Here is a 41,474-nt window from a genome sequence, read left to right on the forward strand (position 1 = left end):
CCCCCCGCGGGGTTGTGCCAGCCCCGTCGCGCCCGCTGGGGGGGGGGGGCCCCCCCCCCCCCCCCCCCCCCCCCGCGACCCATTTCCCCCACCGCCAAGGGCGACACCGTCTTCACCGCCAACGGCAACACGTTCACCTGCACCGGCTCGACCACGAGCCTCACCGTGCACGGCGGCACCAGCCAGGACCCCGTCGCCGACATCGTCGGCGCCACCTGGACCGGCTGCACCTTCATCGGCGTCAGCGTGTCGGTGGTCGTCACCAGCCCGAACTGGCACCTGCACGCCGTCAGCGGCTACACCACCGCCGCCACCGACACCGTGGTCGGCACCATCGACAACATCGCCGGCATCGTCGTCACCATCGCCAACTGCAAGTTCACCGTCACCGGCTACGTCGGCGGCAACTTCCTGGAGGACAACGGCAAGAGCGGTCAGGAGTTCGCCGTCACCTCCTCCAACCTCACCATCGCCACGGTCAACAGCGCCATCCTGTGCGCCGGCCTGGTCGACGTCGACGACGCCGCTACCTTCACCGGCGCCTACAACCTCGACTCCACCGCGGCCGGCTATATCAACCTCCAGCCCTGAGAACGCGCTGAGCCTGGAGCCGGGGCAGGCCTGCCCCGGCTCCAGGCTCACTCCTCGCGCGCGGGATAGCTGAAGGTCGGCGGAGCGTAGTCCGGGTCGCAGTCCGAGGGGTCGCCCTGGAACGGCCCGCGCACGCCCATGATCGAGGTGCCGGTGATGACGGTCCCGCATTGCCGGTCCGCCGGGTAACCGTAGACCAGCGACGACACCGCCGCATAGCCGACGGTGACCGCGTTGCCCGGCCCCGAGACCGCCCCGGTCAGCAGTGGCGAGACATCCTCCCCGGCCGTGGTCCGGCAGTCCGAGAACGCCGGGATCTCGAGCTGACCCGAGACCGCTCCGCCCATAATCTTCGCCAGCCCCCGGGCCGCGAGCCAGTCGACTCTCGCGGTGCTGCCAGAAGGGGTCGCCGCCACCTCGGGGTCCAGATCCGGGTCGGTGAGTGGGTCGCTCTTCCACGCGGTGTTGCTCGTCAGGTCGAGTGAGATCGGCGGTGACACGCAGTCGCCGAGTCCGACGTCGATGCCGTCCACGGCGAGCGCGGTCAGCCGCACCCGCACCTGACCGGTCAGTCTGGCAGAGGACGACTCGGTGGACGTCACGCCGGGCCGCACCTCGACCGGGGTTGCCGGGTAATATCCGGTCACGGTCATCGCGACCTCCAGCGCGACCGGCAGGTCGTCCTCGTCGCGGAGTTGCTCGATCCGCAGGCCGACCTCGACGGGGACCGCGCCGAAGGCGACGGTGCGGACCGTGATCGGCATCCCGATGCCGTAGCCGTCCGTCGCCCCGGCCGGGGAGGACAGGAAGGTGTAGGCGCGATAGGTGGTCGTCTGCTTACGGCCCTGCGGATCGTCGGTCGGATAGGTGATGACCGGCTCCTGCAGGACGAGGAGGGCGGTCGCCTGGGCCGGCACCTTGAGCCACTGCCGGGCCCGGGCGACCTCGGTCAGGCCGGTGGCCCAGTCGCCGCTGTCCTTGCTCTTCGCCCAGCCGGTCGGCACCGTCAGGTTCGGCAGCCCCGGCCAGGACGGGTAATAGACCCCGTCCGCGTCGGCGCTCGGCCCACACGCCAGCATCAACAGGGTCACCAGGACCAGCGGAGCCGTCGCGCGTCGGAGCAGTCGTCGTAGTCGCACGGTCCACACGCTGGCACGGCCCCCGCCCCGGCGCCACCCGATCTCGCCACAACGTCAAACCCCGCCGAAGGACTTGTCACCCGCGTGCTAGAACACCCGCCCGCGCGGGCTCGTGGCGGCTACGCCCCGCCCCACCCTTCACTCTCGTCACCTGACGGGCCAATTTCCGTCCACAAGCGGCCCCCAAACAGCGTTCTCCACAGGCAGGCTCTCGCCGATCGCGCCTCGTCGCCGCAGCTGCCTATCGTCCCTCACATCGATCGCTGGCGGATGCCGCCGCCATCACACACACTGGGAAGGTGGAGATCACCGTGGACATCGAGACCTGGGCCTCGGCCGCCGCCATCATGGCCGTCGCCGGCGGGGCACTCCGCTGGCAATTCGGCCTGCTCGCCAAACAGATCGAGGAGTTCAAGAGCTACGTCGCTACGGAGTTCGCCAGCGTCCGAGCCGAGATCGCCGGCGTCCGGGCCGAAGTCAAGACCGTCGACACCAGAGCCGAAGGCGGGCGCCTCGGACTCGACGCCAAACTCGAAGGCTTCCGCACCGGACTCGAAGCCAAGATCGACGCCGTGCACACCGGACTCGACACCAAGATCGACAACCTCCGCACCGGACTCGACACCAAGATCGACGCCGTGCACGCCGGACTCGACACCAAGATCGACCGACTCGACACCAAGATCGACACGGTCCGCACCGGACTCGAAGCCAAGATCGACAACCTCCGCACCGACCTCGACACCAAGATCGACGCGGTCCGCACCGAGCTGAAAGAAGACGTCAAGAGCGTCGATGACCGGGTGTTCGCCCTGGCCCTCGGCCTTCGCCCACTCATGGAGAGCGCCACCGTCGGCGCCCTCAATCCGGCCGGGTTGCCCGCTCACGGTCCCCAATCCTCCCCCGCCCCCTGACAGCCACGGCCTGCTTGCGCAACGGCTAGTGCGGTGGATCCGCGTCACTATCCGGCACGGATCCACCGCACTAACGATTTGACCACCGCCGACCGCGGGGTTGTCCACAGGCCTGGTCGGCGTCGGTGGCATGGTGGCGGCTGCCGCGGGAGGGTGGTGGCATGCCGAGTGCCGAGCACGAGACCCCGCTGGCGTTGATCCGTGCCGACCCCGGCCTGGTGGGCTGGCTGCTGGGAGAGATCTTCGGACTGACGCTGCCGGCCTATGCCACGGTCCGGCCGCATGCCACCGAGGTGCAGCAGACCGTGCCACACACCTATCACGCCGATGCGGTCGTCGTCTTCGCCGACCACGCCGACCAGCCCGTGCTGGCAGTCGTGGTAGAGGTGCAGCGGGCCTGGGAGGAGTCCAAACGGCGGACCTGGCGGCTCTACCTGGCGCACCTGGAGGCAGAGCTCGATCTGGCCGCCGCGCTGGTGGTCTACTGTCCCGACCCGGTGGTTGCGGCTCGCTACGAGCGCCTCGCGGCCACCGACGGGATCAGCTCACTACTGCGGCCCCTGATCCTGACCCCCGACATGGTGCCGCTGGTCACCGATGTCGATATCGCCGAGGCCAGCCCACCGGCGGCAGTCCTCTCGATGATCCTCCATGCCGGAGAGGCCGGCATCGAGGCCGCGTTCCCCGCCCTGGCCGCCGCGATCCTCGCCGCAGGCACAGCCCGGCCCGAGCGGTTCTACACTTACTACGACATCGTGCTCGCCGCCCTGCCTGGTTCGGCGAGCACCCGATGGGAGGACTACATGACCAGCTCGACACCACCCCGGTTCTACAGCGAGAAATTCCGCCGCCTCTGGAACGACGCCCAAGCCGAAGGCCAGGCCGAGGGCCGGGCCGAGGACGTCTTGCTGGTGCTCCAGACCCGCGGCATCGAGGTCCCGACACAGCTACGCCAACGCGTCCTGGCCACCACCGACACCGACCAACTGACGACCTGGCTGCGGCGGGCGGTCACGGCCACCAGGATCGAGGACGTGCTCCTCTAAGAACGTGTTTAAGACGTCCTGGCCGTAGCGAGCGGCGTCCCACGCGGTGGGGCGCAAGGCGCCGAAACGAGCGATACCGGGGTTGTCTCGTGAGTTTCGGCGCCGCCGCGAGCCGCTGTGTGGGGCGTCGCGCAGTAGGTCAGGACTTCTTAAACACGTTCTAAGCTTGCGTCGCGCGGACCCGTGGAGCCCCGCCGGTCCCCAGGACCTGCCCGCAGTGACCTCTCCCGATCACCCATCCGTCCCCGCCACTGACAGCCACCGCCGGAGCCGTCCTAGCCACGGATTTCTTGTCAGTCGCTTGACAAGAAATGCAACGAGTTGGGCTCCTCGATTGTCCCCGCGTTTTCCTGGGCAACGTGACGTCCGACACTAACCCCGACACGGCACCAGCGCCGTGGGCGTTGTCAAGCCCAGCCGTCGATGGGAGTGTGATGTCGGACACACCCAGGGAGGGGTCGGAGGGGACCGATGGGACAACGAAGGCGGGGCGGGGCGACATGATCGAGACCCGGTTCGAGCGCAGCACGTTCGTCACGCCGCAGCTGGCCGCCAGGTTCCGAGACGGTGCCGGGCCGCTGGTCACCCAGATCGCCCACGAGATCCAAGCCGCGGTGCCGGAGTACGCCGGACCCGCCAACGGCCAACGACGCAGGCTCATCCGAATGGCCGTTGCGGAGGCGGTCGCGCACTTCCTCCGCACGATCGAGGGGCAGCGCAGCCCCATCGGCAAGCTCGACGACCTGTTCTGCCGGATGGGCTACGGCGAGGCCACTGACGGCAACGACCTCGGTCCGATGGACACCGCCCTGCGGCTCGCTACCCGGGCCGCAGCCGGTGCGCTACGCACGGCGGCCGCCGAGGAGAAGAGCTCAGCGGCGCTGCTCGGCCACCTCGAGGACGAGCTCGTCTACCTCATCGACCACCTCAGCGAGCAGGCCCGCCTCGGCTACGAGATGGCACACCGCGCCTTCGACCGCGACGTCGCCCGCAACCGCCGCCGGCTGGCCGCCGAGCTGCTGCAGGGCGTCGCCGAGGCGGCGCTGCGGGAGCGGGCCGAGAAGGCCAGCTGGCCGCTGCCCGCTCGGCTGGTCGTCGTCGCGGCCGAGACGACGCTGCCCGTCGAATGGCCCGTCGACGAGGGCTTCGACGGCAAGGTGCTCACAGTGACCGATCTGGAGCCCGTGCTCTACATCTGCGCGGCCGAGGACGCCACCCTGGTCTCCGACACGCTACGGGGCAGCGGGCCCACCGTGCGGATGGCGCTGAGCTGGCCCGTCGAGCTGGCCGATGTGCCGGACGCGCGGCGATGGACCGAGCGGGCTCTCTACCTGGCCCGCGACGGCGTACTCCCCCGCACGTCGATCCTCGACTGCACCAGCTACCGCACCCAGCTGTGGCTCCACTCCGAGCCGGCGCTGCGCCGGCAGCTCGCCCAGGAGCTGCTGCGACCGCTGATCGCCGAGACCCCCAACTCCCGAGAGATCCTCACCGAGACGCTGCTGGCCTGGCTCGAGACCCGCGACAGCGCGCCCGCCCTCGCCGCCATCCTGGGCGTGCATCCGCAGACGGTGCGCTACCGCTGGCGCCGCATCAACGAGATCTTCGGCGAGTCGCTGCACGACCCGGAGTTCGTCGTGCAGCTCACCATGGTGCTCAAAGCGAGCGTGCCGCTGTGGGTCGCCGGCGACCAGAGCGACTTCGAGCGCTACTGGAACGAGGAATTGGCGTGAAGTGGCCCCGGTGGTTCGCTCCATTGGTGGTCCTCGTGGCGGCGGTGGCGTTCCTGACGCACGGCTTGCTTGACGATGGGAAGGCGGCGGCGTACGTCGGTGCCGCGGTTCTCCTCGCCGGCGCCCCCGGCGCACTGGCGAGTGCCTTCCTCGCCCCGCTGAGGCTTGGTCGGCGTCGCGGCGCCGCGCTCGGCATCCGGTTCCTCCAACGCAGCGCCGTCGACGCCGCCACCGAGGTCGACACCCTGCTGCTCGATGGGCTCGACACCCTGGTCGACGGCCGGCACGTCGCCTCGATCGACCCGCTCGACGAGAGCCATCTGCGCAATCTCCGGTGGTTCGCCGGGGCGTTGGAGCACACCTCCGACCACCCCATCGGCCGCGCCATCGCGCGGCTGTCGGCTCGCGGCAATGTCACCGGCGTCGAGCATCATCCCGGCCTCGGCATCAGCGGCTCCGTGGACCGTCACCCGGTCCGGGTCGGTGAGCCCGCCTGGATCGGGGTGCCGGCGACCTCCGATGGGCCCGGCGTCGTCGTCGCGGTCGAGGTCGACGCCCGGCTGCTGGGGACCATCACCGTCGTCGACAGCGTCCGCTCCGACGCCGCCGATGCGGCCGCCACGCTGCACGCCCTCGGTGTCCGGCCCGTGCTGGTCTCCTCCGCTCCCGGTGCGAGAGCGCGCTCGGTAGCCGATCAGGTCGGGATCGCCGAGGCGATCGACGGCGACCTCGCTGACGGCGCCGGGCAGCGAGGCTCCGGTGTCGCCGCGCTGACGACCGGGCCGCTGGTCTCGACCTGTGCTCTGACGATCGGACCGGCCAGCCCACAGGTCGCGACCGACGACTGCGGGATCGCCACCGGCGCCGCTGCGCTCCGACTCTGCCACGACATGGCGGCCACCACGCGCCTGGCGGCCCGGACAGCGCTCGGCTTCCACCTCGTGCTCATGGCACTGGCCGCGACCGGCCTCTTCCCGCTTTGGGTGGTCGCTCTCTGCGCGGCCGCCGGCGTCGGCCTCGTCTGGCTTCTGGTCCTCTACGCGCTCAGACGCGGGCGCCGAAACCCACGATTCCACCAGCCGCGAGGAACCTCCGGAGACGGGCGTGCTGACTTGAGCGACTTACCTGGGCAACGACCGGCACCGTCGTCACGAGTCTCAGGCCTGCCTCAAGCTCGTCGAAGTGGCGCCGCCACACCACTCGATCCCGGCGGTCAGCGGCGATGAGCGTGCCGGCGCCATAGCCGAGCATCAGCAGTCCTCGACCCCGGACTCCCACGCGCTCCGCCTCCTCGGCGCGGGCCAAACAAGATGCGTGGAAGCCGGAGCGGGTCGATAGAGTGATCGTCATGACGCTTCCCCGTGACCGACGTGTTTCTCAACGGCTCGCCGCGATCGCCGAGTCGGCGACGCTGAAGGTGGACGCGAAGGCGAAGGCGCTCAAGGCCGAGGGGCGCCCTGTCATCGGCTTCGGCGCCGGCGAGCCCGACTTCCCCACCCCCGACTATGTCGTCGCGGCGGCAGTGGCGGCGGCGCAGGACCCGAAGAACCACCGCTACACCCCCGCCGGCGGGCTGCCGGAGCTCAAGGCCGCGATCGTCGCTAAGACACTGCGTGATTGGAAGCTGGACGACTCCGGCTTCGAGTTGACCCCGGCCAACGTGCTGGTCACCAATGGCGGCAAGCAGGCGGTCTACAACACCTTCGCGGCGCTGCTCGACCCGGGCGACGAGGTCATCCTGCCGGCGCCGTACTGGACGACCTATCCCGAATGCATCCAACTCGCCGGTGGCAAGGCGGTCGACGTCTTCGCCGACGAGACGCAGGACTACAAGGTCACCGTCGACCAGCTCGACGCCGCGCTCACCGAGCGCACCAAGGTGCTGCTGTTCGTCTCGCCGTCCAACCCGACCGGTGCCGTCTACACCGCCGACGAGATCCGCGCCATCGGCGCCTGGGCCGTCGAGAAGGGGCTGTGGGTCGTCACCGACGAGATCTACGAGCACCTGCTGTACGACGGCGTGGAGACCGGCTCGATCCTCAGCCTCGTTCCCGAGCTGGCCGACCAGGCCGTGATCCTCAACGGCGTCGCCAAGACCTATGCCATGACTGGCTGGCGGGTCGGCTGGATGATCGGCCCGGCCGACATCGTCAAGGCCGCCACCAATCTGCAGTCTCATGCCACCTCCAATGTCGCCAACGTCTCCCAGCGAGCGGCGATCGCCGCGCTGGAGGGTGGCCTGTCGGCCGTCGACGCGATGCGCGAGGCGTTCGACCGGCGCCGCAAGACCATCGTGACGATGCTCAACGAGATCGACGGCGTCCTCTGCCCGACACCGCAGGGCGCGTTCTACGCCTACCCCTCCGTCAAGGGGCTGATCGAGCGCGTCGGGTTGGGGTCGTCCGCCGAGCTCGCCGAGCACATCCTGGAGAAGGCGGAGGTCGCGGTCGTGCCCGGCGAGGCGTTCGGCTCGCCCGGCTATCTCCGGCTCTCCTACGCGCTCGGCGACGACGACCTGGTCGAGGGCATCACCCGGCTCCAGAAGCTCTTCGCATCGTGACGCTCCGGCGTCAGTTTGCGACCGCTCACCGGCTTTCCGGCGTCAGTTTGCGACTGCTCACCGGGATCTTGACGTCAGTTTGCGACCGATCACCGTGCGTGAGCTGAGGGCGCTGCCCAAGGCCCATCTCCACCTGCACTTCACCGGGTCGATGCGGCATGGCACGCTGCTCGAACTGGCCGCGCGCGACGGCATCAGGCTGCCCGACCAGCTCGTCAACGAGTGGCCACCGCAGCTGTCGGCCGCCGACGAGAAGGGCTGGTTCAGGTTCCAGCGGCTCTACGACGTCGCGAGGTCCGTGCTGCGCACCGAAGGAGATCTGCGGCGGCTGATCCGGGAGGCGGCCGAGGACGACGTCGCCGACGGCGGTCGCTGGCTGGAGATCCAGGTCGACCCCTCGGGCTATGCCGCCCGCTTCGGCGGCATCACCAACGTCACCGAGCTGATCCTCGATGCCGTCGCGGCGACCTCGGCCCAGACCGGGCTCGGCATGGCCGTGGTGATCGCGGCCAACCGGACCCGGCACCCGCTCGACGCCCGCACCCTGGCCAGGCTGGCGGCGCAGTACGCCGGCCACGGGCCGGGGAAGGGCGTCGTCGGCTTCGGGCTCTCCAACGACGAGCGGCGAGGCACCACCGCCGACTTCACCCATGCGTTCTCGATCGCCGAGCGGGCCGGGCTGATGCTGGTCCCGCACGGCGGCGAGCTGCGCGGACCGGAGCACGTGCGACAGGTCGTGGAGTTCCTGCACCCCGCCCGGCTCGGTCACGGCGTTCGCTCCGCAGAGGATCCGGCGGTGCTCGACAGCATCGTCGAGGCGGGGATCGCACTGGAGGTCTGCCCGACGTCCAACGTCTCGCTCGGCGTCTACCAGTCGCTGGCCGAGGTGCCGCTGCCGACCCTCGTCGAGGCCGGTGCGACGGTGGCGCTGGGCGCCGACGACCCGCTGCTGTTCGGGTCGCGCCTGCTGGGGCAGTACGCCGCGATGCGAGCCGCTCACGAGCTCGACGACGCCCGGCTGGCCGACCTGGCCAGAATGTCGGTGCGGGCATCGGCAGCGCCGGAGTCGGTGAAGGCGGCGCTGCTCGCCGACGTCGACGCCTGGCTCACAGCGCCCGATGCGCAACAATGACGCCATGAGCGAGCAGGAGCCTCCCCCGAACCCGACTCCCGAGGAGAAGCCGGAGGGCTGGCGGCCGCAGGAGTGGCAGCCGAGGTGGCAGCCGCAGTACGAGCCGGTCGAGTCCGCTGAGCCGACCGGCGATGCCGCCGCGCCCAGCAACCCCTACACCCCGCCCCAGCCACCCCGGCCGGAGCCCACGCAGCCCTATCCTCAGCAGGGCTATCAGCAGCCCTACACCGGGTGGACCCAGCCCAACCCGCAGCAGCCCTACCAGCAGCCGGGCCCGCAGTGGCAGCCCGGCTATCCGGCGTACGGCGTGCCGGACGACTCCGGTGCGCAGGCCTCGATGATCATCGGCGTCGTCTCGCTGGCGCTCGCGTTCTTCTGCGTGGGCGTCGGCCTGATCGGGTCGCCGTTCGCGATGATCCTGGGGCTGCGCTCCAAGCGCCGGATCGACGCCGCCGCCGGGGCCCTGGGTGGTCGCGGCAACGCGCAGGCGGGCTTCCTCCTCGGCCTGATCGGGACCATCCTGCTGGTGCTGGCCGTCCTCGCCGTCATCGCCTTCATCGTGCTGCTGGCGTCGGTCGACGACTGGTCCACCTACGACGGCGACACCAGCTACGGCAACGCCTGAGGGTGGACTGCTCCTACTACGGCGCTCGACGATGTCGCTCCTGCCGCTGGATCGAGCAGCCGTACGACGAGCAGCTGGCCGCGAAGCAGCGGCGGGTCGCCGCGGTCCTTCCGGAGCTGCCCTGGCGGCCTGCCGTCGCGAGCGCCGAGGAGGGCTTCCGCAACAAGGCGAAGATGGTCGTCGCCGGCACCCTCGACGAGCCGACCCTGGGCATCCTCGACCCGCGCGGCATCGGGGTCGACCTGCGTGAGTGCGGGTTGCACGACACTCGGCTACAGGCGGCGCTCCCGGTGCTGGCCGAGCTCGTCGGGCGGGCCGGCCTGACGCCGTACTCCGTCCCGGACCGGCGCGGCGAGCTCAAGCACCTGCTGGTGACCGTCTCGCCGGAGGGTGACCTGATGGTGCGGTGGGTGCTGCGCTCGACCGAGCCGGTGCCGCGGCTACGCAAGCACCTGCCGTGGCTGGTGGAGCGGCTGCCGGTGCGGGTGGCGAGCGTCAACCTGCAGCCGGCCCACAAGGCGGTGCTGGAGGGGCCGGAGGAGATCGTGCTGACCCCGCGCGACACCCTGCCGATGCGGGTCAACGACCACGTCCTGCAGCTGCGGCCGCGGTCCTTCTTCCAGACCAACACCGAGGTGGCGGCGCGGCTCTACCGCGAGGCGGCGGCGCTGGTCGAGTCCGCCTCGCCGGGGAGCGTGTGGGACCTCTACTGCGGCGTGGGCGGCTTCGCCCTCCATGTCGCGGCGCCGGGCCGCTCGGTGCTGGGCGTGGAGACCAGTGAGCAGGCGGTCACCTCGGCGCGGCTCTCGGCGCGCGAGGCCGGGATCGAGGCGGAGTTCCTGGCCGGCGACGCGACCGCGTTCGCGCTCTCCTCGACCGCCGCTCCTGAGCTGGCGATCGTCAACCCGCCCCGCCGCGGCATCGGTCCCGAGCTCGCGACCTGGCTGGAGCGCTCCACCGTCGAGCACGTCGTCTACTCCTCGTGCAACGCCGAGACGCTGGCTCGCGACCTGGCGCTGATGCCGTCGCTGCGGCCGGTCTCGGCCCGGCTGCTCGACATGTTTCCGCACACCGACCATCACGAGGTGCTCGTCCTGCTCACCCGTCGGGCGACGTCATAGGGTGACGCCGAGGAGCACCGGCTCGTTCATGAGCGTGATGCCGAAGCGGGCGGCCACGCCGGCGCGGATCTCGCGGGCCAGCCTCAGCAGTTCCTCGGTGGTGCCACCGCCTCGGTTGGTCAACGCCAGCGTGTGCTTTGTCGACAAAGAGATGCTGCCGTGGCCGTAGCCCTTGCCGAAGCCGGCGTGCTCGATCAGCCAGGCGGCGCTGGTCTTCACGGTCCCGTCCAGCTGCGGGTACGACGGCGCCCCGGCCGGCACCTGCTCCAGCTGCACCACCGGGTTGGTGAAGAAGGACCCGGCACTCCAGGTGTCGTGATCCTCGGGGTCGAGCACCATCCCCTTCGATCGGCGCAGCGCCAGCACCGCGCTGCGGACCTCGGCCAGCGGGGCCCGCTCCCCCACCTCGATGCCGAGCGCCCGCGCCAGCTCGGCGTAGGCCACCGGTGAGGACAGTGTGCCGGGCCGGAGCTGGAAGGTGACGTCGACGACGACCTGGCGACCCGCCCCGGAATCCAGCGCAGCGGCCTTGAAGCGCGAGGTGCGGTAGCCGAACCGGCACTCCTCGGCGGTGAACGTCCGGAAGCCGCGCAGCATCCGGTCCCATACCCGCACCCGGGCGATGGTCTGGCCGACCTCCTGCCCGTAGGCACCGACGTTCTGGATCGGGGTGGCGCCGACGGTGCCGGGGATACCGGAGAGCGCCTCGACGCCGGTCCACCCCCGCTCGACGGCGACGGCGACGAAGTCGTCCCAGCTCTCGCCCGCCGCGACCCGCACCATCACCCCGCCGCAGTCCGGGGCGTCGGCGTCGATGCCGCTGGTGGCGATCTTGACCACCGTGCCGGGGAGGCCGGCGTCGGCGACGACCAGGTTGGAGCCGCCGCCGAGGATCAGCGCCTCCCTCTCGGCGACGGCCTCCACGAGCTCGGTCTCGGTGGCGGCGGTGACGAACGCGCCGGCCGGACCGCCGAGGCGCAGCGTGGTGTGGTCGGCGAGCAGGACGGGCACGCCTCCAGTGTCTCAGCAGAGGCGGAAGGGGCCCCGCCGACGCGGCGGGGCCCCTTCACGGTCTTTGCGTCAGGACAGGTAGTACATCGGGTTCGGCAGCTTGTAGGTGGCGTCGGCGTAGCCACCGTGGAGGTCGGAGTACTGGTCTCCGAAGTTCGCCACGATGTCGAGGCCCTTGACCTCCTCGATGTACTGCCGGGTGCCGGCCTTGAACTCGATGGTCGAGCACTTGGCGTCGTCACCACAGTCGATGTACGACGGCACCGGGGTCGGCTTGGTGTAGTAGTTGTCGGCCGTGAAGAGCGGCGCGCCGGTGGCGCTGACATAGCCGACCTTCGTCAGGTTGCCGATGGTGGCGTCCTGGTTGTAGGCCGACCGGCCGGTCAGGCCGACGATGGTGCACCCGGCCGCAGCGGCAGCCTGGACCAGCGCCGGCATGCCGGGGATGGCCGGCGTCTTCTGGGCCTGGATCCACTGGTCGGCGAGGCTGCTGTCGTAGTTGAAGCCCATAGCGCCGTCCTCCATGTCGTAGTTCCACAGCGTGGTGTCGTCGGCGTCGAAGACGGCGGCAGGGGTGCGCGGCAGGTTCATCGAGGCGACGACGTTCTGCACGTGGACCAGCTTCCGCTTGGCCTTCTTCAGCTTCTTCTTCGCCTTCTTGATCCGCGACTTCACGTGCGACTTCTTGGCCGTCTTCAGCGCCTTCTTCGCCTTCTTGACGGCCTTCTTGACGGGCTTGAGCAGCGTGGCGGCGTAGGCGATCGCGTCCGCGGCGGCGGCGACCTTGGCGGCGCCGGTCTGGCAGGCCGAGACGACCGCCGGCGTCCAGACGGCCTCGAGCGCGGCCATCTGGGTCAGGAAGGGCGAGCTGGTCGTGCTGGCGGTGTAGACGCCGTCGACCTTGGTGGCGCCGTAGTAGGCACGGATCGCGGTGAACACCGGGCCGATGTTGGGGATCGCGTCACCGTCGGTCAGCGTGGCGCCGGTGGAGCCGTCGGGTGCCATCGTGTACGTCGTCGGCAGCACCATGGCAGCGTCGCCGTCCGGCGCGCCGGGGATGTTCGCCGAGGGCAGGTAGTACGTCGGGTTCGGGATCTTCTGGGTGTCGTCCGCATAGCCGCCCTGCAGGTCGCTCCACTGGTCGCCGACGGCGAGCACGATGTCCTTGGCGTCGGTGTCCTCGATGTGCTTGCGGGTGAGCGCCTTGTACTCCACCGTCGAGCAGGTCGCGTCGCCGTCGACCGTGCAGTCGACCCACGACTGGTTGGTGACGTCCTTGGTGTAGGTGTTGTCGGCGTCGAAGATCGCGGTGGTGCCGTCGACGAAGCCCGCCTCGGTCAGGTTGGCGATGGTGTCGGCCTCCTGGCTGGCGGGCCGGCCGGTGATCGCGTAGATCGCATAGCCCTCGGTCTTCAGGGTCGTGACCAGGTCGACCATGCCGGGAACGGCCGGGAAGAGCCTGCCGGTCACCCAGGCGGCGTTCTTGGTCGAGTCGTAGATGTAGTTCATCTCCTCCTCGTTGCCGTAGTCCGAGAGCAGCGTGGAGTCGACGTCGAACACGACCGCGGCGTCGGCGGGCGCAGTCGTGTCGAGCGCGGCGAGGATGTCCTCGGCGATCGCCTCGGTGTTCTTGGCGTACGCCGAGGTGGTGAGGTTGGGCAGGTAGATCTGCGCACCGCTCGGGTTCGCGGGGTTGGTGCCCTTGGTCGCCCCGTAGTAGGCGCGGATGGTGGCCTTGACCGAGTCGACGTTGGGAATCGCGTCACCCTCCGTCGGGGTGGTGACGGCACCGGTCTGACTGACCTGGAGCGTGAACGACGTAGCTGGGCCCATCTGGCTCGCCGCATAGGCGGGCAACTGTCCGAGAGCCAGTGTCGCGGCGACGGCTGTCGCTGCGGCCGCTACCGTGGTGCGGGTAAACCTCATGAGTCCTCCGAAGTGAGTGTCGATCCAACCTTCGCACCCTAGGACTCCTGTGTGTCGCTGGGAATACCGCGGTGTCACCTCAGGCGCACGACCGCCTTCGGATTGCCCAGGACTCGCTTCCCGTCGCAGCTGACCTCGATGGCGATGGTGGTGGTGTCGCCGTCCGTGGTCACCGACTTCGCCGCGACCTCGACGCTCGCGCCGGTCTCGTCGTCGGGCACGACGACCGGCGAGGTGAACTTGCCGCCGAGCTCGACCACCTCGGCGTCGTCGGTCCAGGTCGCCACCGCCGAGGCGACCAGGCCGAGGGTGAGCATCCCGTGGGCGATGACGCCGGGTAGCCCGACCGAGCCGGCGACCCGGTCGGACCAGTGGATCGGGTTGAAGTCGCCGGAGGCGCCGGCATAGCGGACCAGGTCGGCGCGGGTCAGCGTGAAGGTGAGCGGCTGGTAGGTCATGAGTGCACCAACGTCGCCTTGGCCTCGCCGACGACCTCGCCGGCGGCGTCGGTGATCGTGGAGACGGTCCCGATCACGTCGGCGCCGCCGAGCGAGCGCAGCGAAGCGATCCGCATCGAAGCGGTCAGCTCGTCGCCGACGACGACCGGCCGGTGCCAGGTGAAGCGCTGCTCGCCGTGGACGATCCGCTCCAATGAGGCGCCGACGTCGGCCAGCATCTCCAGCATCGCGGAGTTGAGCAGCAGGATGGCGAAGGTCGGCGGCACGCCCTGGCCGGGGTAGCAGGTGGCGCGGGCGAACTCCGCGACCTTGCCCGCCTCCACCAGCCACGGTCCCACCGCCGCGAACTCGCGCTCGAGCACAGACTGATCCACGCCCAGCGACGCTAGCGGTTACCGAGGAGTCTCCGAAATGCCCCACCCTCCGCCGAGAAGTCCCGGATGGCCCCCCGAGAAGTCCCTGATGGCCCGCCGAGAGGCCCCGGATGGCCCGCCGAGAAGCCCCTAATGGCCCCTCGAGAAGCCCCGGATGGCCCGCCGAGAAGTCCCGGATGGCCCCTCGAGAAGTCCCGGATCGCCCCTCAAGGGGCAACTCGAGACCCCTCAAGGGGCAACTTGAGACCCCTCGAGGGGCCATCAGGGACTTCTCGGCGGGGAAGGGGAATGGCGAAATGACGACGACCCCGCCCTGGGCCAGGCGGGGTCGTCGTACGGAAGAACGGGTCAGCGGGTCTCGCGGTGCGGCTGGTGCTTGCGGCACCGCGGGCAGAACTTCGCCAGCTCGAGCCGGTCGGGGTCGTTGCGGCGGTTCTTCTTCGTGATGTAGTTGCGCTCCTTGCACTCGGTGCACGCCAGAGTGATCTTGGGGCGAACGTCGCTGCTCTTGCTGGCCACGGGAAGTCCTTATGGTGATCGGTCTTGCGGTTGTAGCGGGGGCGGGGATCGAACCCGCGACCTCACGATTATGAGTCGTGCGCTCTAACCGCCTGAGCTACCCCGCCAGGGTGCGACAGAGGGGCCCTCTGCCTCAGAGCCCCCTTACGGAATCGAACCGTAGACCTACTCCTTACCATGGAGTCGCTCTGCCGACTGAGCTAAGGGGGCAACGACGAAGAACACTACTCAAGGCCGCCCGGATCACGAAATCGAGGCGAAAGGCGAGGCCTGCACTTCTGCCGACTCGCGCCCTCTCAGACCCGCACTTCTGCCGACTCGCGCCCTCTCAGACCCGCACTTCTGCCGACTCGGCTAGGTGGGTGTCGACGGCGGCGGGCGACAGGACGTGGTCGATGGCGAGGGCAGCGCAGCCGACCAGGCCGGCGGAGTCGCCGTGGGTGGCGGGCAGGAACTGCAGGTCGCGGGTAGCCAGGGCGGTGGAGCGGGCGTAGACGGTCTCGCGGACGCCGGCGGTGTAGATCTCGAAGGCGACCCCCATGTCGCCGCCGACGACGATCGCCTCGGGATTGAGCAGGTTGATCGCGACGGCGAGCACCTCGCCGAGGCGGCGGCCCGACTCGCGCAGCAGCTTGCGGGCGACGGCATCGCCGGCGAGCGCGAAGCCGACCAGGTCGCGGACGTGGCCAGCCTCGCGGCCGGAGTCGTTGAAGGCGTTGACCAGCGCCCAGCCGCCGGCCACCGACTCCAGACACCCGAACGCGCCGCAGCGGCACGGCAGGTCGCCGGCCTCGATCCGGGTATGGCCGATCTCGCCGGCGGCACCGAGGTGACCGGCGAGGACGCGGCCGTCGGCGACCACGCCCATGCCGAGGCCGGTGGAGGCCTTGACGACGAGCAGGTCGCGGAAGGGGGTGCCGCCGAAGAGCTCGGAGCGGGCGAGTACGTCGGCGTCGTTGGCCAGGAAGACCGGGGCATCGGCGACCTCGCGAAGGAAGGGCGCCAGCTCGACGCCGTCCCAGCCGCCCATGACCGGGGAGTCGACGCTGATCAGCCGGACCTGGTCGACGACGCCCGGCAGGCTCACGCCGATGCCGACGACGGGCGCCGAGACGTGCACCAGCATCGCCCGCAACCGGTCGGCGACCGTCGGCATCAGCTCCTGGGGGCTCACCCCGACCGGGTGGTCGCGGGTGTCGCCGACCAGCTCGCGGCCCTCGAGGTCGAAGACGGCGAGCTGGCTGCGGCTGCGGCCGATGGCGACCGCGAGCACCACGCCGGCGTCGGCGTTGAACAGCAGCGAGCCGGCCGGCCGGCCGCCGGTCGAGGCCAGCTCGTCGCCGTACGCGAGATAGCCGGCGTCGACCAGCGCCGCCACCCGGGTGACCACAGCGGTACGGGAGAGGCCGGTCAGCCGCTGCAGATCGCTACGGCTGGCGGCACGGCCGGCACGGATCAGATCGAGCAGGTCGCCGGCGCTGGCGAGGGGCGCTGCCGTGGAGGACTCGGACACAGCGCGATCCTAAGACCAACTTTTGTCTCAGAAAAACACAAGTAGAACTTGTAACGATCCAAAGATGGTGTCACCGTTGATGTCATGACCGGTCCCGCGCTTCCCGAGAGCTGTGACTTCGTCGTCTTCGGCGGCACCGGCGACCTGGCGCTGCGCAAGCTGCTGCCGGCGCTCTACCAGTGCGCCCTCGAAGGTCGACTGCCGACAGACACCCGCGTCCTGGGCGTCTCCCGCGCCCACCTCGACGACGAGAGCTACCGCGCCCTGATCCACGCCGCGCTGCGCGAGCACGTCGGCGATCTCGACGACACCGCCGCGCGCGCCCTGCTGAGCCGGCTCCACCACGTCGCCCTCGACGCCCACGACCCCGCCGACTGGCACCGACTGGCCGGCTTCCTGAAGGACCGACGCAGCTACGAGAGCACCGTCCGGGTCTACTACCTGGCCGTCGCGCCCAGCCTGTTCGGCCCGATCTGCCAGCAGCTCGACCAGGCCGGGCTGACCGACGAGCCGGCCCGGGTCGTGCTGGAGAAGCCGATCGGCCACGACCTGGCCTCGGCGCAGGCGGTCAACGCCGTGGTCGGCGAGGTCTTCGAGGAGTCGCAGATCTTCCGCATCGACCACTACCTCGGCAAGGAGAGCGTGCAAAACCTCCTGGTCACGCGCTTCGCCAACACCCTGCTCGAGCCGCTGTGGAACAGCCACTGGATCGACCACGTCCAGATCACCGTCGCGGAGAAGCTCGGCGTCGGCGAGCGGGTGGGCTACTACGACCAGGCCGGCGCGATGCGCGACATGGTGCAGAACCACCTGATGCAGCTGCTCTGCCTGGTCGCCATGGAGCCGCCCATCGCCGTCGGCACGGGCACCGAGGACGTCCGCGACGAGAAGCTCAAGGTGTTGCACGCGCTCAAGCCGCTGACGCCGGCCGAGATCGACCGCGACACCGTCCGGGGCCGCTACGGCGCCGGCCTCGTCGACGGCGAGCGGGTGCCGTCGTACGACGACGAGATCAGGTCGGCCAAGATGGGCGCCAGCCTGACCGAGACCTTCGTCGCGCTCAAGGCCGAAGTCCAGAACTGGCGCTGGGCGGGCGTGCCGTTCTACCTGCGCACCGGCAAGCGGATGGACCGCCTCTCCTCGGAGATCGTGATCGTCTTCAAGCCACCACCGCACGACGCCTTCCGGGGCCGTGCCGGGGTCACCTCCCCCAACCGGCTCCACATCCAGGTCCAGCCCGACGCGGGGATGCGGATGCACCTGGTCGCCAAGGAGCCCGGGCCAGGCGGCTATCGGATGCGGCCGGTCTCCCTCGACCTCAACTTCGCCGCGGCATTCGACCAGCGCTCCCCCGACGCCTACGAGCGGCTGCTGATGGACGTCATCAAGGGCAACCCGACCCTGTTCATGCGCCGCGACGAGGTCGAGGCGGCCTGGGCCTGGTGCGAGCCGATCCTGCGGCGCTGGGAGGAGTCCGGCCTGCCCCCGAAGCGGTACGCCGCAGGCTCGTCCGGTCCGACCACCGCGATCACCCTCATCGAGCGCGACGGGCGCTCCTGGCAGGAGGACGAGCTGTGAACCCGATCGTCGCGCTCGACTATGAGCGTCTCGGGGCTGCTCACCGGTCGATTCCTCGAGGCATGGAGGTGTTAGGCCTGTTCGGGAGCACCCTCGGGACGCTATCTTGCCCTCCGACTGCCAATCTGCGCGAAAGGCCCCCACATGTCCACCGACGAGCCCACACCCCCGCCGGCGCCTGACTACGGATCACAGACTCCTCCCCCACCACCGCCCCCTCCGGGCGGCGGCTACGGCGCTCCCCCACCCAGCGGCGGCTACGGCGCCCCGCCCACCGGTCCTGGCGGCTACAGCGTCGGCGACGCGCTGAGCTACGGCTGGAAGAAGTTCCAGGAGAACCTCGGCCCGATCCTGCTCGTCTCGCTCATCCTGATCGTCGGCACCGTCGTCGCGAGCCTCATCGGCCTCTTCATCCAGGGGGCGATCACCCCTGACCCGTCGGTGACCGTGCGCGAGGACGGCACTGTCACGTCCTCGGCCGGCGGCGGCGTCCTCATTACCCTGATCAGCACCGGCGTCAGCTCGGCGCTGCAGTTCCTGGCGAGCACGGTGCTCGGTGCCATCGTCATCCGGGGCGCGCTCGACCTGACCGAGGGCCGCTCTCTGGACATCGGCTCGATCTTCAGCCGTCTCGACTTCGGCGGCCTGATCGTGCTCGGCCTGCTCAACGCCGTCATCGTGGGCATCGGCTTCGTGCTGTGCGTCATCCCCGGCATCATCGCGATGTTCATGCTCTACTACTCGACGTACTTCCTCATCGACAAGGGCCTGCCGCCGGTGGAGTCGCTCAAGGCCAGCTTCAATATGGTCAAGGACAACCTCGGCCAGGCGCTGGTCTGGGCGATCGTCGCGCTCATCGTCACCTACGTCGGCCTCTGCCTGTGCGGCGTCGGCATCCTGGCGACCGCGCCGATCGCGATCATCGGCACCGCCTACACCTACAAGAAGCTGACCGGCCAGGCCGTCGCCGCCTGACTTGACGCCTCACCGACGGCCCGGCTCTCCTAGGAGAGCCGGGCCGTCCGCATTCAGGCGACAGGTGACCGAGGCCGTCACCCAGGCCGTCTCAAGAAAGACTGGTGGCGTTCGACGCGCCGCACAGCTGATCGAGCGCCAAACGCCACCAGTTGCTTTGCTCAACCCTCCCCAGTCTCGACCTGGAGAACTCAGCGGCGCCGACCAGCGGTCACTTCTGCCACCGGATTCGCGAATTGAGTGGCAGAAGTGACCACTCAGCTCCCGAAGAACGGAGCCGTGCCGCCGCCGATCCTGACCAGCGACTATCCCCGCAGGCCGTCGACCAGCTTGGTCGGGGAGCCGAACCGGTGCGCGGTGACGGCGACGGCCTGCTCGCGCAGGAAGGTGAGCAGCTCGATCCGGCCGGCCTCGACTACCGGCTGGGCGTAGAGGGCGAGCTCCGGGCGGCCGCCGGTGTCCTCGGCGAAGCGGGCCGGGCTGCCGCCGATCAGTCGGACGCGCCCCGACGGGAGGCCGGCCAGGGCGGCGCGCCAGGCGGCGGCGTCCTCGACGACGTACGTCGTCCGAGCCAGTGCGGCGGCGACCTCGGCGGTCGGCTCGGCGGCCAGCGAGACCCGGAGCTCGGACCCGGCCAGCACGCCGGCGCCGACGACGCGGAGCAGGTCGGCGATGTCGTCACCCTCGTGCCGGATCCACACCGGCACCGGGCGGTAGCGCAGCAGGTTGACCTCGGCATCGAGCCCGCTGACGTCGCGCGGCGCGAACGTCGAATCCCAGGCAAGGGCATCGGAGCCGAGCGCCCGGGCCAGCCGATCACGGTCGGCCGACGGGGCCGCGTCGAGCAAGCGCCGTACGACGGGCGAGATCGGCGCCGTGGAGGCAGCCGGCTCGGAGACCCAGTCGGAGAGCCCGATCAGGTAGTTGGGGCCGCCCGCCTTGGTGCCCGCGCCGACGGCCGACTTCTTCCAGCCGCCGAACGGCTGCCGGCGCACGATGGCGCCGACGGTGGAGCGGTTGACGTAGAGGTTGCCGGCCTCGACCCGGTCGAGCCACTGGTCGATCTCGTCGCGGTCGAGGGAGTGCAGGCCGGCGGTGAGGCCGTAGTCGACCTGGTTCTGGATCTCGACCGCCTCCTCGAAGGTGTCGGCGGCGATCAGGCCGAGCACCGGGCCGAAGTACTCGGTGAGGTGGAACTCCGAGCCGCGCCGGACGCCGGTCTTGACGCCGGGCGACCAGAGCCTGCCAAGGTCATCGAGCTGTCGCGGCTCCACCAGCCACTCTTCCCCGGGGCCGAGCGTGGTCAGCGCGCGCAGCAGCTTGCCGGTGGCGGGCTCGATGACCGGGCCCATCTGCGTGGTGGGGTCGGCCGGGTAGCCGACCTTGAGCGAGCGCACCGCGTCGACGAGCTGGTCGCGGAACCTCCGGGAGGTGGCGACCGAGCCGACCAGGATGCCGAGCGAGGCCGCCGAGCACTTCTGGCCGGCGTGGCCGAAGGCGGAGTAGACGAGGTCCTTGACCGCCAGGTCGAGGTCGGCGTGCGGCGTGACGACGATGGCGTTCTTGCCGCTGGTCTCGGCCAGCAGCGGCAGCTCGGGGCGGAAGTCGCGGAACAGCCGGGCGGTCTCGAAGGCGCCGGTGAGGACGAGCCGGTCGACGCCGGGGTGGGAGACCAGCCGGCGACCGAGGTCGCCCTCGTCGAGGTGGACCAGGCGGAGCACGTCACGGGGTACGCCGGCCGCCCAGAGTGCCTCGACCATCACCGATCCGCACCGGCGCGCCTGGGTGGCCGGCTTGATCACGACCGACGACCCCGCCGCGAGCGCGGCGAGCGTGGAGCCGGCCGGGATGGCGACGGGGAAGTTCCAGGGCGGCGTGACGACGGTGAGCCGGACGGGGACCTGGCCGGCGCCGTCGACGGCGTCGAGCTGTTCGGCCAGGCTCGCGTAGTAGTTGGCGAAGTCGATCGCCTCGGAGACCTCGGGGTCGCCCTGGTCGAGGGTCTTGCCGGTCTCGGCGGCCATCACCTCCAGCAGGTCGGCGCGGCGCCGCTCCAGCTCGATCGCGGCACGACGCAGTACGGCGGCCCGCTCGGCGCCGGTCCGCCCACCCCAGGCCCGGCCGGCGGCGACCGCCTCCTCGACGAGCGCGTCGAGGGCGCCGGCGTCGGTGACGGTGTGGTCGCGGACCAGGTCCTCGCCGCGGGTCGAGCCGGGGATGCGGGCGGTGATCTCGCGACCCCAGGCCTGGTTGCCGGGCAGCGAGGGGTCGGTGTCGGGGGTGTTGGCGAACTCGGTCTGAGGCTGCTCGGCGACCGGTGCTCGCCGGTCCTGGGTGCGGTTCGGCGCGGGCACGGTGTCGTCGACGGCGGCCAGCGAGGCCAGGAAGCGGCCGCGCTCGCGCTCGAAGAGGTCGGGGTCGTCGTGCAGGTCGAACACCGCCGACATGAAGTTGTCCTGGGAGGCGCCCTCCTCCAGGCGTCGTACGAGATAGGCGATGGCGACGTCGAACTCACCCGGGTGGACCACCGGGGTATAGAGCAGCAGCCCGCCCACCGTCTCCTGGACGGCGGCGGCCTGGCCGGTCGCCATGCCGAGCAGCATCTCGAACTCGATGCCGTCGCGGACCCCGCGCCGGCCGGCCAGCGTCCAGGCGTAGGCGATGTCGAAGAGGTTGTGGCCGGCCACGCCGAGCCGGACATTGGCGACGCGCTCGGGCGTCATCGCCCAGGCCAGCACCCGCTTGTAGTTGGTGTCGGAGTCCTGCTTGGTCGACCAGGTCGCCAGCGGCCAGCCGTGCAGGTCGGCCTCGACCCGCTCCATCGGCAGGTTGGCACCCTTGACGAGGCGGACCTTGATGCCGGCGCCGCCGTCGGCGCGGCGCGCAGCCGCCCAGATCTGCAGCCGCTGCATCGCGCCCAGCGCGTCGGGCAGGTAGGCCTGCAGCACGATCCCGGCCTCGAGATCGCGCAGCTCGGGCCGGTCGAGCAGCCGGGTGAAGACCGCGATCGTCAGGTCGAGGTCGCGGTATTCCTCCATGTCCAGGTTGACGAACTTGCGCTTCGAGGCGGCCAGCTCGAAGAGCGGCAGCAGGCTGGTCTCGATGTGCTCGACCGCCTCGTCGAACGCCCACGGCGAGTGCGGCGGGACGGTCGCGGAGACCTTGATGGAGACGTAGTCGACGTCGTCGCGTCGCAGCAGCCGCATGGTGCCGGCCATCCGCTTGGCCGCCTCCCGCTCGCCGAGCACCGCCTCGCCGAGCAGGTTCACGTTGAGGCGCAGCGGCGGCTCGGGCCGGGAGCGCCGGATGTGGGCGATGGCCTTGCCCAGCCTGGCCTCGCTGGCGTCGACGAGCAGGTGGCCGACCATGGCGCGCAGGGCACGTCGTACGACGGGGATGACCAGGCCCGGCGCGAACGTCGAGACCAGCGCGCCGAGCCGGAGACCGGCCCGCAGGTGCCAGGGCAGGAACCGCGGCGCGCGAGTGGACAGCTCCCGCAGCGCGGCGGCGGCGACCCGGTTGTCCTCGGGACGGATCACCTTGTCGACGAAGCCGACGGTGAAGTCGAGGCCGGCGGGGTCCTTGAGCACCTCGGCGAGCCGCCGCGCCGCCGGGTCCGCCGGCTTGGCCGCGGCGACGTCGAGCCAGCGTCGGACGAGGTCGTCCACCTCGGTCAGAAGGGCAGGGTCGGCTGCCGGTGCCGTCGTCATGGTCCCAGTATCGACAGTCGCTATAGTTTGGCTCCAGCGATCTTTTCTGACCAATAAGCGTTAGGTTTCCTTAACAATGCTCGACGTACGCCGGCTCCGGCTGCTGCGCGAGCTCTCGCTGCGCGGCACCTTGGCCGAGGTCGCCGAGGCGCTGCACCAGAGCCCGTCGTCGGTGTCCCAGCAACTCGCCCTGCTGGAGCGGGAGGTCGGCGTACCGCTGCTGCGCAAGGCCGGCCGGCGCGTCGAGCTGACCGCCGCCGCCACGCTGCTCGCCGAGCGCACCGGCGAGGTGCTGGCGCTGCTGGAGCGGGCCGAGTCAGAGGTGACCGCGCTCGGCGAGGAGGTGTCGGGCACGGTCCGGATGGCCGCCTTCCAGTCGGCCGCGCTCGCGTTCGTGCCGCAACTGCTCGCCGATCTGGCCGAGCGCCATCCGCTGCTGCGGGTCACCCTCGCGCAGCGACTGCCCGAGGAGGCACTGCACGAGGCGTCCGCGCGCGGGCTCGACCTGGTCGTGGCCGAGCAGTACCCCGGCCACGCCGCGCCGTGGTACGCCGGCCTCGACCGCTCTCCGCTGACCTCCGACGCCCTCCGGCTGGCGGTGCCGCCGACCGGCGCGCGCTGGGAGGCGATCGGCCGGATCGAGGACGCGGCGCGGGCACCCTGGGTGATGGAACCGCCCGGCTCCTCCTCACGGCACTGGGCCGAGCAGGTCTGTCGCGGCGCCGGCTTCGAACCCGACGTGCGCTACGAGACCGACGACCTGCAAGCACACGTCGCGCTCATCGAGGAAGGCCACGCCGTGGCCATCCTGCCCGACCTCATGAGCGTCCGCCGCCGGCCGGAGACCCGCACGGTCGACCTGCCGGGCTCACCTCGTCGTACCGTCTTCACCGCCACCCGCTCCTCACTGGCCGCCACCCCCGCCATCAGCGCCGTCCGCGCCTCGCTGGCCGCCGTCGTCGCCGACCTCGACTAGATCTGGCTCCTCGGTGACGAGGAGCGTGGCGGGCCAGCGGCGCGACCTGACCAGCCGCCGTACGACGGCGATGAATTGGCCGGCCACCGCCTCGACGGTGATGCCGGGCCGAACCCGGGTCAGCGAGAGCGCCACCGTCCGGATGATCTCCGGATCACGGACCGGGGCCGCGCTGAGGGCGCCGTCTGCCACGTCAGCGGCGGCACCGACGGCCGGGAGGACCGTCCAGGCCCGACCGTCGAGGACGGCCTGCTTCTGGACCGTCATCGAGTTCGTCTCGAAGGCGATGGTCGGGCTCTGGTCGACCTCGGCCAGGCCGAGGTCGATGAGGGAGCGCAGCCCGTGCCCCGGGACCGGCAGCGTCAGCGGATGACGGCAGACCTCAGACCAGGAGACGGGACGCTTCCGGCTGAGGCCAGCCGCCGCCGGGGCCACCGCCCAGAGTGACTCCCTGACCAGCGGCGTCGCCAGTCCGAGAGCGGAGTCACCGATCGCGTAGAGCGTCGACAGGTCGAGGTCGCCGCTCTCCGCCCAGGCACGTACGTCGCCGGAGTAGCCAGCCAGGATCCGCAGGCTGACGTTGGGCAGGTTGCGGCGCACCGCCTGCTCCAACGGCAACGCGACCGTGGCGGCAAGGCTGTCCAGCAGTCCGACGGTCACCACGCCAGCGACCTCCTCGGAGCGCTGCCGCACCAACGCCTCGCCGCGCTCGATCTCGGCCAGCGCCCGACGAGCCCGCTCGATGAGGATCTCCCCCGCGGTCGTCGGGCTCATCCCGTTGCGGGTGCGTTCGAAGAGCCGTACGCCGAGGTCGTCCTCGAGTGCCCGGATCTGTCGTGTGACGGCGGGCTGGACGAGGTGCAGCGCCCGTGCCGCGGCGGTGACACTGCCCAGGTCGCCCACGGTCACCAGTGCCACCAGGTGTCTCAGGTCCACCGCCCCATTCCATCACGTGTCGACATTCTGTACCTGGTTGACATCCCTTCTGGTTATAGGTCCATCAGGACTCGGTCTTTCCCCGCCGCCCCTGCCAGCGGGGAGACTGGGCCCGTGAGTGAGCGCGCCGCCACCTGGCTCTTCGTCCCCGGCGACCGTCCCGAGCGGTTCGCGAAGGCCGCCGCCAGCGGCGCCGACCAGGTGATCCTCGACCTTGAGGACGCCGTCACGCCCGAGGCCAAGCAGCCCGCTCGTGGTCACGTCAGCGGCTGGCTCGCCGACCACACCGCCTGGGTCAGGGTCAACGCCACCGGCGAGCACGACATCGAGCATGACATCCACGCGCTCGCCGGCCGGCCGGGCCTGCGCGGGGTGCTGGTGCCCAAGGCCGAGTCACCCGAGGCGCTGACGGCGATCGGCCGGCGCCTCGGCGTACCGCTGGTCGCGCTCATCGAGTCCGCCCTGGGCTTGGAGCGGTCACGCGAGATCGCGCGAGCGGAGGGCGTGACCAGGCTGGCCTTCGGCTCGATCGACTTCGCGCTCGACATCGGCGCTCGGCACACCCGCGAGGCGTTGGCCTCGGCCCGACGCGAGCTCGTGCTGGTCTCCCGCCTGGCAGCGCTCCCAGCACCGATCGACGGCGTGACCGCCGAGGTGAGTGACGAGTCGCGCGCCCGCGACGACGCCGACCACGCTCGTGAGCTCGGCTTCGGCGGGAAGCTCTGCATCCATCCTCGGCAGGTCGAGCAGGTCCGACTCGCCTTCGCTCCCAGCCCTGAGGAGCTGGCCTGGGCCCGGGAGGTGATCGCCGCCGCGACCGGGGCCGGCGCCGTCCAGGTCGGCGGCGCCATGATCGATCGACCGGTGGTCGAGCGGGCGCGCCGTCTGCTCGCCGCGGCCGCCGGGAGCACCGGTGACCAGTGATTCGAGCACGCCCCTGGCCGGGAGGACCGGGTGGAGGAACTGCTGGAGCGGGCGGGGATCGCCAACGGCCGGATGCGCCCGCCGGAGGCGCTGCTGACCCACCCCCAGCTGCTGGCCCGGCAACGGCGGCAGGAGGTCGCCACCCCCGGCGGCCCGATCCAGGCGCTGCTGCCCCTGCCGTGCTGCGCGGCGTCGCGCCGGCGATGCGCCCGTCCCGTCGCTCGGCGAGCACACCGAGGCGATCAGGCGGGAGTTCGACCCCGCCGAGTCGCGACGCGAGCCCAGCGTCGGCGGGGTCAGCGTCGGCGGGTCAGCGGGCCTGCCTGATCCGGCCGCCCTCTCCCCAGGCCGCATCGGCGGTCAACACATCACAGCCAAGCCGCTCACCGAGCGCGAGACACAGTCGGTCGCCCAAGGACAGACCCTCCCCACGACGCCACCGCCGGGCAGCCCATTCGCCGTCGTCGGCGGTGACGGCCTCGACGGCGAGTCCGTAGCTCTCCAGTAGCGCCCTCGTCAGCCCCCAGTCGCCGCCGACGGCGATCACCTTCTGCGCCGTCTCGGACCAGTTGGCGGCACCGCAGACGGCGCCGGCGGCCAATGACTCCTCGACGACATCGGCCCCGGGCTCGCCCTGGAGGTACGCCAAGAGCGCCGATGCGTCCAAGACGGTCGCGTTCTCAACCATCACGCCGTGGCGTCCTCGTCCTGGGCAGCGGCCCGCCGATCGGCGAGAAGGTCGGCCACGAGGTCATGACCAGCCAGTTGGTCGCGAATACGGCGCTTGAGCTGCTCGCGGGTCATCAGGATCAGCCCAGCGGGAGTCTCGACCATCACCAGCGGAGTCCCCGCGACCAGCCCTCCGCGCTCACGGATGTCGGCGGGCACAACAAGCCGCCCGCGGTCTCCCATCACGACCGATCTTGTCCCATTCATACGACGAACGTACCACCGCAGGGGCAGGCGACCCACCGCATTTCTTCTCGTCGCCACAGTGGTGGGCTCATCCGGCCAATGGCATCTACTGCCCAGTCCAGTGCGGGGAGCGGCGCTCGGCGAAGGCAGCCGCTCCTTCGTGAGCGTCGGCGGAGGCGAAGACCGGGTCGGTGAGCTCCTGCTGGCGCTGCCAGCGCTCGGTGGCCGACCACTGGGGCGACTCGACGATGATCTGCTTGCTGACCCGCGCCGCAAGGGGGCCGTTCTCGGCGATCTGGGCGGCCAGCTCCAGCGCCGCCTCCAGGGCGCCGCCGTCGGCGGCGAGGCGGTTGACCAGGCCGAGCTGGTGGCCACGCTCGGCGTCGAGGAAGCCACCGGTGAGGGCGAGCTCCATGGCGACGTTGGGGCCGATCCGCTCGGGCAGCCGGATCAGGCCGCCAGCGGCCGCCACCAGGCCGCGCTTGACCTCGGGGATCCCGAACCGGGCACCCCGGCCGGCGGTGATCAGGTCGCAGGCCAGCGCGATCTCACAGCCGCCAGCCAGGGCATAGCCCTCGACCGCGGCGATGACAGGCGTGGCGGGCGGCCGCTCGGTGATGCCGGCGAAGCCGCGGCCGGGCAGCGAGGGCAGCTCGCCGCAGAGGAAGCCCTTGAGATCCATGCCGGCGCAGAAGGAGCCGCCGGCGCCCGTGACGATCCCGACCGCGAGGTCGTCACGGGCGTCGAGCTCGTCGAGTGCCGCCGCCATCGCCTGTGCGACGCCGTACGTCACGGCGTTCCTCGCCGCGGGCCGGTTGATGGTGATGATCATGGTGGCGCCCTCGTAGGCGGTCGTCACCTCCGGCTGCTCGACCTGGTCGGTGCTCATCCCTGGTTCTCCTCGCCTGGTGGGGTGGTCAACAGAAAGACGACGCCGTCGCGCACCACCACGGGGTGGGTGCGGGCGTCGGGCAGCCAGTCGCTGCTCAGCTCCTTGCCTGTGCACAGGTCGTACTTGGCGCCGTGCAGCAGGCACTCGACGTGCCCGTCGCCGACCCAGCCCTTGGCGAGCGAGGCCAGTGCGTGCGTGCAGGTGTCGTCGAGCGCGTGGACGACGCCGTCCTGGTCGCGCAGCAGCGCGATGTCGTCGACGGTGCCGGTCACCTCGCGGCTGATCCGCAGACCGCCGCCGATGGGCACGTCGGCCAGCTCCGCGAGCCGGATCGGCGCGGCCACGCTCAGACCGCCCACGAGGGAGGTCGCCTCTCGAAGAAGGCGGCGATGCCCTCCGCCCGCTCCGGGTGGTGCTCGATGGCGGCCACGGCGGCGCGGGTCGCCGGCCAGCCGGCCCCTTCGGCGGGCCAGCGCGCCTCGGCCAGCGCCCGCAGCGAGGCGGTCACGGCGTTCGGGGAGTTCTTGATGATCCGGGCGGCGAGGGCGTACGCCGCCGCGCGGGCCCCGCCGGGCTCGCAGAGCAGGTTGACCAGTCCGACGGCGGCAGCCCGCTCAGCGGAGATGGCGTCGCCGGTCAGCACCAGCTCGGCGGCCAGGTTGGGGGCGAGCCGGTCGGGCGTCCGGAAGAGGCCGCCGCACGAGGCCACCACACCCCGGGCGACCTCGGGCAGCCCGAAGCCGACCCTGGTGTCGGCGACGACGAGGTCGCAGGCCAGCACGATCTCGAAGCCGCCGCCAAGCGCCGGGCCCTCGACGGCGGCGATGAGCGGCTTGCGGCGCGATCGGCGGATGACGCCGTACTCCCCGCCCCGCGGGGTCGCCGGGCTGGCCGGCTCGTGGAGGTCAGTGCCCGCGCTGAAGACCGGTCCGTTCGCGGCCAGTACGCCGACCCGGTGCTGCGGATCGTCGTCGAGCTCGTCCAAGGCATCGCTCAACGCGTCGGTGAGAGCCCGGTCGAAGGCGTTTCGTCGGCCCGGCCGGTTGAGCACCAGCGTCAGCACGCCGTCGGCGGCGTGCCGCTCGATCAGGTTCTCGGTCATGGCCGGTCCAGCTCCGAGGTGGCGCCGAGCTCGGCGCGCGCGATGCCCCGTAGGTGCACCTCGTCGGGGCCGTCGAAGATCCGCATCGCCCGGTGCCAGCCGTACATCGCCGCCAGCGGCACGTCGTCGGAGACGCCGGCTGCCCCGTGGGCCTGGATGGCCCGGTCGATCACCTGCAGGGTCATCCGCGGCACGGCCACCTTCGCCATCGACACCAGCGTGGCGGCGGCCTTGTTGCCCTCCTCGTCGATGACCTTCGCGGCGTGCTGGCACAGGAGCCTGGCCTGGTCGATGGCGATCCGCGACTCGGCGATGTCACGCTGCAACATGCCCTGCTCGGCGAGCGGCTTGCCGAAGGCGACTCGCGACTGCGAGCGCCGCACCAGCAGGTGGAGCGCCCGCTCCGCCGCGCCGATCGCCCGCATACAGTGGTGGATCCGGCCGGGGCCGAGCCGCGCCTGGGCGAGCGCGAAGCCGGCGCCCTCCTCGCCCAGCACGTTGGCGACGGACACCCGGACGTCCTCGAGGGTGACCTCGCAGTGCCCGTGCTGGTCGTGGCGCCCGAAGACCGGCACGTCGCGGACCAGCGTCACTCCCGGGGTGTCCCGCGGGACCAGCACCATCGACTGCTGCCGGTGCTTGGCCGCGCTCGGGTCGGTCTTGCCCATCACGATCAGCACGTGGCAGCGCGGGTCGGCGATGCCGCTGGTCCACCACTTGCGTCCGTTGAGCACGTAGTGGTCGCCGTCGCGCTCGATGCGGGTCTCGATGTTGGTCGCGTCGCTGCTGGCCACCGCCGGCTCGGTCATTGCGAAGGCCGAGCGGATCCGGCCGTCGAGGAGCGGTTCGAGCCAGGTCTGCTGCTGCTCCGGGGTGCCGAACAGGTGGAGGAGCTCCATATTGCCGGTGTCGGGCGCGGCGCCGTTGATCGCCTCCGGCGCGAGCTCCACGCTCCAGCCGCTGATCTCGGCCAGGCCGGCGTAGTCGAGCTGGCTGAGCCCCGACTCGGTGGGCAGGAAGAGGTTCCACAGCCCGCGCCTCCGGGCCTCGGCTTTGAGCTCTTCGACCACCGGGGGGACCGAGTGGTCCTCGGGGCCCTGCTCGGCCCGGTAGGCGTGGTAGGCGCCCTCTGCCGGGAGGACGTGCTCGTGCATGAAGGCGACGAGGGCCTCGCGCAGCTCGGCGGCGCGTGGCGATGGAGTCAGATCCAGCCCGGGCCTCATCGGCGCACCTCGGTGACCATCTCGTCGAGCGAGGCGCGCTCGGTGCGGAAGCGGTTGCTGGGATGGTCCTCGTCGGGATAGCCGAGCGCGATGCCGCACAGCACCGCCTCCTCGTCGGGCAGCTCGAGCAGCTTGCGGACCGTGCCGGCGTAGACGCCGATGGCGCCCTGCGCGATGGTGCCGAGCCCTTCATCTAGCGCGGCGTTCATGAGGTTGGCGACGAAGGCGCCGGCGTCGGCCGCGGCGTAGGCGCCCTGCGAGCGCGCCACGGTCACGACCATCGCCACCGGAGCGCCGAAGAAGGAGTAGTTGTCGAGCATGGCGGCGGCCCGGGCGTCGTAGTCGCTTCGCTCGATGCCAAGGCTCTGGTAGAGCGCGTAGCCGGCCGCCCGCCGGCGGTCGAGATGCACGCCGGCGTACTCCCCCGGGAGCGGCAAGTCTGGCGTCTGGTCCTCGGTCGCGGGGTGTGCGGCGACGTGCTCAGTGAGCTCGCGGGCAAGCCAGCCGGTGGCCTCGCCGCGCAGCAGGTAGACGTGCCAGGGCTGCACGTTGCACCACGAGCCGGTCCGCCGGGCGGTGTCGAGGATGCGGGTCAGCAGCTCCTCGGGCACCGGGTCCGGCCGATAGCCCCGGCAGCTCCACCGGGTCTTCATCAGGGTCGCGAAGTCCATCTTGCGTCTTCCTCTCGATCGGGTACGACGGCCGCTCAGCGCCAGCCGCCGTCGAGCCGCAGCAGCGCCCCGGTGGCATACGACGACGACGAGGAGGAGGCGAAGAAGAGCACGCTGCCGACGATCTCGGCCGGCTCGGCGCACCGGCCGAGCGCGACGTTCGCCTCCATCTGCTCGCGCAGACCGGGCATCCAGTTGTCGGAGATGTCGGTCAGGAAGGCCCCCGGCTGCACGGTGTTGACCCGTACCTTCGGGCCGAAGGCCCGGGCGAACCCCTCGGTCAGCACGTGCAGGCCGGCCTTAGCCGCGGCGTAGGGCAGCGCGTGCTCGCCAGGACGGATCGCCTCGATGGAGCCGATGTTGACGATGCTGCCGCCCTCGTCGGCGGCCATGCGGGTGCCGATCGCGGCGGTGAGCCGGAACGGGCCGCGCAGGTTGACCGCGATGACCTTGTCGAAGAGCGCCTCGCTGACCTCGGCCAGGCTCGGGTAGTGCGGCGAGAGGCCGGCGTTGTTGACCAGCACGTCGACGCGACCGAGCTCGCCGTAGACCGTCTCCACCAGCTCGTCGCAGTCCGCCCAGCTGCTGGCGTTGAAGGCGACCGGCAGTGCCCGGACGCCGTACTGCTCCGTCACCTCCGCGGCCACCGCCTCGCAGGCGTCGAGCTTGCGGCTGGCCACCACGACGGCGGCGCCGCGGGCGGCGAAGGCGTGGACCAGCTCCCGTCCCATGCCCCGGCTGCCGCCCGTCACCACGACGGTCCTGCCCGCGAACTCCTGCTCCATGCCACTCTCCTCCACCGTCGTCATCGCGGGGCCGCGTCCCGCAGCGCCTGCCGCGGGTCGACGCCAACGTCGAGCATCATCGCCGTCGGCGTCTCCACGCCGGCCGCCACGAACCGCTGCAGGTGCTCACGCAGCTGTTCCGGGGCGCCGTGGATGACCAGCGAGTCGACCACGCTGTCGGGCACCGCCCCGAGTGCCTGACGACGCTCGCCCGCGGCCCACAGCCGCCAGACCGGCTCCAGCTCCTCGTGCCCCAGCCAGCGGTAGAACTCCCGGTAGACCGGCACATTGAGGTACGCCGTCAGCAGCCGGCGCCCAGCGGCACGGGCCCGCTCCGCGTCGGTGGTCGGCGCGACCAGGATCCGCGCGGCGACCTCCTTGTCGGACCGGGCGCCGTCCTCGCCCCGCACCACGGGCACCACCCGGGCGGCGTCCGCCGCGGAGATCAGGGTCAGGATCGCGCCGTCGCCCTCGGTGCCGGCGAGCTCGAGCATCCGCGAGCGCAGGCCGGCGACCAGGATCGGGACCTGCTCCTCGGGCGCCGTCTCGCAGCGGTAGCCGCCGACGCGGAAGGTCTCGTAGGCCCGCTCCACCCGCTCGCCGGCCAGCGCGGCGCGCAGGAACCGCAGCGTGTCCCGGGTGCGGGAGTAGGGCCGCTCGAAGGCGATGTCGTTGAGCCGGTCGACGATGATGTCGGAGCCGGAGCCGATGCCCAGCGTGAACCGCCCGGGGGCCAGCGAGGCCATCGTCGCGGCGGTCTGCGCGAGCAGCACCGGGCCGCGGGTGAAGACCGGAGCGACGGCGATGCCGAGCCGGATCTGGCTGGTGACCGCCGCTGCGGCGGCCAGCGGGGTGAACCCCTCCGGCCCGGTGCCCTCGGCCGACCAGATCCCGCTGTAGCCGAGGTCCTCGACCTGGCGGGCCAGCTCGGGGACCTCGCGTAGCGGGACGCCCTCCAGCGGGAGGGTCATCCCCCAGCGAGCGGTCACTGCTGCTGCGTCCGCAGCGCGTGCCGGCGGATCTTGCCGGTCTCGGTGCGTGGCAGCTCCTCGACGAAGTCGACGATCCGCGGCCAGGCGTGTCGGCCGAGGCCGACCCGGACGGCCTCCTGGATGTCGGTGGTCAGCCGCTCCCGCGGCACCGAGCCGTCGGCGACCACGACGGCGCGGACGGCCGAGCCCCGCTTGGGGTCGGGCGCGGCCACGACAGCGGTGTCGGCGACGCCGGGGAGGCCGAGGATGATCGCCTCGACCTCGCTGGGGCCGACGTTGTAGCCGGAGGTGACGATCAGGTCGTCCTCGCGGCCCACGAAGTGGTAGCGGCCGGCGTCGTCGATCTCGGCCAGGTCGCCGGTCAGGAAGTAGTCGCCCTGCCAGCGGGCCTGCCAGAGGTCGTCGCGACCCTGGTAGCCGACCGAGGCCTGGAACTGCGGGCGCCGCACGGCGATGATCCCGCTGCGCTCCTGCGGCACCCCGGCGGGGTCGACCAGCGCGACGTCGAAGCCAGGGACGGCAGCGGCGAGGGCGCCGGGCTCGACCGGCTCCTCGGCGCCGGTCAGGTTGGCGAGCACCATCGCCAGCTCGCTCTGGCCGTAGCCGTCCTGGAGGTCGTGGCCGGTGAGCCGGCGCCAGGCGCTGGCGAGCGGGGCGTCCAGCGGCTCGCCCGAGCTCGACGCGCCGCGGACCGAGCGGGGCACGCCGCCGTGCCGCTCGGCGGTGGTGGCCAGCCGGCGGTAGGCGCTCGGCGCCGCACCGATGAAGGTGACCCGCTCCTTGTCGATGATCCGCAGCCAGGCCTCGGGGTCGAAGTCGCCGCTGTAGGCCACCCGGGGATGACCGAGCGCCTGCGGGCAGATGCCGACGGTGTAGAGGCCGTAGGACCAGCCCGGGCTGGCGCCGGCGAAGAGCAGGTCGCCCTGCTCCAGGCCGAAGACATGCCGGATGTAGGGCTGCACGGTGAGGATGAGCTGGTGCGCTTGCAGGCAGCCCTTCGGGGCACCGGTCGTGCCGCTGGTGTAGATCAGGGTCGCCGGGTCCGACGGCAGTGTCTCGACGGGGCTGGTGAGGGCGTCGTACGACTCCAGCTCGGCCCAGAAGCTGCGGTCGCCGTGCCGCAGCCCCCGCCCACCGGGCCCGGCCACGGTGTAGACGGCCGGGTCGACGCCACCGGCAGAGAGGGCGTCGTCGAGGGCTTCGCGGTAGTGGTGGTCGACGATGACGACCTTGGGGTCGCCGCCGGCGAGACGGTCGCCGAGCGCGGTCGTGCCGAAGCCGGCGAAGAGCGGCATGTAGACGAACCCGGCTCGCCAGGCGGCGAGCGCACCGATGTATGCCTCGCTCTGCTGGCCGACCACGCCGGCGACCCGGTCGCCAGGCTGCAGGCCAAGCTTGCGCCAGGCCGTCGCCAGTCGGCTGGAGGCCTCGGCGAGCTCGGCGAAGGTCCAGCGCTCCGAGGAGCCGTCGGGGTGATGCAGGATGTAGGCCAGCCGGGCCCGGTCGCGGCCCCACCGGTCGGCCGCCTCGTGGGCGGTGTTGAGGCCCCGGCTCAACGGCCAGTCGAGCCGGGCCACCGCCGCCTCCCAGATGTCCGCCACGGGCAGCTCCCGCTCGGCCCGGAGCTCGGCCAGGAACTCCTCGCTCATGCCGACCACCTCGCGATCACGTCGTCGATGACACCTTCACGTCCAGGCTCCGCGGCCGCGCTCGCGGTGCGGGAGAAGCGCGGCGCAGCGGCCGCCTCGACGCCCTCGGCGCCGCGCCGCAGCGAGCCGCGCGCCGCCAGCTGCGGGTGGGCGGGCGCCTCCTCGAAGGTCAGCACCGGCGTGACGCACGCGTCGGTGCCGTCGAAGACGGCCGCCCACTCCTCGCGGGTACGCCGGGCGAAGGCTGCGGCCAGCACCTCGGCCAGAGCCGGCCACTGTGCCGGGTCGTCCCGGTCGGGCAGATCCGGCAGATCGGCCGGCAGGTCGAGCAGCTTGAGCAGCTCGGCGTAGAACTGCGGCTCGATGGCGCCCACCGCGACATGGCCGCCGCCGCGACACCGGTAGGTGCGGTAGTAGGGGGCCGCGCCGTCGAGGATGTTGCCGCTGCGGACGTCGCTCCAAGCGCCGGCCGCGCGCAGCTCGAGGATCGGCTGGGTGAGCGCGGCGGTGCCGTCCACCATGGCGGCGTCGACCACCTGGCCCCGGCCGGAGCCGGCGCGCTCCAGCAGCGCGGCGAGGATGCCCGTGACGAGGAACATCGAGCCGCCGCCGTAGTCGCCCACGAAGTTGAGCGGCGGCAGCGGCTGCTCGGCGGTGCCGACCGCGTGCAGCGCGCCGGTGAGCGCGATGTAGTTGATGTCGTGGCCGGCCGTGTGCGCCAGCGGGCCCTGCTGCCCCCAGCCGGTCATCCGCGCGTAGACCAGCCGCGGATTGCGCGCCCGGCACAGGTCCGGGCCCAGGCCCAGCCGCTCGGCCACGCCGGGCCGGTAGCCCTCGATGAGCACGTCCGCGGACTCGATCAGGCCGAGGACCTGCTCACGCTGCTCGGGACTCTTCAGGTCGGCACGCACGATGGTGCGGCCGCGCAGGGTGTGGTGCAGACCGCCACCGGTGGCCGCGGTGGGCCGGTCGATCCGGATCACCTCGGCGCCCAGGTCGGCCAGGATCATCGCGGCGTGCGGGCCCGGGCCGATGCCGGCCAGCTCGACCACGCGGACGCCGTGCAGCGGTGTCGCCACGACCTCTCCCTCCACCCCGATCGGTGCGACCGGGTGGTGGGGAAACTAGTGAACGATCGCTCAGAGACGGAGCGACCATCCCTGTGGGTGGAACACGCCGCGCAGCCGACCCCGGCGGCTCAGGCGGCGTCGACCGCGTGGACCACGCCGAGCGCGATGTCGACGTACCGGTGCGCCATCTCCTCGGGCGAAACGCCGCCGCCCTCGTGGTACCAGGTGGCGACCGAGTAGCCCATGTTGATCACCGCCCGGGCCGCGTCGCGGGGGTACGCCGTCCGGAAGACGCCCAGCTCGACGCCGCGGCGGATGACGTCGCGGAACATCCGCTCCTGCTCGTCGCGCAGCCGCACCACGACCGCGCGGCCGTCCGGCTCCAGGCTGCGCAACTCGGAGGAGCCGATGAGCGCCTCCGCCTGGCGCGAGGTGTGGAACAGGATCCAGGCGTGGACCAGCGCCTCGAGCTGCTCGGCCGGGTCGGAGCCGGCGCTGAGCAGCTCGGCCCGGGTCAGCGCGATGACGTCGTTCATCGTCGACACCATGATCTCCTGCAGGATCTCCTGCTTGGAGGGGAAGTAGTGGTAGATCGAGGCGACGGTCATCGAGGCTGACCGGGCGATGTCACGCATCGAGGTGCCGTGATAGCCCAGCGTCGTGAAGTTGTCGATCGCCGCGCCGAGCACCCCGGCCCGTCCGCCGACCCTGGTCGCTGTCACTGCCACGCCCCACCACGCCTTCCGTCCGCGCCGCCCGTCAGGGCGCCGTGTCTGCCAGTGTGGCATGAGCGACCACCCTGCTCCTCGTCCGGCCGCGGCACCGGCCGACGCCCCAGTCCGTGGAACGCGGTCGTCGCAGCCGAACGATCGCTCAGTAGCCTGCACCCATGAGCTCGATGGTCTCGCTCGACCTGCCCGATCTGGCCAACCTGCGTGACGTCGGCGGGCTGCGCACGCACGACGGCCGACGCACCCGCCCGGGCCGGCTGCTGCGCAGCGCCACGCCGTTCTACCTCGACGCCCGGCAGGCGCAGCGGCTGGTCGGGGAGATCGGGCTGCGGCTCCGCATCGACCTGCGCAGCCGCGGCGAGGTGGCCGGCGCGACCAACGCCCACCTGGCCGCCCTGGAGCGGGAGGTGCTGCTCGCGCCCATCAGCGCCGGCGGCGCCGGCTCGATCGCTGCCGCGACCGAGCCGGAGCAGACCATGGTCGCCCACTACCTGCGCTATCTCGAGCACGCCGGCGACCAGATCGCGATCATCGCCCGGGCGGTCGCCGACCCCGAGCGGCTGCCGGCGCTGCTGCACTGCACCCTCGGCAAGGACCGCACCGGCACGGTCGTCGCGGTGCTGCTCTCCGCCGTCGGGGTCACCGAGGAGGAGATCGTGGCCGACTACGCGCTGACCCATGGCCAGAACGACGCGCTGCTCGACCGGCTGCGCCAGCTGCCGGAGTACCAGCGCCGCCTGGAGCTGCTGCCCGCTGAGTCGCTGCACGCCGTGCCGGAGTCGATGGTCGGCTTCCTCGCCGGCCTGGCGCAGGGGTACGGCGGCGGCGCCGGCTATCTCGCCGCGGCGGGCGTGGAGCCCGAGGTGCTGGCGGCGCTGACCGAGCAGCTGGTGGAGGAGGCCCGATGACTACCCCGACGGCCACCGTGCTCACCAGCTCCCCCACCGCCGGCGTGCGGCTGGTCACCCTCGACCGCCCGGACCGGCTCAACACCCTCGACCGCGGTCTGGTCGCCGAGCTGCACCGCACTCTCGACGAGATCGCCCAGGACGCCGAGTGCCGCGTCGTGGTGCTGACCGGCGCCGGCCGGGCCTTCTGCGCCGGCCTGGACCTGCAGGGCTACGGCGACCCCGACCGCGAGGAGCGGCTCGGCCTGCCGCTGGCCACCCTGGAGCGACAGAAGGAGATCGCCGCGCTCACCGAGCGGCTGCACACCTTGCCGCAGCCGGTCATCGCCGCCGTCAACGGCCCGGCCGCCGGCGGCGGCCTCGCCCTGGTGCTCGCCAGCGACGTCCGGCTCGCGGCCCCGGAGGCGGTCTTCGCGGTCTCCTTCATCAAGGCCGGCTTCTCGGCCTGCGACGTGGGCGTGTCCTGGCTGCTCCCCCGCATCGTCGGCGCGGGGCGGGCCCACGAGCTGATGCTCACCGGCCGCCGCTTCGACGCCGCGGAGGCGGAGCGGATCGGGCTGGTGCTGGAGGTCGTCGACAGCGCCCGGCTGCTGGACGCCGCGCTGGCCAAGGCGGCCGAGATCATGGGCAACGGCCCGGCCCAGGTCGAGCTGACCAAGGAGGGCATGTGGCTCGCCCTGGAGACGCCGTCGCTGAAGACCATGATCGAGCTGGAGAACCGTCAGCAGGTCATCACCGCGCTCACCGAGGACAGTGACGAGGCCAAGCGGGCCTTCCTCGAGAAGCGGGCGCCCGTCTTCCGGCGCCGCTGAGTCGCCGGCACTCGCACGGGGTTCCGTCCGCCGGAATCGGGCCGTGCGGTCGGCGCCTGCTCGCGAGAGCGTCGGCTCACCGCGAGCCGACAGAGAGAGCCGATGAGACGAGAGCTGTACGACGCCGACCACGAGTCCTTCCGCACCGTGGTCGCCGAGTTCGTGGACCGCGAGGTCACCCCCAACCTGGAGCGCTGGGACGAGCAGCGGCTCATCGACCGCGAGACCTGGCTGGCCGCCGGCAAGCAAGGACTCATCGGCCTGGCCGCCCCGGAGGAGTTCGGCGGAGGCGGAGGCGCCGACTACCGGTTCCGCGCGGTTCTGCTGGAGGAGCTGGCCCGCGTCCACGCCACCTCGCTGGCCTCCAGCTTCTCGCTGCAGGACGACATCGCCATCCCCTACATCCGCGAGATCGGCACCGCCGAGCAGCAGCGGCGCTGGCTGCCGCGGATGGCGGCCGGCGAGCTGATCGGCGCCATCGCCATGACCGAGCCCGGCACCGGCAGCGACCTCAAAGGCATCCGTACCTCGGCGAAGCAGGTCTCCGGCGGCTGGGTCGTCAACGGCGCCAAGACCTTCATCACCAACGGCATCCACAGCGACCTGGTCATCACCGTGGCCCGCACCGACCCCGAGGGCGGCTCGGGCGGCTTCAGCCTGCTCGTCGTCGAGCGGGACATGCCCGGCTTCAGCCGCGGCCGCAAGCTGAAGAAGGTCGGCCTGCACGCCCAGGACACCGCCGAGCTGGTCTACGAGGACGTCTTTGTGCCAGACGAGAACGTGTTGGGCGAGATCGGCGGAGGCTTCGGCCAGCTCCGGGCGATGCTGCCGCTGGAGCGGCTCAGCATCGCGGTGCACGCGCTCGCGGTGAGCGAGGCGATCCTGGCCGAGACCATCGACTACGTCCGAGACCGGCACGCCTTCGGGCAGCGGGTCGCCGACTTCCAGAACACCCAGTTCGAGCTGGCCGAGATGCAGACCGAGGTCTCCATCAGCCGGGTCTTCGTGGACCGGGCCATCCTCGCCCTCAACGCCGGCGAGCTCACCGAGGTCGACGCCGCGATGGCGAAGTGGTGGGGCGCCGACCTGCAGAACCGGGTGATCGACCGCTGCCTGCAGCTGCACGGCGGCTACGGCTTCATGCTCGAGTATCCGGTGGGCCGGGCCTACCAGGACGCCCGGATCCAGCGCATCTTCGGCGGTGCCAACGAGATCATGAAGCAGATCATCGGGCGCAGCATCGTCGGGCGCCCGTGACGGCGCCGCTGCTGGCCGGGCAGGTCGCCCTGGTCACGGGGGCGGCCACCGGCCTGGGCCGGCGCTTCGCCACCACGCTGGCGGCCGTCGGCGCGACGGTGGCGCTGGCCGGCCGACGCGCCGAGGCGCTGGAGCTGACGGCGCAGGAGATCGACGCCGCCGGCGGCACCGCCGTCGTCACACCGCTCGACGTCCGCGACGCCGCCGCCATCGAGGCCTGTCTCGACGGCCTGGCGGGGTCGGTCGGGCTGCCCACGATCCTGCTCAACAACGCCGGTATTCCCGACGCCAAGCGCGCCCACCGGATGCCGCTGGAGCTCGTCGACGCGGTGCTGGAGACCAACCTGCGCGGCCCCTGGCTGCTCGCCACCGGCGTCGCGTCGCGGCTGATCGCGGCCGGTCGGCCCGGCCGAATCGTCAACATCTCCTCGATGTCCGCCTACCACTACGAGGGTGAGGGCGCGGCCCTCTACTCGGTGACGAAGGCCGCGATCAGCCGGATGACGGAGGTACTGGCGGTGGAGTGGGCGGCGAAGGGCATCAACGTCAACGCGATCGCGCCGGGCGCCTTCGCCTCGGAGATGATGACGGGGATGCTGGCCCGGATGGGTGACATCACCCAGGGCTTCCCGCGACAGCGGCTCGGCGACCCCGCCCAGCTCGACAGCACGCTGCTCTACCTGGTCTCGCCGGACTCCGACTACATCACCGGCACGATCATCAAGGTCGACGACGGGCAGTACCACCGATGAGCGCCGCGACCATGCTGGCGGTGCGGCTGCTGCGGCACGAGCAGGACCCGGTGCTGACCGAGATCCCGGTGCCGACCGTCGGCCCCGGCGACGTCCGGGTGGCGATGCGGGCCTGCGGCATCTGCGGCTCCGACGTCCACATCATCGAGGGATCCACCGTGCCGGCGTACCTCCCCATCACGCTGGGCCACGAGGCCGCGGGCGTCGTGGAGGCGGTCGGCGACGGCGTTGTCGAGGTCGCCGTCGGCGACCGAGTCTCGGTCAACCCGATGCTCAGCTGCGGGACCTGCCGGCAGTGCCGCACTGGCCGCCAGAACCTCTGTCCCCGCATCCAGGTCATCGGGCTGCAGCGTGACGGCGCCCATGCCGACCTCGTCGTGGTGCCGGCCGGCAACGTCGTGCCACTGCCCGACTCGGTCGGCTTCGCGCTGGGCGCCATCGTGGCCGACGCCATCGCGACGCCGTGGCGCGCCATCGAGCGGGCGCGGGTGCAGCCGGGCGACGTCGCCGTCGTCTACGGACTCGGCGGGCTGGGCCTGCACGCGGCCATGCTGCTGCGGCAGGTCCACGGCGTCCGGGTCATCGGCGTCGACGCCAGCGACAGCGCCCTGGCGCGTGCCGCCGACTTCGGCATCGAGGAGGTCGTCGACGCCCGCGCGGGCCGGCCGGCGACCGCGGTCCACGCGCTCACCGACGGTGGCGCCGACGTCTCCTTCGAGTTCGTCGGCTCCGTTGGCGTCGTCGAGCAGGCCGTTCGCTCGCTGGGGTACGACGGCCGCTGCGTGGTCGTCGGCGTCGGACCGGACCGGCTCGGGCTGTCGCTGCGCCAGGAAACCCTGGTCGCCCGTGGCCAGTCGATCATCGGCTCCCACGGCTATGTGTCCGACGACATCCGGCACCTGCTCAGGCTGCTCGACGACCGCACCCTCTCCATCGACGGTACCATCAGCCACCGGGTCCCGCTGACCTCCTACGCCGACGGCCTGGCCGCGTTGCGGGACCGTACCAGCGGCGCCATCAGAGTGGTCATCGAGAACGACATGTGACGCGCGGCCGGGCTCCGGAGGGAACTCGCGGCAGCGCTACGGCCGTCGGAAGAGGGGCCGGAGGAGGAGCCTCGCCCACTCGTCATCGCTGAGCTCCCGGCGCTTCGCAGCGCCACGTTCGCAGTTTCGCCCGACGAACACCCGCGCCGGCGGGTCTTCGCCGGTGAGGCACTGTTGGATCGCCTCGGCGACCAGGTCGGGATCACGGCCGACCACGATGCGATTCCAGTCGGCCACCACGTCGGCGACCGCCTCCCGGTACGCAGGCTCTTCAGAGTCGCGGGTCGGCTCCCAGAGCTCCCCGCCGACGCCGGTCTGGAAGACCCCGGGCGACACGATGCTCACGCGGATGCCAAACTGGTGCACTTCGGCGCCGATGCCGCTGGGCGTCGTTGGCCTTGTAGTCCTTGAGCACCTCGCGGGCGACCACCATCTGGTGGACCTCGGTGGGGCCGTCGGCCAGGCTGGCGTGGAAGGAGTTGATCACGCCGTCTCCAGCACCAGCAGCCGGAACTGCCGCAGCTGCACCCAGGCGTCGGCGATCTTCTCCTGCACCATCTGCTTCTCGGCCAGCAGCTCGCCCTTGGTGGTCCGCGACAGCACCCGCTCGCAGGTCATCTCGAAGGCGCGGGTGGCCTGCGCAAGGGTGCGCATCGCGTGGTGCAGCCGGCCGCCGCCGAGCCTGGTCTGCGCGATGGCGAAGGCCGCGCCGCGCTCACCCAGCATCGCCGAGCAACATCGAGGCCCGCTGGTACGGGTTCTCCGCCTGCGCGCCGAAGAAGATCGGCCCGAACCGGGACATCCCGAACTTCTCGTTCATCAGGGCCAGCTTGAGCTGGCCGTAGCCCTTGCCGCCCAGCTCGGGGCCGAGGTGGCAGGCCCACAGGCCGCGCTGCTTGACCTCGGCC

The 41,474-nt window shown here is 71.5% G+C and carries 41 protein-coding genes, 2 tRNA genes and 1 pseudogene; 18 read left to right on the forward strand and 26 right to left on the reverse strand.

Going from position 1 to position 41,474, the window contains the following annotated elements; all coding sequences use genetic code 11:
- Positions 1-165 precede the first annotated feature (165 nt).
- Positions 166-591: a hypothetical protein gene (locus QM595_RS09755; RefSeq protein ID WP_415171353.1), complete on the forward strand. Its 426-nt coding sequence runs from the start codon at positions 166-168 to the stop codon at positions 589-591.
- 47 nt (positions 592-638) lie between these two features.
- On the opposite strand, the gene QM595_RS09760 is transcribed toward QM595_RS09755, so the two are convergent.
- Complete coding sequence (locus tag QM595_RS09760; protein ID WP_415171354.1) at positions 639-1,730, reverse strand: hypothetical protein; 1,092 nt, start codon at positions 1,728-1,730, stop codon at positions 639-641.
- A 299-nt stretch (positions 1,731-2,029) separates the two neighbouring features.
- Here QM595_RS09760 and QM595_RS09765 point away from each other — a divergent pair, with 299 nt between their 5' ends.
- From QM595_RS09765 to rlmC, 8 genes are all read left to right on the forward strand, one after another.
- Entirely contained in the window at positions 2,030-2,644 is a 615-nt protein-coding gene (locus tag QM595_RS09765; RefSeq protein WP_415171355.1) for a hypothetical protein, read from the forward strand.
- Between the two features lie 161 nt (positions 2,645-2,805).
- Positions 2,806-3,690, forward strand: coding sequence for a hypothetical protein (locus QM595_RS09770; protein ID WP_415171356.1), 885 nt, complete (start codon positions 2,806-2,808; stop codon positions 3,688-3,690).
- Positions 3,691-4,190: 500 nt separating this feature from the next.
- Positions 4,191-5,423, forward strand: a complete 1,233-nt coding sequence (locus QM595_RS09775) for a PucR family transcriptional regulator (protein ID WP_415171357.1) — start codon at positions 4,191-4,193, stop codon at positions 5,421-5,423.
- Positions 5,420-6,649: an HAD family hydrolase gene (locus QM595_RS09780; RefSeq protein WP_415171358.1), complete on the forward strand. Its 1,230-nt coding sequence runs from the start codon at positions 5,420-5,422 to the stop codon at positions 6,647-6,649. Before QM595_RS09775 ends, QM595_RS09780 begins: the two co-directional genes overlap by 4 nt.
- A 122-nt stretch (positions 6,650-6,771) precedes the next feature.
- Positions 6,772-7,983 carry a pyridoxal phosphate-dependent aminotransferase gene (locus tag QM595_RS09785; RefSeq protein WP_415171359.1) on the forward strand — a complete coding sequence of 404 codons (1,212 nt, stop codon included), beginning with the start codon at positions 6,772-6,774 and terminating at the stop codon, positions 7,981-7,983.
- A gap of 94 nt (positions 7,984-8,077) precedes the next feature.
- Complete coding sequence (locus tag QM595_RS09790; protein WP_415171360.1) at positions 8,078-9,115, forward strand: adenosine deaminase; 1,038 nt, start codon at positions 8,078-8,080, stop codon at positions 9,113-9,115.
- A 4-nt stretch (positions 9,116-9,119) separates the two neighbouring features.
- On the forward strand, positions 9,120-9,740 hold the full coding sequence (locus QM595_RS09795) for a DUF4190 domain-containing protein (protein ID WP_415171361.1): 621 nt from the start codon (positions 9,120-9,122) through the stop codon (positions 9,738-9,740).
- A 2-nt stretch (positions 9,741-9,742) separates the two neighbouring features.
- Positions 9,743-10,861, forward strand: a complete 1,119-nt coding sequence (rlmC, locus tag QM595_RS09800) for a 23S rRNA (uracil(747)-C(5))-methyltransferase RlmC (RefSeq protein ID WP_415171362.1) — start codon at positions 9,743-9,745, stop codon at positions 10,859-10,861.
- Here rlmC and QM595_RS09805 read toward each other — a convergent pair.
- From QM595_RS09805 to QM595_RS09840, 8 genes are all read right to left on the reverse strand, one after another.
- A complete protein-coding gene (locus QM595_RS09805; protein WP_415171363.1) occupies positions 10,856-11,872 on the reverse strand; it encodes a UDP-N-acetylmuramate dehydrogenase in 1,017 nt (338 codons plus the stop codon). The genes rlmC and QM595_RS09805 overlap by 6 nt on opposite strands.
- Positions 11,873-11,941: 69 nt before the next feature.
- On the reverse strand, positions 11,942-13,798 hold the full coding sequence (locus tag QM595_RS09810) for an HAD family acid phosphatase (RefSeq protein WP_415171364.1): 1,857 nt from the start codon (positions 13,796-13,798) through the stop codon (positions 11,942-11,944).
- A 74-nt stretch (positions 13,799-13,872) separates the two neighbouring features.
- Positions 13,873-14,256 (reverse strand): MaoC/PaaZ C-terminal domain-containing protein, encoded by a 384-nt coding sequence (locus tag QM595_RS09815; protein ID WP_415171365.1) that lies wholly within the window; start codon positions 14,254-14,256, stop codon positions 13,873-13,875.
- Positions 14,253-14,630 (reverse strand): MaoC family dehydratase N-terminal domain-containing protein, encoded by a 378-nt coding sequence (locus QM595_RS09820; RefSeq protein WP_415171366.1) that lies wholly within the window; start codon positions 14,628-14,630, stop codon positions 14,253-14,255. Before QM595_RS09820 ends, QM595_RS09815 begins: the two co-directional genes overlap by 4 nt.
- Positions 14,631-14,978: 348 nt before the next feature.
- Positions 14,979-15,149 (reverse strand): 50S ribosomal protein L33, encoded by a 171-nt coding sequence (rpmG, locus tag QM595_RS09825; protein WP_415171367.1) that lies wholly within the window; start codon positions 15,147-15,149, stop codon positions 14,979-14,981.
- A 33-nt stretch (positions 15,150-15,182) separates the two neighbouring features.
- Positions 15,183-15,256 (reverse strand) — tRNA-Met (locus QM595_RS09830).
- Positions 15,257-15,286: 30 nt separating this feature from the next.
- Positions 15,287-15,359, reverse strand: a tRNA-Thr gene (locus tag QM595_RS09835).
- A gap of 118 nt (positions 15,360-15,477) precedes the next feature.
- Positions 15,478-16,662 carry an ROK family protein gene (locus tag QM595_RS09840; RefSeq protein ID WP_415171368.1) on the reverse strand — a complete coding sequence of 395 codons (1,185 nt, stop codon included), beginning with the start codon at positions 16,660-16,662 and terminating at the stop codon, positions 15,478-15,480.
- An 84-nt stretch (positions 16,663-16,746) separates the two neighbouring features.
- Here QM595_RS09840 and zwf point away from each other — a divergent pair, with 84 nt between their 5' ends.
- Together zwf and QM595_RS09850 are read left to right on the forward strand one after the other, a co-directional pair.
- Positions 16,747-18,240 carry a glucose-6-phosphate dehydrogenase gene (gene zwf / locus QM595_RS09845; RefSeq protein ID WP_415171369.1) on the forward strand — a complete coding sequence of 498 codons (1,494 nt, stop codon included), beginning with the start codon at positions 16,747-16,749 and terminating at the stop codon, positions 18,238-18,240.
- 144 nt (positions 18,241-18,384) lie between these two features.
- Entirely contained in the window at positions 18,385-19,215 is an 831-nt protein-coding gene (locus QM595_RS09850) for a hypothetical protein (RefSeq protein WP_415171370.1), read from the forward strand.
- A 305-nt stretch (positions 19,216-19,520) separates the two neighbouring features.
- Here QM595_RS09850 and QM595_RS09855 read toward each other — a convergent pair whose 3' ends face one another.
- Complete coding sequence (locus tag QM595_RS09855; RefSeq protein ID WP_415171371.1) at positions 19,521-22,925, reverse strand: bifunctional proline dehydrogenase/L-glutamate gamma-semialdehyde dehydrogenase; 3,405 nt, start codon at positions 22,923-22,925, stop codon at positions 19,521-19,523.
- A 76-nt stretch (positions 22,926-23,001) separates the two neighbouring features.
- On the opposite strand from QM595_RS09855, the gene QM595_RS09860 reads away from it, so the two are divergent.
- Positions 23,002-23,901 (forward strand): LysR family transcriptional regulator, encoded by a 900-nt coding sequence (locus tag QM595_RS09860; RefSeq protein ID WP_415171372.1) that lies wholly within the window; start codon positions 23,002-23,004, stop codon positions 23,899-23,901.
- Here the strand turns inward: QM595_RS09860 and QM595_RS09865 are convergent.
- Positions 23,830-24,837: a LysR family transcriptional regulator gene (locus tag QM595_RS09865; protein ID WP_415171373.1), complete on the reverse strand. Its 1,008-nt coding sequence runs from the start codon at positions 24,835-24,837 to the stop codon at positions 23,830-23,832. The two genes, QM595_RS09860 and QM595_RS09865, sit on opposite strands and share 72 nt — an antisense overlap.
- Positions 24,838-24,951: 114 nt before the next feature.
- Here QM595_RS09865 and QM595_RS09870 point away from each other — a divergent pair, with 114 nt between their 5' ends.
- Complete coding sequence (locus tag QM595_RS09870) at positions 24,952-25,761, forward strand: HpcH/HpaI aldolase/citrate lyase family protein (protein WP_415171374.1); 810 nt, start codon at positions 24,952-24,954, stop codon at positions 25,759-25,761.
- Between the two features lie 310 nt (positions 25,762-26,071).
- Here the strand turns inward: QM595_RS09870 and QM595_RS09875 are convergent, their stop codons facing one another.
- The 12 genes from QM595_RS09875 to QM595_RS09930 form a co-directional block, all read right to left on the reverse strand.
- The gene (locus tag QM595_RS09875; protein ID WP_415171393.1) at positions 26,072-26,449 is read right to left on the reverse strand and encodes a type II toxin-antitoxin system VapC family toxin; all 378 of its coding nucleotides are present in this window, start codon (positions 26,447-26,449) and stop codon (positions 26,072-26,074) included.
- The gene (locus tag QM595_RS09880; protein WP_415171375.1) at positions 26,449-26,649 is read right to left on the reverse strand and encodes a hypothetical protein; all 201 of its coding nucleotides are present in this window, start codon (positions 26,647-26,649) and stop codon (positions 26,449-26,451) included. The genes QM595_RS09875 and QM595_RS09880 overlap by 1 nt, the downstream gene beginning before the upstream one ends.
- 133 nt (positions 26,650-26,782) lie before the next feature.
- Entirely contained in the window at positions 26,783-27,565 is a 783-nt protein-coding gene (locus QM595_RS09885) for a crotonase/enoyl-CoA hydratase family protein (RefSeq protein ID WP_415171376.1), read from the reverse strand.
- Complete coding sequence (locus QM595_RS09890; RefSeq protein ID WP_415171377.1) at positions 27,562-27,927, reverse strand: Rieske (2Fe-2S) protein; 366 nt, start codon at positions 27,925-27,927, stop codon at positions 27,562-27,564. The genes QM595_RS09885 and QM595_RS09890 overlap by 4 nt, the downstream gene beginning before the upstream one ends.
- A complete protein-coding gene (locus QM595_RS09895; RefSeq protein ID WP_415171378.1) occupies positions 27,915-28,670 on the reverse strand; it encodes an enoyl-CoA hydratase-related protein in 756 nt (251 codons plus the stop codon). The genes QM595_RS09890 and QM595_RS09895 overlap by 13 nt, the downstream gene beginning before the upstream one ends.
- On the reverse strand, positions 28,667-29,893 hold the full coding sequence (locus QM595_RS09900; protein WP_415171379.1) for an acyl-CoA dehydrogenase family protein: 1,227 nt from the start codon (positions 29,891-29,893) through the stop codon (positions 28,667-28,669). Before QM595_RS09900 ends, QM595_RS09895 begins: the two co-directional genes overlap by 4 nt.
- Positions 29,890-30,564: a nitroreductase gene (locus QM595_RS09905; protein ID WP_415171380.1), complete on the reverse strand. Its 675-nt coding sequence runs from the start codon at positions 30,562-30,564 to the stop codon at positions 29,890-29,892. Before QM595_RS09905 ends, QM595_RS09900 begins: the two co-directional genes overlap by 4 nt.
- 35 nt (positions 30,565-30,599) lie before the next feature.
- Positions 30,600-31,349: an SDR family NAD(P)-dependent oxidoreductase gene (locus QM595_RS09910; RefSeq protein ID WP_415171381.1), complete on the reverse strand. Its 750-nt coding sequence runs from the start codon at positions 31,347-31,349 to the stop codon at positions 30,600-30,602.
- Positions 31,350-31,369: 20 nt separating this feature from the next.
- The gene (locus QM595_RS09915) at positions 31,370-32,338 is read right to left on the reverse strand and encodes an LLM class F420-dependent oxidoreductase (protein ID WP_415171382.1); all 969 of its coding nucleotides are present in this window, start codon (positions 32,336-32,338) and stop codon (positions 31,370-31,372) included.
- Positions 32,335-33,990: an acyl-CoA synthetase gene (locus QM595_RS09920; protein ID WP_415171383.1), complete on the reverse strand. Its 1,656-nt coding sequence runs from the start codon at positions 33,988-33,990 to the stop codon at positions 32,335-32,337. The genes QM595_RS09915 and QM595_RS09920 overlap by 4 nt, the downstream gene beginning before the upstream one ends.
- On the reverse strand, positions 33,987-35,069 hold the full coding sequence (locus QM595_RS09925; RefSeq protein WP_415171384.1) for a CaiB/BaiF CoA transferase family protein: 1,083 nt from the start codon (positions 35,067-35,069) through the stop codon (positions 33,987-33,989). Before QM595_RS09925 ends, QM595_RS09920 begins: the two co-directional genes overlap by 4 nt.
- A 119-nt stretch (positions 35,070-35,188) precedes the next feature.
- On the reverse strand, positions 35,189-35,788 hold the full coding sequence (locus tag QM595_RS09930) for a TetR/AcrR family transcriptional regulator (protein WP_415171385.1): 600 nt from the start codon (positions 35,786-35,788) through the stop codon (positions 35,189-35,191).
- A gap of 161 nt (positions 35,789-35,949) precedes the next feature.
- On the opposite strand from QM595_RS09930, the gene QM595_RS09935 reads away from it, so the two are divergent.
- The 5 genes from QM595_RS09935 (at position 35,950) to QM595_RS09955 (ending at position 40,566) form a co-directional block, all read left to right on the forward strand.
- On the forward strand, positions 35,950-36,699 hold the full coding sequence (locus QM595_RS09935; protein WP_415171386.1) for a tyrosine-protein phosphatase: 750 nt from the start codon (positions 35,950-35,952) through the stop codon (positions 36,697-36,699).
- Positions 36,696-37,511 carry an enoyl-CoA hydratase/isomerase family protein gene (locus QM595_RS09940; protein ID WP_415171387.1) on the forward strand — a complete coding sequence of 272 codons (816 nt, stop codon included), beginning with the start codon at positions 36,696-36,698 and terminating at the stop codon, positions 37,509-37,511. Before QM595_RS09935 ends, QM595_RS09940 begins: the two co-directional genes overlap by 4 nt.
- 102 nt (positions 37,512-37,613) lie before the next feature.
- On the forward strand, positions 37,614-38,768 hold the full coding sequence (locus tag QM595_RS09945) for an acyl-CoA dehydrogenase family protein (protein WP_415171388.1): 1,155 nt from the start codon (positions 37,614-37,616) through the stop codon (positions 38,766-38,768).
- A complete protein-coding gene (locus QM595_RS09950; protein WP_415171389.1) occupies positions 38,765-39,520 on the forward strand; it encodes an SDR family NAD(P)-dependent oxidoreductase in 756 nt (251 codons plus the stop codon). The genes QM595_RS09945 and QM595_RS09950 overlap by 4 nt, the downstream gene beginning before the upstream one ends.
- On the forward strand, positions 39,517-40,566 hold the full coding sequence (locus QM595_RS09955; RefSeq protein ID WP_415171390.1) for a zinc-dependent alcohol dehydrogenase: 1,050 nt from the start codon (positions 39,517-39,519) through the stop codon (positions 40,564-40,566). Before QM595_RS09950 ends, QM595_RS09955 begins: the two co-directional genes overlap by 4 nt.
- A 36-nt stretch (positions 40,567-40,602) precedes the next feature.
- Here QM595_RS09955 and QM595_RS09960 read toward each other — a convergent pair whose 3' ends face one another.
- The 3 genes and pseudogenes from QM595_RS09960 to QM595_RS09970 all read right to left on the reverse strand — a co-directional run.
- The gene (locus tag QM595_RS09960) at positions 40,603-40,911 is read right to left on the reverse strand and encodes a hypothetical protein (protein ID WP_415171391.1); all 309 of its coding nucleotides are present in this window, start codon (positions 40,909-40,911) and stop codon (positions 40,603-40,605) included.
- Positions 40,912-41,049: 138 nt separating this feature from the next.
- Positions 41,050-41,292, reverse strand: coding sequence for an acyl-CoA dehydrogenase family protein (locus QM595_RS09965; RefSeq protein ID WP_415171392.1), 243 nt, complete (start codon positions 41,290-41,292; stop codon positions 41,050-41,052).
- Positions 41,282-41,474, reverse strand: a pseudogene (locus QM595_RS09970) (hypothetical protein); the annotation flags it as partial. The pseudogene QM595_RS09970 and the gene QM595_RS09965, both read right to left, overlap by 11 nt.

Source organism: Nocardioides sp., from assembly GCF_047607185.1.
Classification (GTDB): Bacteria; Actinomycetota; Actinomycetes; order Propionibacteriales; family Nocardioidaceae; genus Nocardioides.

Excerpts from the sequence above, each read along its gene's own strand:
- QM595_RS09770 (WP_415171356.1), top strand. The coding sequence starts at position 2,806 with ATGCCGAGTGCCGAGCACGAGACCCCGCTGGCGTTGATCCGTGCCGAC.
- QM595_RS09775 (WP_415171357.1), top strand. The coding sequence starts at position 4,191 with ATGATCGAGACCCGGTTCGAGCGCAGCACGTTCGTCACGCCGCAGCTG.
- QM595_RS09785 (WP_415171359.1), top strand. The coding sequence starts at position 6,772 with ATGACGCTTCCCCGTGACCGACGTGTTTCTCAACGGCTCGCCGCGATC.
- QM595_RS09795 (WP_415171361.1), top strand. The coding sequence starts at position 9,120 with ATGAGCGAGCAGGAGCCTCCCCCGAACCCGACTCCCGAGGAGAAGCCG.
- QM595_RS09810 (WP_415171364.1), bottom strand. The coding sequence starts at position 13,798 with ATGAGGTTTACCCGCACCACGGTAGCGGCCGCAGCGACAGCCGTCGCC.
- QM595_RS09815 (WP_415171365.1), bottom strand. The coding sequence starts at position 14,256 with ATGACCTACCAGCCGCTCACCTTCACGCTGACCCGCGCCGACCTGGTC.
- zwf (WP_415171369.1), top strand. The coding sequence starts at position 16,747 with ATGACCGGTCCCGCGCTTCCCGAGAGCTGTGACTTCGTCGTCTTCGGC.
- QM595_RS09850 (WP_415171370.1), top strand. The coding sequence starts at position 18,385 with ATGTCCACCGACGAGCCCACACCCCCGCCGGCGCCTGACTACGGATCA.
- QM595_RS09855 (WP_415171371.1), bottom strand. The coding sequence starts at position 22,925 with ATGACGACGGCACCGGCAGCCGACCCTGCCCTTCTGACCGAGGTGGAC.
- QM595_RS09860 (WP_415171372.1), top strand. The coding sequence starts at position 23,002 with ATGCTCGACGTACGCCGGCTCCGGCTGCTGCGCGAGCTCTCGCTGCGC.
- QM595_RS09875 (WP_415171393.1), bottom strand. The coding sequence starts at position 26,449 with ATGGTTGAGAACGCGACCGTCTTGGACGCATCGGCGCTCTTGGCGTAC.
- QM595_RS09885 (WP_415171376.1), bottom strand. The coding sequence starts at position 27,565 with ATGAGCACCGACCAGGTCGAGCAGCCGGAGGTGACGACCGCCTACGAG.
- QM595_RS09895 (WP_415171378.1), bottom strand. The coding sequence starts at position 28,670 with ATGACCGAGAACCTGATCGAGCGGCACGCCGCCGACGGCGTGCTGACG.
- QM595_RS09900 (WP_415171379.1), bottom strand. The coding sequence starts at position 29,893 with ATGAGGCCCGGGCTGGATCTGACTCCATCGCCACGCGCCGCCGAGCTG.
- QM595_RS09905 (WP_415171380.1), bottom strand. The coding sequence starts at position 30,564 with ATGGACTTCGCGACCCTGATGAAGACCCGGTGGAGCTGCCGGGGCTAT.
- QM595_RS09910 (WP_415171381.1), bottom strand. The coding sequence starts at position 31,349 with ATGGAGCAGGAGTTCGCGGGCAGGACCGTCGTGGTGACGGGCGGCAGC.
- QM595_RS09920 (WP_415171383.1), bottom strand. The coding sequence starts at position 33,990 with ATGAGCGAGGAGTTCCTGGCCGAGCTCCGGGCCGAGCGGGAGCTGCCC.
- QM595_RS09935 (WP_415171386.1), top strand. The coding sequence starts at position 35,950 with ATGAGCTCGATGGTCTCGCTCGACCTGCCCGATCTGGCCAACCTGCGT.
- QM595_RS09940 (WP_415171387.1), top strand. The coding sequence starts at position 36,696 with ATGACTACCCCGACGGCCACCGTGCTCACCAGCTCCCCCACCGCCGGC.
- QM595_RS09945 (WP_415171388.1), top strand. The coding sequence starts at position 37,614 with ATGAGACGAGAGCTGTACGACGCCGACCACGAGTCCTTCCGCACCGTG.
- QM595_RS09955 (WP_415171390.1), top strand. The coding sequence starts at position 39,517 with ATGAGCGCCGCGACCATGCTGGCGGTGCGGCTGCTGCGGCACGAGCAG.
- QM595_RS09965 (WP_415171392.1), bottom strand. The coding sequence starts at position 41,292 with ATGCTGGGTGAGCGCGGCGCGGCCTTCGCCATCGCGCAGACCAGGCTC.